General features: G+C 52.0%; 43 protein-coding genes (2 of these 43 cut by a window edge). 10 read left to right on the top strand and 33 right to left on the bottom strand.

Annotated features, from left to right (window positions below):
* The 5 genes from EDF78_RS20885 to EDF78_RS20905 form a co-directional block, all read left to right on the top strand.
* A protein-coding gene (locus EDF78_RS20885) for an MFS transporter (RefSeq protein ID WP_095922593.1) crosses the window boundary here: on the top strand, positions 1 to 517 show its 3' end. The gene continues 896 nt to the left of window position 1, outside the view; the window shows 517 of its 1,413 coding nt (coding positions 897–1,413); its start codon lies off the left edge, out of view; the stop codon is at positions 515 to 517.
* 336 nt (positions 518 to 853) lie between these two features.
* Positions 854 to 2,059 carry a nicotinate phosphoribosyltransferase gene (gene pncB / locus EDF78_RS20890; protein WP_095922594.1) on the top strand — a complete coding sequence of 402 codons (1,206 nt, stop codon included), beginning with the start codon at positions 854 to 856 and terminating at the stop codon, positions 2,057 to 2,059.
* 256 nt (positions 2,060 to 2,315) lie between these two features.
* On the top strand, positions 2,316 to 3,716 hold the full coding sequence (gene asnS, locus EDF78_RS20895) for an asparagine--tRNA ligase (protein ID WP_095922595.1): 1,401 nt from the start codon (positions 2,316 to 2,318) through the stop codon (positions 3,714 to 3,716).
* 300 nt (positions 3,717 to 4,016) lie between these two features.
* A complete protein-coding gene (ompC, locus tag EDF78_RS20900; RefSeq protein ID WP_278248211.1) occupies positions 4,017 to 5,138 on the top strand; it encodes a porin OmpC in 1,122 nt (373 codons plus the stop codon).
* 241 nt (positions 5,139 to 5,379) lie between these two features.
* A complete protein-coding gene (locus tag EDF78_RS20905) occupies positions 5,380 to 6,570 on the top strand; it encodes an amino acid aminotransferase (RefSeq protein ID WP_131693718.1) in 1,191 nt (396 codons plus the stop codon).
* Positions 6,571 to 6,645: 75 nt separating this feature from the next.
* On the opposite strand, the gene EDF78_RS20910 is transcribed toward EDF78_RS20905, so the two are convergent.
* From EDF78_RS20910 to cmoM, 7 genes are all read right to left on the bottom strand, one after another.
* A complete protein-coding gene (locus EDF78_RS20910) occupies positions 6,646 to 7,293 on the bottom strand; it encodes an MBL fold metallo-hydrolase (RefSeq protein WP_133823831.1) in 648 nt (215 codons plus the stop codon).
* A 49-nt stretch (positions 7,294 to 7,342) separates the two neighbouring features.
* Positions 7,343 to 7,894, bottom strand: a complete 552-nt coding sequence (locus tag EDF78_RS20915) for a YcbK family protein (RefSeq protein WP_095922598.1) — start codon at positions 7,892 to 7,894, stop codon at positions 7,343 to 7,345.
* Positions 7,895 to 8,072: 178 nt separating this feature from the next.
* Positions 8,073 to 9,923 (bottom strand): L,D-transpeptidase, encoded by a 1,851-nt coding sequence (gene ldtD, locus EDF78_RS20920; RefSeq protein WP_119822228.1) that lies wholly within the window; start codon positions 9,921 to 9,923, stop codon positions 8,073 to 8,075.
* A gap of 362 nt (positions 9,924 to 10,285) precedes the next feature.
* Positions 10,286 to 14,734 carry a chromosome partition protein MukB gene (gene mukB / locus EDF78_RS20925; RefSeq protein ID WP_119822227.1) on the bottom strand — a complete coding sequence of 1,483 codons (4,449 nt, stop codon included), beginning with the start codon at positions 14,732 to 14,734 and terminating at the stop codon, positions 10,286 to 10,288.
* Positions 14,731 to 15,462 (bottom strand): chromosome partition protein MukE, encoded by a 732-nt coding sequence (mukE, locus tag EDF78_RS20930; protein WP_095922601.1) that lies wholly within the window; start codon positions 15,460 to 15,462, stop codon positions 14,731 to 14,733. Before mukE ends, mukB begins: the two co-directional genes overlap by 4 nt.
* Positions 15,443 to 16,765 carry a chromosome partition protein MukF gene (gene mukF, locus EDF78_RS20935; protein ID WP_133823832.1) on the bottom strand — a complete coding sequence of 441 codons (1,323 nt, stop codon included), beginning with the start codon at positions 16,763 to 16,765 and terminating at the stop codon, positions 15,443 to 15,445. Before mukF ends, mukE begins: the two co-directional genes overlap by 20 nt.
* Positions 16,762 to 17,547 carry a tRNA uridine 5-oxyacetic acid(34) methyltransferase CmoM gene (gene cmoM / locus EDF78_RS20940; RefSeq protein WP_095922603.1) on the bottom strand — a complete coding sequence of 262 codons (786 nt, stop codon included), beginning with the start codon at positions 17,545 to 17,547 and terminating at the stop codon, positions 16,762 to 16,764. Before cmoM ends, mukF begins: the two co-directional genes overlap by 4 nt.
* A 156-nt stretch (positions 17,548 to 17,703) precedes the next feature.
* Here cmoM and elyC point away from each other — a divergent pair, with 156 nt between their 5' ends.
* A complete protein-coding gene (elyC, locus tag EDF78_RS20945) occupies positions 17,704 to 18,483 on the top strand; it encodes an envelope biogenesis factor ElyC (RefSeq protein WP_095922604.1) in 780 nt (259 codons plus the stop codon).
* A gap of 1 nt (position 18,484) precedes the next feature.
* On the opposite strand, the gene EDF78_RS20950 is transcribed toward elyC, so the two are convergent.
* The 15 genes from EDF78_RS20950 to EDF78_RS21020 all read right to left on the bottom strand — a co-directional run bounded on the left by EDF78_RS20950 (position 18,485) and on the right by EDF78_RS21020 (position 34,924).
* A complete protein-coding gene (locus tag EDF78_RS20950) occupies positions 18,485 to 19,378 on the bottom strand; it encodes a YcbJ family phosphotransferase (RefSeq protein WP_095922605.1) in 894 nt (297 codons plus the stop codon).
* 178 nt (positions 19,379 to 19,556) lie between these two features.
* The gene (gene kdsB / locus EDF78_RS20955) at positions 19,557 to 20,315 is read right to left on the bottom strand and encodes a 3-deoxy-manno-octulosonate cytidylyltransferase (protein ID WP_095922606.1); all 759 of its coding nucleotides are present in this window, start codon (positions 20,313 to 20,315) and stop codon (positions 19,557 to 19,559) included.
* A complete protein-coding gene (locus EDF78_RS20960) occupies positions 20,312 to 20,494 on the bottom strand; it encodes a Trm112 family protein (RefSeq protein WP_056771818.1) in 183 nt (60 codons plus the stop codon). The genes kdsB and EDF78_RS20960 overlap by 4 nt, the downstream gene beginning before the upstream one ends.
* Positions 20,495 to 20,876: 382 nt before the next feature.
* Positions 20,877 to 22,100: a winged helix-turn-helix domain-containing protein gene (locus EDF78_RS20965; RefSeq protein ID WP_119822225.1), complete on the bottom strand. Its 1,224-nt coding sequence runs from the start codon at positions 22,098 to 22,100 to the stop codon at positions 20,877 to 20,879.
* A gap of 96 nt (positions 22,101 to 22,196) precedes the next feature.
* On the bottom strand, positions 22,197 to 22,409 hold the full coding sequence (locus EDF78_RS20970; RefSeq protein ID WP_095922608.1) for a cold-shock protein: 213 nt from the start codon (positions 22,407 to 22,409) through the stop codon (positions 22,197 to 22,199).
* 260 nt (positions 22,410 to 22,669) lie between these two features.
* Positions 22,670 to 22,879: a cold-shock protein gene (locus EDF78_RS20975; protein WP_013574839.1), complete on the bottom strand. Its 210-nt coding sequence runs from the start codon at positions 22,877 to 22,879 to the stop codon at positions 22,670 to 22,672.
* A gap of 350 nt (positions 22,880 to 23,229) precedes the next feature.
* Complete coding sequence (gene lpxK / locus EDF78_RS20980; RefSeq protein ID WP_133823833.1) at positions 23,230 to 24,219, bottom strand: tetraacyldisaccharide 4'-kinase; 990 nt, start codon at positions 24,217 to 24,219, stop codon at positions 23,230 to 23,232.
* Positions 24,216 to 25,964: a lipid A ABC transporter ATP-binding protein/permease MsbA gene (msbA, locus tag EDF78_RS20985; protein ID WP_119822223.1), complete on the bottom strand. Its 1,749-nt coding sequence runs from the start codon at positions 25,962 to 25,964 to the stop codon at positions 24,216 to 24,218. Before msbA ends, lpxK begins: the two co-directional genes overlap by 4 nt.
* A 38-nt stretch (positions 25,965 to 26,002) precedes the next feature.
* Positions 26,003 to 28,294, bottom strand: coding sequence for a ComEC family protein (locus EDF78_RS20990; RefSeq protein WP_347876872.1), 2,292 nt, complete (start codon positions 28,292 to 28,294; stop codon positions 26,003 to 26,005).
* Between the two features lie 225 nt (positions 28,295 to 28,519).
* The gene (gene ihfB, locus EDF78_RS20995; RefSeq protein WP_013574835.1) at positions 28,520 to 28,804 is read right to left on the bottom strand and encodes an integration host factor subunit beta; all 285 of its coding nucleotides are present in this window, start codon (positions 28,802 to 28,804) and stop codon (positions 28,520 to 28,522) included.
* A gap of 60 nt (positions 28,805 to 28,864) precedes the next feature.
* The gene (gene rpsA, locus EDF78_RS21000; RefSeq protein WP_095925166.1) at positions 28,865 to 30,538 is read right to left on the bottom strand and encodes a 30S ribosomal protein S1; all 1,674 of its coding nucleotides are present in this window, start codon (positions 30,536 to 30,538) and stop codon (positions 28,865 to 28,867) included.
* A gap of 156 nt (positions 30,539 to 30,694) precedes the next feature.
* Positions 30,695 to 31,393: a (d)CMP kinase gene (cmk, locus tag EDF78_RS21005; protein WP_095922612.1), complete on the bottom strand. Its 699-nt coding sequence runs from the start codon at positions 31,391 to 31,393 to the stop codon at positions 30,695 to 30,697.
* Positions 31,394 to 31,590: 197 nt separating this feature from the next.
* Positions 31,591 to 32,874, bottom strand: coding sequence for a 3-phosphoshikimate 1-carboxyvinyltransferase (gene aroA / locus EDF78_RS21010; RefSeq protein ID WP_133823856.1), 1,284 nt, complete (start codon positions 32,872 to 32,874; stop codon positions 31,591 to 31,593).
* A 102-nt stretch (positions 32,875 to 32,976) separates the two neighbouring features.
* Positions 32,977 to 34,062 (bottom strand): 3-phosphoserine/phosphohydroxythreonine transaminase, encoded by a 1,086-nt coding sequence (serC, locus tag EDF78_RS21015; protein WP_133823835.1) that lies wholly within the window; start codon positions 34,060 to 34,062, stop codon positions 32,977 to 32,979.
* A gap of 172 nt (positions 34,063 to 34,234) precedes the next feature.
* The gene (locus EDF78_RS21020; RefSeq protein ID WP_095922615.1) at positions 34,235 to 34,924 is read right to left on the bottom strand and encodes a YetF domain-containing protein; all 690 of its coding nucleotides are present in this window, start codon (positions 34,922 to 34,924) and stop codon (positions 34,235 to 34,237) included.
* Positions 34,925 to 35,084: 160 nt separating this feature from the next.
* On the opposite strand from EDF78_RS21020, the gene ycaO reads away from it, so the two are divergent.
* The 4 genes from ycaO to pflA all read left to right on the top strand — a co-directional run bounded on the left by ycaO (position 35,085) and on the right by pflA (position 41,552).
* Positions 35,085 to 36,848: a 30S ribosomal protein S12 methylthiotransferase accessory factor YcaO gene (gene ycaO, locus EDF78_RS21025; RefSeq protein ID WP_133823836.1), complete on the top strand. Its 1,764-nt coding sequence runs from the start codon at positions 35,085 to 35,087 to the stop codon at positions 36,846 to 36,848.
* A 475-nt stretch (positions 36,849 to 37,323) separates the two neighbouring features.
* Positions 37,324 to 38,181, top strand: a complete 858-nt coding sequence (focA, locus tag EDF78_RS21030) for a formate transporter FocA (protein ID WP_095922616.1) — start codon at positions 37,324 to 37,326, stop codon at positions 38,179 to 38,181.
* Between the two features lie 75 nt (positions 38,182 to 38,256).
* Complete coding sequence (pflB, locus tag EDF78_RS21035; protein WP_095922617.1) at positions 38,257 to 40,539, top strand: formate C-acetyltransferase; 2,283 nt, start codon at positions 38,257 to 38,259, stop codon at positions 40,537 to 40,539.
* Between the two features lie 272 nt (positions 40,540 to 40,811).
* Positions 40,812 to 41,552 (top strand): pyruvate formate lyase 1-activating protein, encoded by a 741-nt coding sequence (gene pflA / locus EDF78_RS21040; RefSeq protein ID WP_015689580.1) that lies wholly within the window; start codon positions 40,812 to 40,814, stop codon positions 41,550 to 41,552.
* A gap of 203 nt (positions 41,553 to 41,755) precedes the next feature.
* Here pflA and EDF78_RS21045 read toward each other — a convergent pair whose 3' ends face one another.
* From EDF78_RS21045 to EDF78_RS21095, 11 genes are all read right to left on the bottom strand, one after another.
* Positions 41,756 to 42,901, bottom strand: a complete 1,146-nt coding sequence (locus EDF78_RS21045; RefSeq protein WP_095922654.1) for an MFS transporter — start codon at positions 42,899 to 42,901, stop codon at positions 41,756 to 41,758.
* 130 nt (positions 42,902 to 43,031) lie between these two features.
* Positions 43,032 to 43,607 carry a ferredoxin-type protein NapF gene (napF, locus tag EDF78_RS21050; protein WP_133823837.1) on the bottom strand — a complete coding sequence of 192 codons (576 nt, stop codon included), beginning with the start codon at positions 43,605 to 43,607 and terminating at the stop codon, positions 43,032 to 43,034.
* The gene (gene dmsD, locus EDF78_RS21055; RefSeq protein WP_133823838.1) at positions 43,607 to 44,215 is read right to left on the bottom strand and encodes a Tat proofreading chaperone DmsD; all 609 of its coding nucleotides are present in this window, start codon (positions 44,213 to 44,215) and stop codon (positions 43,607 to 43,609) included. Before dmsD ends, napF begins: the two co-directional genes overlap by 1 nt.
* A gap of 71 nt (positions 44,216 to 44,286) precedes the next feature.
* Positions 44,287 to 45,144, bottom strand: coding sequence for a dimethyl sulfoxide reductase anchor subunit family protein (locus EDF78_RS21060; RefSeq protein ID WP_095922657.1), 858 nt, complete (start codon positions 45,142 to 45,144; stop codon positions 44,287 to 44,289).
* Position 45,145: 1 nt separating this feature from the next.
* Positions 45,146 to 45,763 carry a DMSO/selenate family reductase complex B subunit gene (locus tag EDF78_RS21065; protein WP_133823839.1) on the bottom strand — a complete coding sequence of 206 codons (618 nt, stop codon included), beginning with the start codon at positions 45,761 to 45,763 and terminating at the stop codon, positions 45,146 to 45,148.
* A gap of 11 nt (positions 45,764 to 45,774) precedes the next feature.
* Positions 45,775 to 48,222, bottom strand: a complete 2,448-nt coding sequence (gene dmsA, locus EDF78_RS21070; RefSeq protein WP_133823840.1) for a dimethylsulfoxide reductase subunit A — start codon at positions 48,220 to 48,222, stop codon at positions 45,775 to 45,777.
* 81 nt (positions 48,223 to 48,303) lie between these two features.
* On the bottom strand, positions 48,304 to 50,760 hold the full coding sequence (ynfE, locus tag EDF78_RS21075) for a selenate/tellurate reductase subunit YnfE (protein ID WP_133823841.1): 2,457 nt from the start codon (positions 50,758 to 50,760) through the stop codon (positions 48,304 to 48,306).
* Between the two features lie 200 nt (positions 50,761 to 50,960).
* Positions 50,961 to 52,253 carry a serine--tRNA ligase gene (gene serS / locus EDF78_RS21080; protein ID WP_131693728.1) on the bottom strand — a complete coding sequence of 431 codons (1,293 nt, stop codon included), beginning with the start codon at positions 52,251 to 52,253 and terminating at the stop codon, positions 50,961 to 50,963.
* 107 nt (positions 52,254 to 52,360) lie between these two features.
* Positions 52,361 to 53,704, bottom strand: coding sequence for a replication-associated recombination protein A (locus tag EDF78_RS21085; protein WP_119822935.1), 1,344 nt, complete (start codon positions 53,702 to 53,704; stop codon positions 52,361 to 52,363).
* 7 nt (positions 53,705 to 53,711) lie between these two features.
* Complete coding sequence (gene lolA, locus EDF78_RS21090) at positions 53,712 to 54,323, bottom strand: outer membrane lipoprotein chaperone LolA (protein ID WP_095922661.1); 612 nt, start codon at positions 54,321 to 54,323, stop codon at positions 53,712 to 53,714.
* 196 nt (positions 54,324 to 54,519) lie between these two features.
* Positions 54,520 to 57,671, bottom strand: the 3' portion of a protein-coding gene (locus EDF78_RS21095; protein WP_133823842.1) for a DNA translocase FtsK 4TM domain-containing protein. It continues 331 nt past the right edge of the window; the window shows 3,152 of its 3,483 coding nt (coding positions 332–3,483); its start codon lies beyond the right edge, outside the window — the gene reads right to left on this strand; it ends in the stop codon at positions 54,520 to 54,522.

Genomic DNA, 57,671 nt, shown 5'->3' on the forward strand with positions numbered 1-57,671 from the left:
TTTCTTTGGATTTGGTAACTGGCTACCGGCCCTGCTTTCCGGCAAAGGCACAACGGTGACGCACAGTTTGCTGTATGCCTTCTTTATTACCCTCGCCTATCCGCTCGGATCGCTGATTTGCAGCCGCTACGCCGATAAGATCGAGAATAAATGGCAAATCGTGCTTTCATCGCTGATGACCGTGGTTTTCGGCACGCTGTTCGCCTTGCAGAATAACCCTGTGATGCTGGTGATTTGCGGTTTCCTGATCACGTATTCCAATGCCTGGCTGACGTTCAGTTATCACGCTTACCAGACAGAAGTGTTTCCGACGCATATTCGTGCGCGTGCCGTGGGCTTTTGCTATTCCTTCAGCCGGTTATCCACGGTGTTCAGCAGCATCCTGATTGGCCTGATTTTGCAGGCCGCCGGGACACAGGGCGTTATCGCCTTCATTGTGGTCAGCATGCTGATCGTGATGCTGGTGATCGGTATTTTCGGACCGAAAACCCGGGGCATCAATCTGGAAAATATCTGATCGTTTACTATCGTGAACAAACGTAGCGAATTGAACATGGAAAAAACGGGGTTTAATCGCCCCGTTTTTTTCTTTCAAATTGTCAGATTGATTAAATGTATGTAATCAATTTGTGCTTTATTTAATCCGAAAACTCGCCTGTTTGCCTGAATTACCTGCGTTTAAGCACATTTAAGCCTCGACCATTCACAGACAATTATGATGTGATGAGGGTTCTTTAGCGGGATAATACGGTATACTTCACAGACTTTGCTGTTTTATCCAGAACGTTTTTTTTACGGAACGGTTGTTTGTGTTCAAACACTCAGTTTCTGACGAGGATGCTGTAAACGCGCTATGACTCCATACGCCTCCCCGATTTTGACTTCGCTGTTAGATACCGATGCCTACAAGCTTCACATGCAGCAAGCGGTCTACCATCGCTATCGCAACATCAGCGTCGTGGCCGAGTTCCGTTGCCGTGGCGATGAACTGCTGGGCGAATATGTCAGTGAAATCCGTCAGCAAATCCAGATGATGAGTCACCTGGCGCTCACGGACGATGAGTTCATCTACCTTTCCGGCCTGCCATTCTTCACGCAGGATTACCTGAACTGGCTGAAAACTTTCCGCTACAACCCTGAGCATGTCACCGTTTCTGATCGCAACGGGCATTTACACGTGCGTATTGAAGGCCCGTGGCGCGAAGTGATTATGTGGGAAGTACCGTTGCTGGCAGTTATCAGTGAAGTGGTTCATCGCCAGCGTTCGCCGCAGGCTACCGTGCAAATGGCGGTTGACCAGCTGCGCAGGAATCTCGCTCGCTTTAAGGAACAGGCTTCAGATATTGATCTCTCTGCGTTCCGTCTGATGGATTTCGGCACCCGCCGTCGTTTCTCCGGTGCGGTTCAGGAAGCCATCGTCAGCACGCTGAAGAATGAGTTCCCTTATCTCGTCGGTACCAGCAATTATGACTTAGCACATAAACTGCAACTGACGCCGGTCGGCACTCAGGCTCATGAATGGTTCCAGGCGCATCAGCAAATCAGCCCGGTGCTGGCCAACAGTCAGCGCGCCGCCTTACAAGCGTGGCTGGATGAATATCCCGATCAGCTCGGAATAGCCCTCACCGATTGCATTACGATGGATGCGTTCCTGCGTGATTTCGGCAGTAAATTCGCCAATGCCTATCAGGGACTGCGCCACGACTCCGGGGATCCGGTGGAATGGGGTGAAAAAGCCATCGCTCATTATCAGGCGCTGGATATCGATCCGATGACCAAAACGCTGGTGTTCTCCGATAATCTGGATCTGGATAAAGCGCTGCATCTGTATCGCCATTTCCATCAGCGGGTGAACCTGGTATTTGGTATCGGTACGCGCCTGACCTGTAATATTCCGGATGTGAAACCGCTGAATATTGTGATCAAGCTGGTGCAGTGTAATGGCAAACCTGTCGCGAAACTTTCGGACAGTCCGGGCAAAACGATTTGTCAGGATAAAGCCTTTGTCAAAGCGCTGCGCAAAGCCTTCGATCTGCCGCTGGTCAAAAAAGCCTCCTGAGCCATCACGGCGCGCCGGAGAAATCGGGCGCGCTGTGTGCTTTTTCTTTCCTTTATATAGTTATGATCTAATTCTGCTCGGCTTTTATTCACTCTCTCAATATTTCCCCGTGCTCCCGCCATTTACGCCACAATTCTTCTCCGCTGACGACGATTTCTGCTTGTGTCCTGAGAAAGGCTAAGTAACATAGCAAAATCCCTATTTACAGGGTGTCCAATATTTCTTAGTCAACATATATAAAGAAAGAGAGAAATCTATGAGCGTTGTGCCTGTAGTCGACGTACTGCAAGGCCGTGCTGCGGTTGACAGTGAAGTCACCGTACGCGGTTGGGTACGTACCCGGAGAGATTCTAAAGCTGGTATCTCATTCGTCGCCGTTTATGACGGCTCCTGCTTTAATCCATTACAGGCCGTCGTCAATAATTCTCTGCCCAATTATAATGAGGACGTTCTGCGTCTGACGACCGGCTGTTCTGTGGAAATCACCGGGAAAGTTGTCGCGTCGCCAGGCGAAGGTCAGAGTTTTGAACTTCAGGCCACCGTTGTTAACGTGGTGGGCTGGGTGGATGATCCTGATACCTACCCGATGGCGGCAAAACGCCATAGCATCGAATACCTGCGCGAAGTGGCTCACCTGCGCCCGCGTACCAACCTGATCGGTGCCGTTGCCCGTGTGCGCAACACCCTGTCTCAGGCGATCCACCGTTTTTACAACGAAAACGGCTATTTCTGGGTATCGACTCCCCTGATCACTGCTTCCGATACTGAAGGCGCGGGTGAGATGTTCCGTGTTTCCACGCTGGATCTGCAAAACCTGCCACGTACGGACAAAGGCGAGATCGACTTCAGCGAAGACTTCTTCGGTAAAGAGTCCTTCCTGACCGTATCCGGCCAGCTGAACGGCGAGGCTTATGCCTGTGCCCTGTCTAAGGTTTACACCTTCGGCCCGACGTTCCGTGCAGAAAACTCCAACACCAGCCGCCATCTGGCTGAGTTCTGGATGGTTGAACCGGAAGTGGCCTTTGCCACACTGGACGATATCGCATCACTGGCAGAAAACATGCTGAAATATGTTTTCCAGGCAGTGCTGAACGAACGTGCAGACGACATGGCTTTCTTTGCTGAACGCGTAGACAAAGATGCGGTTGCCCGCCTTGAACGTTTTGTAACCTCTGATTTCGCGCAGGTGGATTACACCGAAGCAGTAGAAATCTTAATGAATTGTGGCCAGAAATTTGAGAACCCGGTTTCCTGGGGTGTAGATCTTTCTTCTGAACACGAACGCTATCTGGCAGAGCAGCATTTCAAAGCGCCGGTTGTGGTGAAAAATTACCCGAAAGATATCAAGTCCTTCTACATGCGTCTTAACGATGACGGCAAAACTGTGGCGGCCATGGATGTTCTGGCGCCGGGGATTGGCGAAATTATCGGTGGCTCGCAGCGTGAAGAACGTCTGGATGTTCTGGACATCCGGATGGAAGAAATGGGTCTGAATAAAGAAGATTATTGGTGGTATCGCGATCTTCGTCGTTACGGCACTGTGCCTCACTCCGGTTTCGGACTGGGCTTTGAACGTTTAGTCGCTTATGTGACCGGTGTTCAAAATGTGCGTGATGTAATCCCGTTCCCGCGTACACCACGTAATGCAACCTTCTAATTAATTAAACTATTTTTAATTAACAGAATCGTTACATAACTAAGGCCAGCATTGCTGGCCTTAGTCATTTTCAAAGATAGATCCCTGTCACAAAGTTCCGTAAAATACACATTTTGAAATACATTTTTTCTAACTGAAACATATTTAGTAATTTAGTAGCATTTTCGCTGTAGATTAAGCTCACCACGGATGGAATAGTGCGTTCAGACACAGGAGACACCAAACTCTCATGAATAGTTCCGCAAAGAATTATTTACGGCAGTGGCAGGTGTCCAAATAAAACCAATGAGGGTAATAATAATGATGAAGCGCAATATTCTTGCAGTGGTAATCCCTGCTCTGTTAGTTGCTGGTGCAGCTAATGCGGCAGAAGTTTATAACAAAGACGGCAACAAACTGGATTTGTACGGTAAAGTTGACGGCCTGCATTACTTCTCTGATGACACCGGCAACGACGGTGACCAGACTTACGTTCGTTTCGGCTTTAAAGGCGAAACTCAGATTACTGACCAACTGACCGGTTACGGCCAGTGGGAATACAACGTTCAGGCTAACCACGCAGAAAGCATGGGCGACGAAGGCAACAAAACCCGTCTGGGCTTTGCTGGTCTGAAATTTGGCGATGCGGGTTCTTTCGACTACGGTCGTAACTACGGCGCCGTCTATGACGTTGAAGCATGGACCGATAACCTGCCAGAATACGGCGGCGACACCTACACCTACACTGATAACTTCATGGTTGGTCGTACTAACGGCGTTGCAACTTACCGTAACACCAACTTCTTCGGTCTGGTTGATGGCCTGAACTTTGCTCTGCAATATCAGGGTAAAAACGAGAACGACGACCGTGGCGTGTCTAAACAAAACGGCGACGGTTATGCAATCTCCACGACTTATGACATCGGCGCAGGCGTAAACCTGGGTGCAGCATACGCGTCTTCTGACCGTACTGATGCGCAGACTGCTGATGGCAACGGCGACAAAGCTGACGTCTGGACTGTTGGTGCTAAATACGACGCTAACGGCGTATACCTGGCAGCAATGTATGCAGAAACCAACAACATGACTCCGTTCGGTAACACTGAAGCGGGTAACGGCGCAGACAACGGTAACCGTGATGGTTTACAGCAATTCGCTAACAAAACTCAGAACTTCGAAGTGGTTGCACAGTACCAGTTCGACTTCGGTCTGCGTCCTTCTGTAGCGTACCTGCAGTCTAAAGGTAAGAGCCTGAACAGCACTTACGGCGACGACCAGGATCTGGTGAAATATGCTGAAGTGGGTGCGACTTACTACTTCAACAAAAACATGTCTACCTATGTTGACTACAAAATCAACCTGCTGGACGAGAATGACTTCACCAAAGCTAACGGCATCGCAACTGACGATATCGTCGCACTGGGTCTGGTTTACCAGTTCTAATATCGTTTAACGATTCGCTTACGAGCGTATCAAAGGGATATCAAGGCAGAGCTTCGGCTCTGCCTTTTGCATTTGTGGACTTCGACGCCTTCGTTTTTCTGCCTCCTCCCATAAAATATTTTAATCTCCCACGCCTTCTCACAACTCTGCTTTCTTTTTGCCGCAAACGGTTGGCAAACGGGGACGCTGGCGTTAACCTGATGCCCTCTTTCGTCATATCAGGCTAATGGACGTTTCCAACATGTTTGAAAAAATCACTGCAGCACCTGCCGACCCGATCCTGGGTCTTTCCGATCTTTTCCGCGCTGATGACCGCTCAAATAAAATCAATCTTGGGATTGGTGTTTATAAAGATGAAACGGGTAAAACGCCGGTTCTGGCCAGCGTGAAGAAAGCCGAACAATTCCTGTTGGAAAATGAAACCACTAAAACCTATCTGAGCATCGACGGATTGCCTGATTTTGCCCGCTGCACGCAGGAACTGCTGTTTGGTAAAGACAGCGCGGTCATCGCTGATAAACGTGCACGTACTGCCCAGACACCAGGCGGTACCGGTGCCCTGCGCATCGCTGCTGATTTCATCGCGACACAAACCAGCGCCAGACGTGTATGGGTAAGCAATCCGAGCTGGCCGAACCACAAAGGCGTGTTCTCTGCTTCCGGTCTCGAAGTCGCAGAATACAATTATTATGACGCCGCCAGTCACAGTCTGGATTTCGACGGCATGCTGAAAAGCCTGAGCGAAGCCGTTGCCGGCGACGTGGTGTTATTCCACGGTTGCTGCCATAACCCGACCGGTATTGATCCGACGGAAGAACAATGGGCACAGCTGGCAGAACTGTCAGTGGCTAAAGGCTGGTTACCGCTGTTTGATTTCGCCTATCAGGGCTTTGCAAAAGGCCTTGAAGAAGATGCGGCTGGCCTGCGTCTGTTCGTGGCAAACCATAAAGAATTACTGGTCGCCAGTTCTTACTCGAAAAACTTCGGGTTATATAATGAGCGCGTCGGCGCCTGTACGCTGGTCACTGCCGATGCCGAAACGGCAGAACGTGCGTTCAGCCAGATGAAATCGGTTATCCGCGCAAACTACTCCAACCCGCCGTCACACGGCGCAGCGGTAGTGGCGACTATTCTGGGTAATGATGCCCTGCGCACCTTGTGGGAGCAGGAACTGAGCGATATGCGCCAGCGTATCCACCGCATGCGCCAGTTATTTGTCAGCACATTGCAGGAAAAAGGCGCACAGCAAGACTTCAGCTTTATTATTAATCAGAACGGTATGTTTTCATTCAGCGGCCTGACGAAAGATCAGGTGCTGCGTTTGCGTGATGAGTTCGGTGTGTATGCGGTGAATTCAGGCCGTATTAACGTCGCGGGTATTACGCTCGAAAACATGGCCCCGCTGTGTGAAGCGATTGTCGCGGTGCTGTAAAAGGTAAGCGTTGTTGCTCGATTAAAAAAGCCCGTCAGGAAACTGACGGGCTTTTTGTCTTTCAGATATGCGTTTTTACCAGACCGGCATTTCATCCTGCAGGAAAGGATTGGTTTTGCGCTCATAGCCAAAATCAGACATCGGGCCATGACCGGGAATAAAGACGATGTCATCGCCGAGTGGCAATAGTTTCGTTTTAATGGAATGGATCAGCGCCTGATGATCGCCACGCGGGAAATCACTGCGCCCCACGCCGCCTTTAAAAATCACATCACCGGAAACAGCGATACGCGCTTTATCATTGATGAAGACAATATGACCCGGCGTATGGCCCGGACAATGCAGCACCGACAACGTTTCTTCACCCACGCTGACCGTATCGCCCTCTTCCAGCCAGGTATCCGGCGTCAGCGGGTCGCAATGATCAAGACCAAACATCTGGCTCTGCGTTGGCAGCGCATCAAGCAGGAACTGATCTTCTTTCTGAGGTCCGATGACCGGCACCTGATAATGGGCGGCCAATTCTGCCGCCGCACCGACGTGATCGAGATGGCCGTGGGTCAGCAAAATTTGCGTGACCAGAACGCCTTTGGCAGACACTTCCCGAATAATTCTTGCGGCTTCACCGCCCGGATCGACAAGCGCGGCCTGATTGGTTTTGGTACACCAAATCAGTGAGCAATTCTGGCTGAACGCCGTGACAGTAATAAGATGGATTTTCATAAGGCTCCACAAAATGGCCTGCATATCTGCAGGCCATTAATAACACACATCACCAGGTCCGGGCGGGGCCGGTATCGATGTGCACAAAGTTACTTCGTGGATAATATCCTACACCACCCATCCGCATTTTTAATGCTGCTTTGCGGATATTACTCAGTTCGATGCCCTGAATATGGAAATCCATTGCCTGCCCGAGGGTGTGATAACTGTGTTTCGCTACCCCGCTTCCCGGTTCACGCATACTGTTATTGGTTGCCAGTGAACGATAGCCGGAAATCAGTTGAACCGGTTTATTGGTTCCGCCCAGCATGACCTGCAAACGGTAAAGGTGATCGAACAAGGCAGGATCGATAGTCTTAACTTTTTCCGCGCGATAGTCCCTGAACAAATGATTCAACCGGGCCAACTCATCCTTGTTGTAACGCTTTCCATCAAAAAACTCGGTTTTGAGGGTTTCGCCGGTATTTATATTATTAACCACTAAAATACGGGGACGAGGCGTGGAAAGAGTGGCGAATGCACGACCTGGAAGCAATGCAATCCCCATAGCGGCACTGCCCAGTGCCAGCCATTTACGGCGATGTTTGTCGATTTCATTCATGTACAGTTTACTATCCGATAAGAGAGTCAAAAATAGGTCACAGAACGGACCGTTTCGAACCTTAACTGGCAAATTTCAGCGAGTCAAGGGACCCCGATATGCAAAACGAGCGTGCCAGGGGCTCACGCTCGTCATATGGCCAAATACTCTGACCGTTATCAGACTAGTTTTACTGCATTTATTGGAGCAAAATTTCTGCCTGAGGCAAAATTTGTGCACCCGATCTCACTGTCGCATCATAATTGTAAATATCTGTGCGGAACTGCGGCTTACCGTCATCCGCCACCCACGCTGTCAGATAAAACAGTTTTACCGGTATATGATGGCGTATCGCCACATAAGTGGTATTGCCGCCCTGTAAGGCAGACGAAATACGGGTGTCATTCCAGCCAGCATCCTGCAACAGCATATTGGCTAATTCCGATGCTTTATTTACCCTCACACACCCTGAACTCAGCGCGCGAATATCCTTGCTGAAAAGATTATGGTTCGGCGTGTCATGCAGGTAGATGGCATCAGAACTTGGCATATTGAATTTATAACGCCCGAGGGAATTATTCGCGCCCGGTGCCTGACGAATGCGATACGGGAAATGGCTCGGTGAAACCATCGCCCAGTCAATCATCGACGGGTCGATCACTTCGGCGTCATTGCTCCAGCCGGACAACACCTGATAACCATGTTGCTGGAAGTACGTCGGATTATTCATGGCCTTCGGCATAATATCTTCACGCACCAGCGTAGTCGGCACATTCCACGGCGGATTCACCACCACGTTATTGAGCGCACTGCTCATTAACGGCGTTTTGCGGCTCGGACGCCCGACAATCACACGCGAAGACAGCACTTCATTGCCATTGAGGTAATAAGTGAGCTGATAGTTCGGGATGTTCACCATGATACCGGTGTTTACATTGCCCGGCAGAATACGCAGACGCTGAATATTCAGCGCCAGCAAGGTGGCCCGCAATTGCGGAGACGCATTCAGCCACTGACGCGTACGCGCGCCGATAACTCCGTCATCCTCCAGCCCCTGCCATTTCTGGAAGCGTTTTACTGCGTCGACTAATTCAGGGGTGTACTGATTATTCGCCACTGCCACCGCAGGGGCTGGCGCAGGCGTTTCAGCATTCTGTACCGACGGCAGGACGTCCTGCACCGAGGTCGCAGACGGGCTGACGGCTGGCGTGGATTGCTGGGCTTTATCCGCCGTTTCATCGACAGATAAATCGTCATTGGCGGCACTACCCGGCGCATTTGGCGCGATCGTTTCGTCCGTCGGTTTTGGTGATTTGTTCTCTTCCGGTGAGGCGACCATCATGCCGGTGCGGGTGAGAATCTCCCGTAACGCAGGCACATCATCGCTGATTTGGTCCGGACGTAAACTGGCCGTTCCGCTCATGACCGGCCACGGACGGTTATCCGCCAGCATGGTTTTCAGCGCATCATGCATTTTGCTGTAATAAGGATGTTGTGGTGCCAGCGTCGATAAATAATGTGCGGTGGTGCCCTGACGCACAGCCAGCTGCCACTGATTCATCACCGTCAGTGAAGGCGTGGTCATTTTGTATGGCGTCGTGCTGTATAACCATTTCTCGCCATTGGCTTCCACGCTACTGGTAAACTGCAAATAGCCCAGCATCGCATCCGACAACACCACATCGCGCGCCATGCCTTTTACTTCCGGATCTGTCAGCCATTTCACCCATTGCGTGAACTGAGGCTGGATGCCCGAAATCGCCAGCTCAGCTAACTGTTGCTGGAATATCTGCACGGTTTCCCGATCATTCCACATAGGTTGCATATGGTTCGCCGCATAAAGCGATGACAGGGACGACAGATACAGCGGCCGGATCCCTCGCGGCAGCAGTTCCGCCTGAAGCTGACTCATGCTCTGCACGCTGGACAGCGTGGTTTTCCCCAGCGGCATCGTCGGTACCGTCGCCCAGGCTGCAAACCATGGCGACAGGCCGCTCGCCAGCAGACAGCTGGCGACTAAAAACCTGAGAGACCTTTGATTCATCAACATCTTCCCTTGCCTCCCGATAAAGTGCCCAATTTAATCCGCAAAATTGAGCCAGCAGCTCTTGGATTAAGTATATAAAGAGATTTCTTTTTTTGCGTAGGAACTCAATGAAATAGAGTCCGCGTATAACGTAAAGACTCTAAGCCAGCGGCAAGCCGAAATAAAGCCTTCCGTTGAGTGTTTATGTGCTGTTTTTAGACATTCGGTTATAAATTACGCAACGCCTTCGCATTGTGTTGACCGTTATTTAAATCACCAGATATTTTTTATAGAAATATAAGCAAAATGAATGGAAGAAAAATAAAAAGCCCCGGCGTTTATGCCAGGGCTTTTGAATTTCAACCGTCTGATTTATCTGCAAACCATCAGGACACGTCAGCTTCCGTATCTGCCAGTACCGGCAGTTCCGGCGCAAAGCCACGTAACCCGACCACATGTACGTGTTCATTATTACCGAACACTTTACGCACCAGTTTATAGGTCGTGCCTTTTTCAGGGCTGATGTTTTCCGGCGCCGCGATAATCAGCTGCATCTCCAGACGATCGCAAAGCTCAAACAGCGTGGCGATAGATTTGGCATCCAGACGGGCTGCTTCATCGAGGAACAGCAGACGGCAAGGCGAAATGTCTTTGCCCCGCATGCGGCTCGATTCATCTTCCCAGCTCTGTACCACCATCACCAGAATCGACATACCGGTACCGATCGCTTCACCCGTTGACAGCGCGCCACTTTCTGCACGCAACCAGCCATCGGAACCGCGGTTAACTTCCACTTCCATTTCCAGATAGTTTCGGTAGTCCAGCAGTTCTTCACCGATGGTTTGCGGTGTGCGCTGTCCCATATCAATTTGCGGATTAAGACGCTGATACAGTTTCGCCAGTGCTTCCGAGAAGGTCAGGCGGTTGCTGCTGAACAAGTCCTGATGCTGTTCCTGCTGCTCAGAAAGCACATCCAGCAGACCGGCATGCGCTTCACGCACATTCACGTTCAGACGTACGCTTTTCACCTGACCAAACGCCACTGCCTGCAGGCCCTGGTTCAGCTGACGGATACGGTTCTGCTCGCGCTGAATGGTTTTACGGATGATATTCGCCACGCTCTTGGAACTGATCGCCAGTTGCTGTTCGCGGGCGGTCAGTTCTTCGGTCAGGCGTCCCAGCTCAATTTCCATCTGTTCGATAGCTTCAACCGGGTCATCGGTACGGATAATATCCTGACGGATACGCTCGCGCAGATGCTGATACACGGCGATGTAGAACTGAATTTTACGCTCAGGACGTTTCGGATCTTCCGACAAACGCAGCACGTCGCGCAGATGTTCGTTATCAGATACCGCCAGACGCAGCGCACCGAGGGATTTATCCGACATGGAACGCAGTTCGTCGCCATCCATGTAAGCCAGCTCGCGACGGTGCAGACGACGTTCAACGCCGTTGTCTTTCACCAGACGCATCACCGCACACCAGCCCGCTTTCGAGGTCACTACCTGTTCGCGGCTCTGATGGTAATCACGCTCAAGTTTGCGTAATTTCTTCTGCAGGTTATCCATTTCGGCTTCGCAGAAGGTGATTTGTTTTTCCAGCTGATTGCAGCGCGCACGGTTGGTGCTGAGCGCGGTATGCAATTCGTCACGACGGGTTTTGGCGCGGGCTTCCGCGTTCGGATCAGCCTGAACGCCGATATCCTGCAATTCCTGGCTCAGCTCTTTGAGCATATCGCGCTTGGCATCGAACGAGCTTTTCAGTGACGCCAGAACCTGACTGTATTGGGTCAGTTGCGTCTGGTGCTGACGCATCTGTTCACGGGCGCGGGTACGTTCCGCTTCCGCATGTTCCAGACGCTGACGCAGTTTGTCATTCAGGTCGCTGTTTTCATTCAACATACCGGCAGAGTCGGTATAGCTGAAGTGAGCACGGCGCTGAACTACTTCGGTCAGGGCGAAGGCCTGTTGCTTCGCCAGACGTTGTGCATGCTGCGCCTGTGCGTAATCTTCTTTCAGTTGCTCATGCTGTTCCGGGTCGCTTTGCAGCACCGATACCAGCGGTTCCAGTTTGCTCAGTGAGGCGCCGTGTTGCTGAATGAAACGGGCAGAATCCTGCGCCTCTTCCATTTCTTCGCGAATCTCTTCCACGCGGTCGATCAGCGTTTCGTCGCACAACAGACCCACACGCGGCTGCAATTTATTGAGCATGCCGATGGCTTCTTTCGCCTGCTCAAATTGCTGACGCTGCTGCTGATTCTGGCCTTCATGGGCATTCAGCGCACGTTCAAGTTCGCCACGACGGCCGCTCAGGGTACGGATATCCGCTTCAGGATCGGCGTCAAACGCGACGGCTAAATGGCTGCCGATAAAGCGGCTGAATGCCTGATGCGCACGCTGAATTTTCTGCACGTCAAACGACAGTGTCGCGTAACGTTCTGACAGGTTTTCGCGTTCTTTATGCAGGGTTTCCAGACGGTTTTCACGCGCCGCACGGCCAAACAAAGGCACCTGCGGGAAGTGCGAATAACGCCACTGGCGGTCACCGGTCTTGACCAGTACCGCGCCCTGCATTTCATCCACTTCAAACACATTGTCATCAAAGGACTGCGGATCCCCTTCGATGAGATAGAGATCTTCAGGACAATCGTCCAGCCCTTCCAGCTGATCGCGGATCAGCGACAGATCAGGGACCACAATCGCGTGACGCGATGGACCGTACAGCGCAGAGAAGTAAGGCGCGTCGTCGATAGTGACGTCGTCGTAAATCTCAGACAGCAGTACACCACCGAAACGCTCGGCCAGGGCAATCATGCGGGAATCTTCCGCACCACTTGGCTGGCTGAGACGGGTGATCTGCCCTTCAATGCGACGTTTACGCGCAGCCACTTCGTCGCGCTCAACTGTAGTTTCGCGTTCCGTTTCCAGCAACTGCTGCATGTATTCGGTGACCTGCTGGCTGCTTTCCAGCGGTTCCTTACTCTGCTCGCTCAGCTGGCTGAGGGCTTCCTGTGCAGCCAGCCAGACCGGCGCACGGGCGGTCAGTTCGCGAATGCGCGACTGAACCTGCTCAAGCTCCTGACGCATTTCCATGCGGCGTTCACCCGCCTGAGAAACGACGCCCTGCAACTCTTCGATCTGCACTTCCAGCTCACGCTGCATGTCGTCCAGATCTTCCGGATGCACATCCTGCCCGGTGCGTTTGCAGAATTCCTGCAACTGACGCTCAGCATCCTGCTGCTCACGCAGGCGGCCTTCGAGTTCGGATAAACGCATGCGCAGCGGTTCGACGCGCTCCGCCTGATGTTGCTGAGAAGACCAGTCGCGCAGCAATTCACGCGCCGTCTGCCAGGCTTCACTGCGGCTCACTTCACCGGCGATTTTCACCACCAGCTGATACGCCGTCTCAAACTGACTGTGCGCGGCAGATGCCACGCTCATTTTTTGTTCCAGCATCAGCAGGATTTCAGTCGCTTCCTGCTCTTTGCTCTGGAACGTTTCCAGCCATTCCTCACTGTTCTGAATACTCAGATCCGGGATCTGGCACAGATCACGCGCACGCTCGATGGCCTGCAACGCCTGCTGGTACTGGATGGCACGGGTCTGCTGCACATCGAGCGCCTGCTGATAATCTGCCAGCTGGCTTTTCAGCTCATCCACTTCCAGTTCAGCCGCTTCCGCGCGGGCTTCATGTTCGGCATGCAGTTCGCTGGCTTCGGCAACGACTTCGTTTTGTTCTTCCAGACGGTAGGTCAGCTCTTCGAGGTCGCCTTCATAGCGCTCGATTTTTTCCTGCTGACGCATCGCGGTCTGAACCAGACTCAGGTGGTCGCTGGCGGCCTGATAATCGGTTTCCAGATCACTTTGCGAACCGCTTTGCTCGGCCAGTTCACGCGCCATTTCAACATGCCGGTATTGCTCACCGGACAACTGTTTGCGGCTCGACAGCAACTCATTACGCAACACCAGCGCACCATCCAGATGGATACGGCGTTCATTGGCGTGGCGCATGTAGTCGGCGGCCACGTAAGAGGTTGCTTCAGAAATCAGATGCTTGAACAGGTCACGGTCAGACTGAGTGACGCGAATCGCTTCGAGCGTCATACGGTTTTCACGCAGTGCCGCTTCCATATCCTGGAAAGCCTTACGCACACCGCTGTTTTCCGGCAACAGGTAATCGCGCAGGGAACGGGTGATGGCGCTGGAAATACCACCGTACAGTGACGCTTCAATCAGACGGTAGAATTTACTGCGATCAGACGCTGAACGCAGGCGGCGCGGGATCACACCCAGATCGAACATCAGCGCATGGTAATCGGTAATCGAGTTGAACTGCTTGAACTGCACGCCTTCCATTGCTTCAACGCGCTCTTTCAGTTCATGCAAAGGCAACACGCGCGCCTGACGTTCGCCAACGGTTTCCGTCAGCATTTCCGTCGGGTTCACTGCCACCGGCAAGCCCTGAATGGTGAACGGTTTGATGTCCACTTTACGGTCACGCCCGGCAACCTGTTGCAGACGAACACCAACCACAATGCGCTGATGACGGGAGTTCACCACGTCCAGAACCGAGTAACAGACACCGGCACGCAATTTACCGTGCAGGCCTTTATCACGTGAACCGGAGGTCGCGCCTGCTTCCGTGGTATTACGGAAATGCAGTAAGGTCAGATCGGGGATCAGCGCCGTCACAAAAGCGGCCATGGTGGTGGATTTACCCGCCCCGTTGCCGCCGGAAAGTGTGGTGACCAGTGAGTCGAGGTCAAAAGTACGGGCGAAGAACCCGTTCCAGTTCACCAGCGTCAGTGAGCGAAATTTACCGCGTTCAATCATTCCTGTTCATCCTCTGCGCCCTCATGCCCTTGCGGCCCTGCCAGCGGCTCGCCGTCTTCACTTTCGTCGTTCAATGACAACGCACTGTCGACAGGCATCGCTTCGCCGTCGCGGATCATCCGCAACTGCGCTTCACGCGCGTCATCGCCACTGCGGACATCCGCACCAAAACGAAATACCGCTTCGGTAATACGGAATTTGCTGCTGTCGACGCCCATGAAATAGACCATACCCAGACGACGCAGACGGTTCAGCGACGTTCTGACTTTGTCCTGGAGTTTCTGACGATCCAAATCTGAACCGGTAGAACGCTGGTTGACGTATTTCAGCAATTTGCTTTCGTCTGCCAGGCTCAGTAATTCGTCGTACAATTCCTGCTGGGTAAAAATACCTTCATGCGCCAGACGTTCCGGGCTGAGATACAGATAGCAGAGAATTTTCCCGACCATCATGTCCAGCTCCGATAAGACGGAACGCGGGATAAGCGTGGTGGAACGCGGGCGAAGATAGAAGAAACCTTCCGGCGCCCGGATCAACTCCACGCTGTAGCGGCTGTAAAACAGTTCCATTTCTTCCTGATAATCCATCAGGAAAGCGTGGTTATCCAGTTCATCAATGCCGATATGACGGCCAGAACGCAGCTGGCTGTCGAGAGCAGGAAACACTGAGTTAGCCAGTGCCTGCGCCAGCTTAGCTGGCATTATGTGTTCAATATTTGTCGATGACATGGGCCTGCACCTTGGCTCCGTAATCATTGATTGCCTGCCATTCGGCATGCAACCCTGAAAAATCTGCTTCAGCCACACCGAGGCGTACCGCCTGGTCGACCACAATTCGCGCGACATCAAAATGTCGGGCACGCGGATACTGTTTGAGGTATTCGCGCATTACCATGCCCAGATTGAGCGGCGTTTTTTGTTGCTGATAGACCTGTAATGCCTGTTCAATCAATGCCGCAAGTTGTTCGCGGATTTCGTTAAATTCTTCAAATTCGAGATCAGGCGGAAGCTCGCCGGTCACTTCTTCGCTGCGCAAGGCCAGCTCTTCGTCACGCATATCCAGCAGACGATCGGCATTGGCAAACGTCAGGGTCCACGGCTGATCAAAATAGTTCTGCACCGACTGGCGTAAACGCTGGGCAAATACCCGGTTTTTATCCATGTCGATGGCAGTACGGATAAATTTATGTACATGCCGGTCATAGCCAATCCACAGGTCAATCGCCTGCTGGCCCCAGCTGGTAATACGGTCGAGTTTGTTCTGTAAATCAAAGACCAGCTTGTCAACAAAGCTCAGGTCCATCTCCACCATGGTGGCATCCTGAATACGCAACAGGTGCGCCTGCAACAGGTCGCCCGCCGCTTCCAGCGTATCCTGCAATTCACGCAGCGTGCCCGACGTTTCTGACAGCAGGATTTCACAGCTGGAAATCGCCGCACGCCAGTCTTTATTGAGCAGCGCCGCGATATCATCTTTTACGCCCTGCTGCTGTTCGTCCATGATCCGCTGGGTCATGTCGATGCTGTCGAAAATTTCAGCCACAGAATATTTGAGAGGGGCGTACACATTGCGATGCCAGTGGAAATCATCACCGCCTTCGTCGGCCGCATCCGCCGCTCGCTTGAGTTCCTGCGCCACGATCGACAGCTGCATAGACAAGCGCAACGTGGAGAATTCACGCTGACGGATATAATAATCTGAAATGCCGATCGCCAGAGGCGTCAGACGATAGATAGCATTGCCGTCGGCCAGCTCACTGACAAAACGGTTGAGCAAACGCTGACGCACCATGTCATTGATGGCGTTGTTGGCACGTACGGTGATGGTCTCATTGGTTTGCTCGAAACCCTTGCTGACGTGACGAAACGCATCGACCAGCTCACCCTCACTCATTTCCCCGTCAAGGCGCTCGCTGTTTAACGTGGCAATCGCCAGAAGAAAAGCCAGCCGCTCCGTTGGCAGCGAAATTGAGAAATCATTTTTCCGTGCCCAGGCGACCAGTTCGGGTACAGTCTGGGAAAATTCACTCATAATTCGTCCTTCAGAATGGGTTTGTGCGCCATCACATGGATGTAACGTCCCAAACTAACAAAAGGTTCCTGACGGCAATAACGCTGTTCCAGCGCCAGAAGCTCATCAAAATCCTGTTTATGTTGTTGTCTGTTTCGCAAATAATCGTGGAACACTCTAACACCGGTCTTGCCGCTGATCTGCATCCCCAACTGTTCCAGCCACTGATAAACCTTTGCCGGTTCCAGCGGATGATCGGGTAACAGGGAGCTTTTTTTGATTTTAGGCACACCTGCCTCGACATGAGCAAAATTGCCGAGGATCATATGCCGCATGACCAGACCGTGGATATTGTAAAACATCAGCGATATTGCGCCACCGGGGGCCAGACAATCGACCAGCGCGGCCAGTGCCTGCTGAGGCTCGGCCAGCCATTCAATGACCGCATGGAACAATATCAGATCAACCGGCTGTTCCAAATGTTCGGCGATATGCTGAGCGGGACATTGTACAAATTGCATGTTGTCGCTCACACCTTTTTCCCGCGCGGCCGCTTCGGCGCGCCGGATCATCTCACCGGAGAGATCACACAACAAGACCTTATGTCCTAAAGCGGCCAGTTCACAGGCCATTTGCCCCTCACCGCCGCCCGCATCAAGAATACGCAGTGGCCGCTGTGGCAACGTCTGGAGCAACTCATGCAGATCCTGACCCAGCACCGCCTGACGGATACGTCCCTTGGTGGTGCCGTAGATATTGCGCGAAAATTTTTCGGCGATATCGTCGAAATTACGATCCTGCATGAAGTGAACCCTGTTTCTGAAAACAATTTGTCTGATGATGTCTCTGCGGCGATGCCGTGTGAAGTGCTATTTTGGCACAGGCTGGCTTAGAATAAATCATCCAGACTCGGATTCACGCCCGGATGTCGTTTTTTCACTCAAAAGGACCCGTTTTTGATGTTATTTATCCTAAAAAAGACACTCGGCGGGCTGTTATTACCTCTGCCTTTTATTTTGCTTATGATGGCGGTTGCGCTGGTGTTGTTGTGGATGACCCGCTGGCAAAAAACCGGAAAAGTGTTTTTTTCACTGAGTTGGCTGCTTCTGTTGCTGCTCAGCCTGCAACCGGTGGCTGATAAGCTGCTGCGCCCCATTGAATCGGTCTACCCCACTTACCAGACTCAGGGCCATACGCCGGTAAAATATGTCGTGGTGCTGGGTGGCGGTTACACCTATAACCCGGCCTGGGCACCGAGTTCTAATCTGATCAGCAACAGTCTTCCGCGCGTGACGGAAGGGATCCGTATTTATCGCGCAAATCCGGGCGCTAAAATGGTCTTTACCGGTGCGCAGGCCATGAGCAACCCGATGAGCAGTGCGGCAGTGGCGGGAAAGGTGGCAATCAGTTTAGGCGTGCCTGAGAGCGATATTATTTTGCTCGATAAACCGAAGGACACCCATCAGGAAGCCTTGCAGGTTAAAGCGATGATGGGAGAACAACCCTTTGCGCTGGTGACCTCCGCAAACCATCTGCCGCGCGCAATCATCTTCTTCCGCCAACTGGGCCTGAACCCGATTCCGGCACCGGCCAATCAGCTGGCAATAGATTCCCCGCTCAATCCGTGGGAAAAAGCCTTACCTCAGGCGTTGTTCCTCTCTCACAGTGAACGGGCATGGTATGAAACGCTGGGGCGGATATGGCAATGGATAACCCTTCCCGCGCCTGAAGTCAGATAACTCAGTTAAGCCACGGCAGCAACTGTTGCCGTGCAAAATCGAACTGCCTGCGGTCCAGTTTTCCGGTATGGATCATGTGGGCGACGGATTCCCACACCAGATATAACCAGCGGCGGGCAAGGAAGCTTTCTGAAACCGGTGCTTTTTGCAGATAGCTGAACAGCAGCTGCTCACTCATCCCTTTTTCCCACAGCCTGAAGAGGTCAAATTCGCGGGGAGCCCATAACACGGTGCCGGGATTGATCATCGCCAGCAGTTGATCACTGCGCGGATCTTTGAGCATGCCGCGTAATGACACATTACCGTGAACCAGCACCGGCGTATCGTCGAATCCCTCAAACAATGCCGGTATGCACGCCCGCGAGCGGAACAGAAGCGTGCGGTCCTCCGGTGTGAGTTCAGGAGCCTGGAGATTAGACAGCGTCGCCCACAGCACTTCGACGCGCTGCGGATACCAGTTTTCCCAGCGATTTTCCTGCGTACTGTCGACCGAGCCAACGCATCCGTGGCTGTCAATCCGGTGCCATGCCAGCATCGCCTCAACGATCTGTTCCTGCAGGATTAGCCAGCGTTCAGGCGTTCTTGTCGGGGCTTCCGCCGAAACACCGCGCAGGCGTTCGATCAGCAAAATTTCCTGATAGGGTTTCTGATGGGTCGTGACCATACCGTACACTGTCGGCACCCGCACCACGCCTTCCCGCGCCAGCATCGAGAGCTTATACGCCTCCTGCCCCGCAATCCCCTGACAGACAAAACTTTTCGCCAGCAAAGGCATGGCATAGCCCTGCTCATCATATAAAGAAAAAAGATGGGCATAAGGCTGCTCACTGACGCATTCAAGGCGGGAGAGACGTTCGCCTAATACAATACTGAGTTCGGCTTTTAGCTGTTCCATAACGTGTTCGCAGTGACGAAAAAGTAACGTTTATGATGAAAGCTTCAGCGAAGGATTACCCCGTTTCAGATCAAATAAAACCGGATAATTGGGGCAGAAAAAGGAAGGCATCGCGCAAAACAAAGAGACCACTAAAAATAAACGGAATGCCGGGACATTCCGTTCGGATGACGTTCAGTCAGGCACGTTTATGCCCCAGGATCGCGCGCACACGTTCCAAATCCTCTGGCGTATCAACGCCCACCGAAGGAATCGCTTTCGCGACATCAACATGGATTTTTTCACCGTACCACAGCACCCGGAGTTGTTCGAGCAGTTCGATATGCTCCAGCTTGCTCGGCTCCCACTTAACGTACTGGCGGATAAAACCTGCACGATAAGCGTAAATACCGATATGACGAAGGAAGGTATCGCCGATGGTATCTTTTGACACCGCGAAACGTTCACGCTCCCAGGGGATCGCCGCCCGTGAAAAGTACATGGCGTAGCCTCTGGCATCCCGCACCACTTTCACCGCGTTAGGGTTGAACGCTTCTTCTGCCGATTCAATCGGCACGGCCAGTGTTGCCATCCCGGCTTCGCTGTTTGCCAGATTTTCTGCAACCTGACGGACAATCACCGGCGGGATCAAAGGCTCATCGCCCTGCACATTCACGATAATTTCGTCATCGGCGAACTGACACAATTCGATGACTTCCGCGAGGCGCTCAGTACCTGACTGGTGATCAGGCCGGGTCAGACAGACCTCGCCACCTGCGGCTTCCACCGCCTTCACGACATCAGGATGATCGGTTGCGACTATCACGCGTTTTGCACCGGATTCAAGAGCACGTTCCATGACATGCACAACCATCGGCTTGCCGTTGATGTCTGCCAGAGGTTTACCCGGCAGACGGCTCGAGCCATAGCGGGCAGGAATAATGGCGATAAAACTCATGGATGTGTCTCGTCAACAGAAAGCGGGCGTGCCTCGTTTTCTAATAAAACAGGGATCCCGTCACGGACCGGATAAGCCAGACTGTCAGCCTTACACACCAGTTCCTGCGACTCTTTATTAAAGTAAAGCTTCCCGTTACATACAGGGCACGCAACGATTTCAAGTAAACGATGATCCATAAATTCCTCCCGGAAGCGAATACGCCCATTTTCAGCATGGCGTGACGCAAAAAAGCATTGGAAACATAAGATAGCGGTTCCAGAGAATAGCATAACGCCCCGCCCGGGGTTAATCCTCACATCACTCTCTGAGAAGGGCCGCTTAAAGTTACAGCGATGTGAATAAAAAATTTCACTGAAGGGTGATTGCGTTGCAGATTGAGTGGGAGTACAATTTTTTTGTGATGAACATCACACTATCAACTTCAGACAAGAGCACGAAAAATGAAAACCATTAACAAAATCATCGCAATGTTCGCTAACTTCAGCCACTAATGCTGAGTCACACCTGCAATCATCGTGAAATAACGGCTGCCTGATGCAGCCGTTTTATTTTGCGGTATCAAAGCTGCCAGCCCGTACCCCACATCTTTCTCAGAGCCTCAGGCAACTGCCCGCTCATAACCTTCTCCGCACCCTGCCATTGCGCAAAACGACTTATCGCTCCCTGAATATCCCGCGCATGCCGTGATGTCACTGCCACACCCGGTTCAAGATGCAGGCTTTTGAGTTCCAGTATCTTTTCCTTACGATGCATTTTTGCATCCAGCCGGCCAATCAGTTCACCGCGTTGTAAGACCGGTAGCGTGAAATAGCCGTATTGCCGCTTTGCTTCCGGCGTATAACATTCGATGCGGTAATCAAAATTAAACAACGTTGAGGCACGCTTTCGGTCCCAGACGACGGGGTCAAAAGGAGAAAGCAGTGTGGTGACCGTAGAGCGGATCCCGGAATCAATGGCCTGTTGCAGTAAGGAGTACTGCCGGGAATGCACATAATAAACTCCGTCCAGACCGGATACCTCTACCGGCGTAATTTCGTCATCAGACAGCAACTGAGCGATCACGGCTTTGGTGTTGATCCGCTTGAGCCGGTAGTAATCCGCCAGCCACTCCGGTTTGAAAATACCCAGATATTGCGCAGACTGGCGCAGCATCTGGTATTCCGCAGCCGCCTGTTCTAAGGTCTGGCTGGCATCGTCCCAGCCGGGCATCACGCGTTCTGTCAGGTCATATACGCGGTGAAAATTTCGCCGCTCAGACACCATCAGTTTTCCTGCGGTGAACAGCGTTTCCAGATGCTTTTTATGCGGTTTCCAGTCCCACCAGCCGCTGTTAGATTTTTTTTCTGCACTGAAATCAGCGGAACGCACCGGACCGTTTTCTGCAATATGGCCAAGAAGCGCCTGAATATCTGTCTGATGTTCATCAAACCAGGCCTGAGAAAATTTCCATCCCATGCCCTGCGGATTTAACATCCGGTGGCGCAGCAGACCGTAATCCTCAGCAGGAATAAAACAGGCTTCATGCGCCCAGTATTCGAAAATATTGCCAGCGGACAGCGCATCTTCAAGCCACTGCGGCGGATAATTGCCGAGACGGCTGAACAACACCAGATAAGGACTGCGGGCGACGACGCTGATCGTATCGATTTGCAGTAATCCCATATCGCGGATGGCCTGTACGACATCAGATGCCACAGGTTTTCGGGTGACGGGCTTGAGAAGGTGTTGCGCAGATAAATGCAGGGTGCGGGCTGAAGCGAGAGATATAACCGGGTGAGACATATCGGTATCCGAGGCAGCTAATTAACTGTGGATACCGATAGCATATTTTTACCGGAGCGTAAAATTCAGCTCAACGGCGAACAACAAAAATCAGACTCAGAACGCAATCACATCAGCCGCTGAAGGGCCATGCGCAACACTGCGGTAAGTCGTGAATTCGACTTTCTGACCGGCACTCAGAGATTTATTACCCGTATTTGCAATGGAAGTGCGCTGAACATAAATTTCAGAAGAACCATCGAGCGGACAAATAAAACCATAGCCTTTAGCCTGATTGTACCATTTAACTAAACCCATTTTTAACATCATAATTTCTATCCTTTCTTTTGGGCATCCATGAACACACTTTTTTATTATTGTTCGGATGCGTTTGCCCATTTCTAAGTTATTTTTTTATAAAAAACCTCTAATGAGCGATTTTGTTTTAACGATTATTTTTACAAATTTCGCGACATTTTATTCACGTCGCTTTACCTTTTCAGGTATGAAAAACCCGCCATCCGGCGGGTTTTACTCTGCTGATATGATTAGCAATTAACGCTTACTCATATCATCACGTCAGCCTCTTCTCAGAGTGCAATAACGTTAGCAGCAGCAGGACCGCGCGGGCTATCCTGAATGGTGTATTCTACACGCTGACCTTCGGCCAGAGTTTTGAAACCATCGGTCGCGATTGCAGAGAAATGTACGAATACATCTTTACCGCCATCAGCTTGCTCAATAAAACCAAAACCTTTGCTTTCATTGAACCACTTAACCTGACCATTTTTCTTAGACATATTTAAAACCTTTTTACGAAATATAAAATCCTGCCATTCGGCAATGTGAGCCAATAGTTCAGACAATTACTTATGGGGAGGACTTAGAAGGTTCGTCTTGGAAGCGGAATCATCGGGAAAGAGATAACGTCTGGGAGGAACTGCTTTACTCTACACTCATACATAAATAGCGCTGCAACACAGGTTGCACGCATTTACTCATAAGCGCAGACCATTAGCAAGCCATGTTACTTCATTATTCCGCAAATAAATGTGAATCGTAAATATAATCCTTTAAAATCAGAGAGCTTCAGGATTTAAATTTACGTAAATTTTTATGAGAACCGCTCATTTCATGAGTTTTTTAGCATTCAGCGGGTCTTTTGCAAAATAAGGTCAGTTATTTTTTGCAGTAATTTTTCAGCCAGAACGCCCGAAATTTTTGCGTCGACCGGTAAATACCACCAGTCCGGTTGAGCAAAAGCACGGCATTTCACCGCATCTTTTTCCGTCATCAGCAGGGATTGATCCGCCTGCAGAATGCCGGAAAGTTGTTCTGGGGAGTATGACTGATGATCTGAAAACGCGACTTCATGTTGCAGCGTCAGGCCGAGCTGTTTCAGCGTGGCAAAGAAACGAGGTGGATGCCCGATCCCGGCCATAGCCACCACATTTCGTAACGATGCGGCATCGCGCTGTTCACCCGTCTTCAGGTTTATCGCCTTGCCGGGTTGCAGGGTCATGGCCAGTTCACCTGCATGAGGAACGCCGCCATTGGTAATCACCGCATCGACGGAACGCAAACGGGACTCCCGTTCACGCATCGGGCCAGCGGGTAGCCAGTGACCATTACCAAAACGGCGAATACCGTCGACGACCACAATTTCTATATCACGGCTGAGGGCGTAATGCTGCAAGCCATCATCAGTGATAATCACATCCAGTTCGTGAGCCGCGAGCAGTGCCTTTACCGCGTCTGAACGCACGGGAGAGACCGCAACCGGTGTGGCCGTTCTCTGAAATATCAGCACAGGCTCGTCACCCGCCTGCGTGGTTGGCGTCGCCTCCGTCAGTAATAACGGATAGTGCTCAGCCTTACCACCATAACCGCGTGAAACCACGCCAACCCGAAAACCATGCTGCTGAAGTGTTTCAACCAGCCAGATCACCACCGGCGTTTTACCATTACCCCCGGCAGTCAGATTTCCGACCACCACGACGGGCACTGAAGCCCGCCAGCTTTTTTTAAGCCCCGCTTTGTAGCTGTAACAAATCACAGACGAGACTAACCCGTACAGCCACGAAAGAGGCAGGAGTAACAGATAAAGCGGTGACTTGCCTGACCAGATGCGCTCAATCATTGGCCAAACTGCATCCGGTATAGCTGCGAGTAAACACCACGCTCTTCAAGCAAATCAGCATGTGAACCACGTTCAACGACACGACCATCTTCTATAACCAGAATTTCATCGGCTTTTTCGATGGTCGACAAGCGGTGCGCAATCACCAACGAGGTACGGTTTTTCTGCAATTCATCCAGCGCTGCCTGAATGGCACGCTCAGATTCGGTATCAAGTGCAGAGGTCGCTTCATCAAGGATCAGGACCGGCGAATCACGCAGTAAGGCACGAGCAATCGCAATACGCTGACGCTGACCGCCTGAAAGCAGTACGCCGTTCTCACCAATAACCGTATCCAGTCCTTTATCCATCTTGCTGATAAAGTCCATGGCGTAAGCCATAGTCGCTGCTTTTTCGATCTCTTCGCGGGAGTATATATCGGTACGCGCATAAGCGATGTTGTTGGCAATGGTGTCGTTGAACAGGTGAACGTTTTGAGAAACCAGCGCCACCTGATTACGCAGTGATGACAGCGTGTATTCACGCAGATCATGACCATCCATCAGAATAGAGCCTTCCTGGATGTCATAGAAACGCGTCAGCAGGTTCGCAATGGTCGATTTTCCTGAGCCGGAACGACCGACCAGGGCCACCGTTTTGCCTTCTGGCAGGCTGAAGGAAATATCGCGCAGAGCCGGAATATCACGCCCGGGATAAGTGAAGGTCACATTTTTGAACTCGACATCCCCTTTCACGCGTTTGACTTCCAGTTTCCCTTCGTCTTTTTCCTGTTCCATATCCAGAATGGAGAACAGTGTCTGGCAAGCTGCCATCCCGCGCTGGAACTGGGAGTTGACGTTAGTCAGGGATTTCAGCGGACGCATCAGGGCAATCATCGATGAGAACACCACGGTGATGGTACCCGCGCTGAGCGTTTCCATGACGGACGGGAAGCTCGCTGCATACAATACGAATGCCAGCGCCAGAGAGGCAATAAGCTGAATGATCGGGTCTGAAATTGAAGAAGCCGAAACCATACGCATACCTTGCTGGCGCATGCGGTTACTGACTTTATCAAAACGCGCGGTTTCCACTTTCTGACCGCCGAAGATCAGTACTTCTTTATGACCTTTCAGCATCTGCTCGGCGCTGGTGGTAACCTGCCCCATGGTGTTTTGCATTGTCTTACTGATGTTACGGAAGCGTTTTGACACGACACGGATAACAACAGACACAATTGGCGCAATCACAATCAGGATCACCGAAAGCTGCCAGCTGTAATAGAACATCATGACAAACAGACCGATGATGGACGCACCTTCACGCACTACCGTCACCAGCGCGCTGGAAGACGAAGACGCCACCTGCTCTGAATCATAGGTGATACGGGAAAGTAAGGTACCGGTAGACTGCTGATCAAAAAATGCGACAGGCATTCTCATCATGTGACCAAACAGGCGACGACGCATATGCATCACCACTTTGCCCGAAACCCACGAAATACAGTAACTGGATATATAGCCACTGACACCACGTACGATCATCAGACCGATAACGACCAGAGGCATCCACAGTAAAATTGAGCGGTCAGCTTTACCAAAACCATCATCCAGCAACGGTTTCAGCAAAGACAGCATGAAAGTGTCACTGGCGGCGTTAGCGACCAGCGCGATTGCCGCAGCGATCAGCCCGGCTTTAAAAGGTGTGATCATCGGCCACAGGCGACGGAATGTCTGCCACGTAGAGAGATCTTTATCGTTCATCATGCAATATCAACCAGCATCGAAAGAAATAGCGGTCTATTCTACTCATTATCTTCCGATACTCCAAACCGGTGGTGATACCAGCGGGGGATTAATTGCTCGCGTAAGCCTTTAATTGTCCAATAATCGTCATAAATGAAGAGACTAAGCTGACCCGAACGGGACGTTGAACGCCAGTCATAGCGTGCTTTGTTGTATCTGCTAACAACTTTATCAGCCGGAAGACGCCATTTATTAAAGCGGGATGCGGAAGCCAGTGCGATAACCGGCTTAACGGCGCGCAGAAAAGGCGGCGTTGACGAGGTATTACTGCCGTGATGAGGAACCTGAAGCACCGTGGCCTGTAGCTCACTCCGCCATTTCCTGACTAATGCTTTTTCGGTTTCAGCCTCAATATCACCGGTCAGAAGCAAACTGAATGTTCCGTCATCAATGCGGATCACGCAGCTGTCATTATTTCCGACATCCGCTGACATCTTCTCTGGCCATAAGACTTTGAAAGCCAGCCCCTGCCAGTGCCATTGCTCACCCGCCTTACATTTCAGATGATGCTGACCGGACAACGCACTTTCACGTACACTGGCGGCAGGGAACCGGTTTTGTAACAGAGGCAATCCGCCACGATGATCCATATCATCATGACTGATAATGATCAGTTCTGGCTGAATATTCTTCCAGTTTAGGAAAGGGATGATATTTTGCTCAGCGGCGGAACTCCCTTCCCAGCGGTTGCCGGTATCGTAAAGGATCCCCCTGCCGTTTTTACTGATAAGAACAGACAAACCGTGGCCGACATCAATCATATCCACCCGCCAGCGCTCTTCCGGGTTCCTGTTCAGCCAGACGAATGAGATCGCAAAGATCGACAGCAGGAGTGAAACGCAATATCTCCACGGGCAAATCCGCCAGCACAGAAGCATTATCCACCCTGTCAGGCTTGCGACCAGAAATGATTCGCCTAGCGGGATCCAGCCATCCGGTAATGCTTTGACTCCCCACAGCGCCAGCCTTAACGTCGCGTCCGCCAGTTGCCAGAGCAGTGTTTGCGCATTATCCATTAGCACGGATGGCATCAGGTTCATCAGTAAGGCCAGCAATACCAGCGGAACGGTGACCAGCGAAACTACCGGTACTGCCCACATATTTGCCGGAAAGGAAAAAAGGTTTATGCCATGAAAGATCCACACCTGTAAGGGTAACAGGAGAAGTGTCATCCCCAGTTGCAGATGCGCCCAGCGTAACAGCGCCCAATATCTTGCTTGCTGAAACATGGCAGGAAGCGGTGCCCACTGGAACCAGAAAATCAGTGTTCCCACCGCGAAGCATGACAACCAGAAGCTGTCGGATAATAAATTCATCGGGTCAGCGAGAAGAAGAACAGAAACCACCCAAAGCCATATCTGCCACGGATGACAACGGATACGGAAAAGGCGCAATAAAATCCACAAGGATACTGCTAACGCTGTACGTATGGCGGGTGCGTTGCCCCCTGAAAGCCAGGTGTAAACCAGTAAAAATACCGCGCTTACCCATAGCGGAAAACGATAATCGATTAACTTTACCGGCATAAAATATTGTATTCCGCGTGCCAGCCACCATCCGAACAGCGCCGCAATGCCAATATGTAAGCCTGAGATCGCCACCAGATGTGCGATGCCTGAGTGCTGCAACAGCAACTTATCCGCATCCCGGATTAATCCTTTTTCGCCAAACGCCAGTGCGACCAGAATGGCCGTATTTTCCATTGGCGGCATTTTCAGCTGCACTCGTTGAATAAACTGCTGGCGAAGCGAACTTTGCGCCGACAACCTCTGACTACGACGAACAGTGGCTGTCAGCGGGGCATGCTGAGCCAGCGCCCAGCGCTGGGCATCAAATCCGCCTTCATTCAGCAAGCTGTGAACAGGCCGCAAACTAACGGTCATATCCCAGCGCTGACCGGCCAAAAGTGCTTCTCCTCCCGCGTCCCATTTCGTACGGAACATGACCGGTGGAAATACCCTTTTGCCGTCCACTTTTTCAATTTTGAAGAACACTGACGACGTACGGGTGTTTCCGAGATGAGTACTCTCTGCCACCGCAATAACATGGCGCGGGGTACCCTGAAGTGCTGAGATCTGGCGCAGTTGAATGCTGCCCTGAACTGCGGCCCAGCTGAAACTCAGCAGGCAGATACCCAGCAAGCTGAACAGTTTGTGATGACATCTGACGCAATACCCGGCAGCAATACACAGCATGATCATCTGAAGAGAGGAAGGAAGTTGCGGGAGAAGGAGCAGCGGCATCATGCCGGCTATCACAGCTAAAGAAGCCTCATCCAGTGAGATTTTGATGTTTTACTCCTTTCACATTTATCGGACATATGTTCGTGGCGGAGTATGATTTTCACGCAAGGCAGGGGCAAGCAGGAGAGCAAAAGGCTGCGAGACATTACGCAAACTTTTTGTTTTCAGAACAGAAGTGGGGGGAATTCTTAGATTATGAGGCAAAAAAAACGGCACCCAATGGGTACCGTTTTACGTTCGCTATAGGCAGACATTTACGTTCAGGCGAAAACCTTAACCGTAAATATTCGCGCGATCGCGCAGCTCTTTACCTGGCTTAAAGTGAGGAACGTACTTGCCGTCCAGCTCAACTTTATCGCCCGTTTTAGGGTTGCGCCCAACACGCGGAGCACGGTAGTGAAGAGAAAAACTGCCAAACCCACGGATTTCGATGCGTTCACCATCAGCCAAGGTTGCAGCCATATGCTCAAGCATCTCTTTCACTGCATCCTCAACAGCTTTCGCCGGGATATGAGAGTGCTGGCCAGCAAGTCTTTCAATAAGTTCAGACTTGGTCATAGTACCTCCAAGCTTTGCAGCTAAACTACCGTTTCGGGGCAACAGAGTCGCCCCCCGTCATTACTCGCCTTTTGCCGCTTTGAACGCTTCAGCCATAGCGTTAGAGAAGTTGCTTTCGTCTGGTTTGTTGTTAACAACAGCGATTGCATCTTTCTCGTCTGCTTCATCCTTAGCACGGACGGACAGGCTTACTACGCGGTTCTTACGATCAACACCGGTGAATTTAGCTTCAACTTCATCACCAACGCTCAGAACCAGAGTTGCGTCTTCAATACGGTCGCGAGAAGCTTCTGAAGCGCGCAGGTAACCTTCTACGCCACCAGCTAATTCAACTGTAGCACCTTTGGCGTCAACTGCTGTGACTTTACCAGTAACAATAGTACCTTTCTTGTTAACAGACAGGTAGTTATTGAATGGATCTTCAGCCAGTTGCTTCACGCCCAGGGAGATACGTTCACGTTCTGCGTCAACTTGCAGAACCACAGCTGCGATTTCGTCGCCTTTCTTGTATTCACGTACTGCTTCTTCGCCTGCAACGTTCCAGGAGATGTCAGACAGGTGAACCAGGCCGTCGATGCCGCCGTCCAGACCAATGAAGATACCGAAGTCAGTGATTGACTTGATTTTACCTTCAACACGGTCGTTCTTGTTGTGGGTTTCTGCGAATTGCTGCCATGGGTTGTTTTTGCATTGTTTCAGGCCCAGGGAGATACGACGACGTTCTTCGTCGATATCCAGAACCATAACTTCAACAACATCGCCCACGTTAACAACTTTAGATGGGTGGATGTTTTTGTTAGTCCAATCCATCTCAGAAACGTGAACCAGACCTTCAACGCCTTCTTCGATTTCTACGAAGCAGCCGTAATCAGTCAGGTTGGTAACGCGACCCGTCAGTTTAGTACCTTCTGGGTAACGTTTAGCGATAGCGACCCAAGGATCTTCGCCCAGTTGTTTCAGACCCAGTGACACACGGGTACGCTCGCGGTCAAATTTAAGGACTTTAACAGTGATTTCATCGCCAACATTAACGATTTCGCTTGGGTGTTTAACACGTTTCCAAGCCATGTCAGTGATGTGCAGCAGGCCGTCAACGCCGCCCAGATCAACGAATGCACCGTAGTCAGTGAGGTTCTTAACGATACCTTTAACTTCCATGCCTTCCTGCAGGTTTTCCAGCAGTTGATCGCGCTCTGCGCTGTTCTCAGACTCAATTACTGCACGACGGGAAACAACAACGTTGTTGCGTTTCTGGTCCAGTTTGATGACTTTGAACTCAAGATCTTTGCCTTCGAGATGCAGCGTGTCGCGAACAGGACGAACGTCTACCAGTGAACCTGGCAGGAACGCACGGATACCGTTCAGCTCAACAGTGAAACCGCCTTTCACTTTACCGTTGATAACACCGGTAACAGTTGCAGATTCTTCGTAAGCTTTTTCCAGCGTGATCCAAGCTTCATGACGTTTAGCTTTTTCACGGGACAGCAGAGTTTCACCGAAGCCGTCTTCAACAGCGTCCAGCGCAACATCAACTTCGTCGCCAACCTGGATTTCCAGTTCGCCCTGTGCGTTTTTGAATTGTTCTGCCGGGATTGCAGACTCAGATTTCAGACCGGCGTCAACCAGTACGATATCTTTGTCGATAGACACAACAACACCACGAACGATGGAACCAGGACGGGTTTCGATTGTTTTTAAGGATTCTTCAAAGAGTTGAGCAAAAGATTCAGTCATGTTGATAATCTTTAGGTTCTTAAGTTTAACGTCCATCTGGCTTCCTGCTGGATGGGGTTGTTTCAAATGCCCCGCTACAGATCCTTGCGGCGAGGTTAAAAAAAACTATAGCCAAAACTGGCACTGAATATTCTTCAGCACCAGATTACGGCTCGATTACCGGGTTTGTTTTTGCGGTAATCCTAGAATTTCTGTGGCATATGCCAGCGCTTTTTCGATGACTTCGTCGATGGACATGCTGGTTGAATCCAGCAATAACGCATCGGAAGCAGCCACTAAAGGCGCGATAGCCCTGTTACGATCACGGTCATCACGTTCTTTGATCTCGGCTAAAAGCCGTTCAAAGTTAACACTAAAGCCTTTTTCCTGCAACTGTAGCATTCTTCTGTTTGCACGTTCTTCTGAACTCGCATCAAGAAATATCTTCACAGGCGCATCAGGGAAAACAACCGTGCCCATATCGCGGCCATCTGCAATCAGGCCCGGGGCATCGCGGAATGCGCGCTGACGGCGCAGCAATGCCTCACGGACACGCGGGAATGCCGCCGCCTGTGAAGCCGTATTGCCTACCGTTTCGGTGCGGATTTCATTGGTGACATCCTCACCTTCCAAAATAACCTGTAACTGCCCATCCTGAGCAACAAAACGAACGTCGAGATGTGCGGCAAGCGGAACTAACGCCTCTTCTGAGACAATATCAACCTGGTGATGCAGCGCTGCCAGGGCTAACACGCGGTAAATGGCACCGGAATCCAGCAAGTGCCAGTTAAAGGCTTCGGCCAGCGCTTTACACAACGTACCTTTACCTGCACCACTTGGCCCATCAACGGTGATTACCGGGGTTAAAGCCGTCATTTTTGTCTCCTTTCGGTGGGGTATACCCGCTTCACTCGCCATAGAGGACTCATTCAGGAGCGGCATTATACGCTGCCTTTAAGTCAACTGTTACCCCCCCATTTTTCAGTTGCCTAAAAAGCGGACGGTTCCGAAATCTCAGTAACAAAAAACGGGCATCAATAGATGCCCGTTATCTTTGCAGACACAACGTAAGACTATGCCAGCGTACTGATTGCCGCCAGACGTTCGAAGTAATCAGGGAAGGTTTTCGCTGTGCATTTCGGATCAAGGATCGTGACCGGGGTATCGGACAGCGCCACCAGTGAGAAACACATCGCCATGCGGTGATCATTGTAGGTGCCAATTTCGGCAAATTTCAGCGACTGTGGTGGCTCAACGCGGATGTAGTCTTCACCCTCTTCCACCGTCGCCCCGACTTTACGCAACTCAGTGGCCATGGCCGCCAGTCGGTCGGTTTCTTTGACACGCCAGTTGTAAATGTTGCGCAGCGTTGTCGGGCCTTCCGCAAACAATGCGGCTGTGGCAATGGTCATGGCAGCATCAGGAATATGGTTCATATCCATGTCGATACCTTTCAGGTCGCCACGGGTACATTCAATATAATCATCAGCCCAGTGAATGGCTGCGCCCATTTTCTCCAGCACATCGGCAAAACGAATATCACCCTGCATGCTGTTTTTACCAATACCGGTCACACGAACCGTACCGCCCTTGATGGCTGCAGCAGCCAGGAAGTAGGACGCAGAAGAAGCATCACCTTCAACCAGATAAGCACCCGGCGACACATAGTGTTGCTGGCCTTTAATGCTGAATTGCTGGTACTGGTGGTTTTCCACTTCAATACCGAAGGTTTTCATCAGGTTCAGGGTGATATCGATATAAGGTTTGGAAACCAGATCACCTTTAATCTGAATGGTCGTGTCATTCACTGCCAGTGGCGCGGTCATCAGCAACGCCGTCAGGAACTGGCTGGACACGCTGCCATCAACGCTGACATTGCCGCCACTAAAGCCGCCGCGCAGACGCAGTGGCGGATAGTTTTCCTGCTCTACATAATCAATCTGCGCGCCGCCCTGCCGTAATGCATCCACCAGATGTCCGATCGGGCGCTCTTTCATGCGTGGCTCGCCGGTGAGGACCACATCCTGTTCACCCAGACATAACGCGGCAGCCAGCGGACGCATGGCCGTCCCTGCGTTACCCAGAAACAGTTCCAGACCTTTAGCATTGGAAAAAGTCGTGCCCAGACCGTCGATTTCACACTCGGTACGGGAGGCAGACAAACGATGCGTGACGCCCAGTTGCGCCAGTGCGGTGAGCATATGGCGAACATCGTCGCTGTCGAGCAGATTCGTCAGGCGGGTAGTGCCCTGTGCAAAAGCAGCCAGTAAAAGTGCGCGGTTGGAAACACTTTTTGAGCCAGGTAAATTGATGCTGCCGTTAACCAGTGCAACGGGTTGTAATGTCAGGGATTCCACTCTTTCTCCAATTCTTCTTTTCATAAAATGACCCCGGACAGTGAGCCGGGGTCATTTTTAAGGCTTCTTACTCAAGCATTTTGCTGGCCCGAAAACCAGCACTTAACCGTGGCGCTTTTCGAACTCCGCCATAAAGTCGGTCAGGGCTTTGACGCCTTCAAGGGGCATTGCATTATAAATAGATGCGCGCATACCGCCAGCAACACGGTGACCTTTTAATGCGTGCAGACCGGCTTCCTGCGCCTGATCGAGGAACAGTTTATCCAGAGAAGCATCCGCCATCTGGAAAGGAACATTCATCCACGACCGGTTAGCTGCCGCAACCGGGTTACGGTAGAAACCGGTACGGTCGATGGCGCCATAGAGCAGTTCAGCTTTTGCGCGATTGCGTTTTTCCATCTCGCGCAGACCGCCCTGTTCTTTCAGCCATTTGAACACCATGCCTGACAGATACCATGCAAATGTTGGCGGGGTATTGAACATAGAATCGTTCTCAGCCAGCACGGTATAATCCAGAATAGACGGCAGTTCTGTGCGGGCTTTACCCAGCAGGTCTTCACGAACGATGACCAGCGTCAGACCGGCCGGACCGATATTTTTCTGCGCACCGGCATAGATAACACCAAAACGGCTGACATCGATCGGGCGGGAAAGGATACAAGAGGAATAGTCGGCAACCACGATTTTGTCGCCGAAATCAGGCATTTCATCGATAGCAATACCATCGATCGTTTCATTCGGGCAGTAATGCACGTAGGCGGAATCTGCACTCAGCTGCCATTCGTTCATCGGCAGAATGCCACGCTTGCCATCAATCGTGGTGGTGACATCAATCACGTTAGGCGAGCAGTATTTTTGGACTTCTTTTACGGCGCTGTGCGCCCAGTAACCGCCATCAATGTAATCAGCGGAGGATTTGTCGCCCAGCAGGTTCATCGGGACGGCAGCGAATTGCGCGCGCGCGCCACCGTGGCAGAACAGCACCTTGTAGTTCGGGGGAATATTCAGCAGGTCACGGATATCCTTTTCGGATTCTTCAGCAACCTGGATAAATTCCTTACTACGGTGACTGATTTCCATCACCGATGTACCCAGTCCGTGCCAGTTACAAAGTTCCTGTTCCGCACGACGCAACACTTCAGCCGGGATCATTGCCGGGCCTGCACTAAAATTATAAACCTGAGTCATTTCCCCTCACCACTTCTCTGAGACAGCCACATAGTAACCACTAATTTAACGGTTTTATCATCCTAGACAAGCAGTCTGCAACGCTTATTCACCACGACCTGATAAACAGCGATGAGATATAGGTCACAAGGTTCATTCCTCCCTGGAAAGCTGATTTAACAGGATTATCTGTTCACGCCCGTACGGTACTCAGCGCCCTCACCCAGGTGATATTTTGACAACGCGGACAGGCCGCTTTTTCGCCCACTTTGAAAGTTTGAATCAGGCTGCACTGATGGCAGGCATACAGCCCGCTGGTGAGCATCAGGGTCTCGATATCAATGTAATCTTCCGGCAACACAGGCAGGCCCGGTTGGACATCCTCGTCCAGCCGGAAATAAACACTCAGGCCGCCGTTAGCTTCAAGAAACGCCAGCCGCACCTGGCCGAGATGCTCCACCCCTTTCTGCCGCAACTCCATGTAGAATTCGCCTTTGGTGATGTTCTCGCGCGCCATGGTTTCCCATTCAAACATGCCGTCACGAATGATGATCAGCGGTTTGCCTTCCATCCAGTTTTGGAAATGGGGACTTTTATCCATCAGCCAGGTTGAAAGACGGTAAAACAGCAGAATTGAGAAAAAGACCGCAAACACGGGCAACAGCGGGACGTCATCATAAAACGTCACGTCACCGGCGGCAGAACCCAGCGTCAGAATGATCACCACTTCGAACAAAGAAAGCTGATTCACGCCCCGACGCCCGGTCAGTTTCAGAAAGACAAACACCACAATAAAAATGAAAAAGCAGCGGAATGTCACCTCTCCAAGATACTCAAGAGGGAACTTATCCAGCGTCATACGTTTCAGATCAAAAGCCTGCATAGATGCCTCACGGGAAGAGAAAACAGCGGCTTACCTGCCGCGGATTTACAGACAAGCTTAGCGCGTTACACCGCGATTACATTCTTAACACGAATACATGGAGCTCATACGCAAAACCCCGTATCATTGCGCGTTTTTAGCACGCTCAAAAGTGAACTCAATGACGCAAACTTTTATTCCTGGTAAAGACGCGGCGCTGGAAGACTCCATTTCCCGCTTCCAACAAAAACTCACCGATCTCGGCTTTAATATCGAAGAAGCTTCCTGGCTGAATCCGGTTCCCCACGTCTGGTCAGTGCACATTCGCGATCGCGACTGTCCGCTGTGCTTCACCAACGGTAAAGGGGCCAGCAAGAAAGCCGCTCTCGCGTCGGCATTGGGGGAATATTTTGAGCGTCTGTCGACAAACTATTTCTTTGCCGATTTCTATCTGGGCAAAGAGATTGCCAACGGCGACTTCGTGCATTATCCGAATGAAAAGTGGTTCCCGCTGCCTGAAGACGACAGCCTGCCGGCTGGCATTCTGGATGAACGCCTGCATGCCTTTTATGATGCCGATAAAGAACTGGTTGCCAGTGATCTGATCGACCTGCAGTCAGGCAATCCGGATCGCGGTATCTGCGCCCTGCCGTTTACCCGTCAGTCTGATCTGCAAACCGTTTACATTCCGATGAATATCATCGGCAACCTGTACGTCTCTAACGGGATGTCTGCCGGTAACACGGCCAATGAAGCGCGTGTGCAGGGGCTGTCAGAAGTTTTCGAGCGTTACGTCAAGAACCGCATTATTGCCGAATCAATCAGCCTGCCCGAAATTCCTGCTGACGTGCTGGCACGTTACCCGGGCGTGGTGGAAGCCATCGCCAAACTGGAAGAAGAAGGTTTCCCTATTCTTTCCTATGACGCTTCTCTGGGTGGAAACTATCCGGTCATTTGCGTGGTGCTGTTCAACCCGGCAAACGGCACCTGTTTCGCCTCCTTTGGCGCACACCCTGATTTTGGTGTCGCACTGGAACGTACCGTGACTGAACTGCTGCAGGGCCGCAGCCTGAAAGATCTGGATGTCTTCACGGCGCCAACCTTCGATGACGAAGAAGTGGCGGAACACGCTAACCTTGAAACCCATTTCATCGACTCAAGCGGTCTGATTTCATGGGACATGTTCAAGCAGGACGCCGACTATCCGTTTGCCGACTGGAGTTTCAGCGGCACGACAGAAGAAGAATTCGCGACCCTGATGGCTATCTTTGATAAAGAAGATGCCGAAGTGTATATCGCAGATTACGAGCATCTGGACGTGTATGCCTGTCGCATTATTGTCCCTGGTATGTCGGATATCTACCCTGCAGAAGACCTGCTGCTGGCGAATAACAGCATGGGCGCACATCTGCGTGAACAGCTGCTGGCCTTGCCGGACAGTGATCTGCCGAAAGAAACCTATCTTGAGATGATCACTCAGCTCGATGATGAAGGTCTCGATGACTTTACCCGCGTCCGTGAATTACTGGGTATTGCCAGTGGTAAGGACAACGGCTGGTACACCCTGCGTGTGGGCGAACTGAAATCCATGCTGGCACTGGCGGGTGGCGATTTAGATCAGGCATTGACCTGGGCTGAGTGGGCACACGAGTTCAACTCGTCTGTGTACAGCGATGAGCGCAACAACTACTACCGTTGCCTGCAAACGCTGCTGCAACTGTCTCTGGAAGAAGATCGCGATCCGGCACAATATTACAATGCATTTGTGAAAATGTACGGCCAGAAAGCCGTTGAAGATGCCTCCGCCGCCATCAGTGGCGACGTCCGTTTCCACAGCCTGTTTGCGGTAGATCCGGCGCTTAAAGCCTTACCGGCTCATCAGGCGCTGCTGGGTGCGTATGAGAAGTTACAGGTGGCGAAACGTCGCCACTGGGCAAAAAGCTGATCTCACTCAGATAAAAACTCTTTCAAACCGGCAGAATTCCTGCCGGTTTTTTTATTCCTGCGTTTACGCTTGCGGTGTGCTATTTGGCCTCAGGGGTTTGACTCAGCCTTAAAAATGACGTGTAATTCCGCGCGAAATAAAGCCCGGATGTCTTTTTTACGACAAAAGTATGGCACTTATTTTTTTACGTTAAATGGCGGTGAAATTTACAAAGTCAAATTAACGACATTAATTAACAATGAGTTATTCCCATTAACGCAAAAAGAAAAATAAATCCTCCTGCCATCAACTTTATTTGTAAAAATTAAAATGTTTTTACACTATTATTTTCAATAGGTTAACTAAAAAACCACCCCTTCAGTAGTACCCTGAAAACCACCAAAAACCCCCTCGTATGATCCACGTCAATTTTTACGTTATACTGCTTTGCTAGTATCTCGTTGCGCAGTGCATAGCCCTGAATAAGAGAGTTAATGTGAAAGCTGACAACCCCTTCGATCTCATTTTACCCGCCGCTACAGCAAAAGTTGCTGAAGATGCCGGCGTTTATAAAGCCACCAAACAGCCGTTAAAAACATTCTTTTTAGCCATTACTGCTGGCGTCTTTATTTCTATTGCCTTTGCTTTTTATATCACCGCCACTACAGGCACAGGTACCGTACCTTATGGTCTTGCAAAACTCGTCGGGGGCATCTGCTTCTCACTGGGTCTGATGCTGGTCGTGGTGTGTGGCGCTGACCTGTTCACTTCCACTGTGCTTATCGTGATTGCGAAAGCCAGCGGGCGTATTACCTGGGGGCAATTGGCGCGCAACTGGGTCAATGTCTATATTGGTAACCTGATTGGCTGCCTGTTCTTTGTGGCTCTGATTTGGTTCTCAGGTGAATACATGGTTGATAACGGTTTGTGGGGACTGAATGTTCTGCAAACTGCTGACCATAAAATGCATCACACATTTATCGAAGCTGTTTGTCTGGGGATCCTCGCGAACCTGATGGTTTGCCTTGCGGTATGGATGAGTTACTCCGGCCGCAGTCTGATGGATAAAATGTTCGCCATGATTTTACCGGTGGGTATGTTCGTCGCCAGCGGCTTTGAACACAGCATTGCCAACATGTTCATGATCCCTTTAGGCATCGTAGTGAAAAACTTTGCGACTCCCGAATTCTGGCAGGCCGTCGGAGCAACCCCGGCGCAATTCGCAGAACTGAACATCACTAACTTTATCATCGACAATCTTATCCCTGTGACCATCGGTAACATTATCGGGGGCGGTTTGCTGGTAGGGTTAACGTACTGGGTCATATATCTTCGCGATGAGAAACACCACTGATCCAACGTGGCACTCTTGTTACGACAGTTTTACACGTGATTTTTAAAGAAATCCAAATTAGAAGGTAGGTGCAAAATGTCCAAGCTCAATGAAAAATTGACCAACGCATGGCAAGGTTTTAGTGCTGGTGAATGGCAGAATGGCGTAAACGTCCGTGACTTCATTCAGAAGAACTACACACCGTATGAAGGTGATGAGTCCTTCCTGGCTGGCGCTACCCAAGCGACAACCACCCTGTGGGATAAAGTAATGGATGGTATCAAACTGGAGAACCGTACCAAGGCTCCAGTAGATTTCGATACCGACGTTGCCTCTACCATCACTTCGCACGATGCCGGCTACATCAACAAATCATTGGAAACTATCGTTGGTCTGCAAACTGACGCGCCATTGAAACGTGCCCTGATCCCATTCGGCGGCATCAAAATGGTGGAAGGTTCATGTAAAGTTTATGGTCGTGAACTGGATCCGGCACTGAAAAAAGTCTTCACTGATTATCGCAAAACCCACAACCAGGGCGTTTTCGATGTTTACACTAAAGACATCCTGAACTGCCGTAAATCCGGTGTTCTGACCGGTTTGCCAGATGCCTATGGCCGTGGCCGTATCATCGGTGACTACCGTCGCGTTGCACTGTACGGCATCGACTTCCTGATGGCCGACAAATACGCACAATTCCAGTCTCTGCAAGACGATCTGGAAAACGGCGTAAATCTGGAAATGACCATCCAGCTGCGTGAAGAAATCTCAGAACAACACCGTGCTCTGGGTCAGATTAAAGAAATGGCGGCTAAATATGGCTGCGATATCTCTGGTCCTGCGACCAATGCACAAGAAGCTGTACAGTGGACTTACTTCGGCTACCTGGCTGCAGTTAAATCTCAGAACGGCGCTGCAATGTCCTTCGGCCGCGTATCTACCTTCCTTGACGTGTTCATTGAACGTGATATCAAAGCTGGCAAACTGAACGAAGAACAGGCTCAGGAACTGATTGACCACCTGGTCATGAAACTGCGTATGGTACGTTTCCTGCGTACACCTGAATATGATGAATTGTTCTCCGGTGACCCAATCTGGGCGACTGAATCCCTAGCAGGTATGGGCGTTGATGGCCGTACTCTGGTCACCAAAAGCAGCTTCCGCTTCCTGAATACCCTGTACACAATGGGGCCTTCACCAGAGCCGAACATGACCATTCTGTGGTCTGAAAAGCTGCCAATGAACTTCAAAAAGTACGCAGCAAAAGTGTCTATCGATACCTCATCTGTACAGTATGAGAACGATGACCTGATGCGTCCTGACTTCAACAACGATGACTATGCTATCGCGTGTTGTGTGAGCCCAATGGTTGTGGGTAAACAAATGCAGTTCTTCGGCGCTCGTGCAAACCTGGCGAAAACCATGTTGTACGCAATCAACGGCGGCGTTGATGAAAAAATGAAAATCCAGGTTGGCCCTAAAGAAGCGCCAATGATGGATGAAGTGCTGACCTATGACAAAGTCATGGATCGCATGGATCACTTCATGGACTGGTTGGCTAAACAGTACGTGACTGCGCTGAACATCATTCACTACATGCATGACAAATACAGCTACGAAGCATCGCTGATGGCTCTGCATGACCGTGACGTTTATCGCACCATGGCATGTGGTATCGCAGGTCTGTCAGTTGCTGCCGACTCCCTGTCCGCTATCAAATATGCAAAAGTGAGCACCATCCGTGACGAAGACGGCCTGGCTGTAGACTTCAAAATTGAAGGCGAATACCCACAGTTCGGTAACAACGATTCTCGTGTAGATGACATCGCTTGTGACCTGGTAGAACGTTTCATGAAGAAAATTCAGAAACTGCGTACCTACCGTGGCGCTGTGGCTACTCAGTCTGTTCTGACCATCACCTCTAACGTGGTTTATGGTAAGAAAACCGGTAACACCCCTGACGGTCGTCGCGCTGGCGCTCCATTTGGTCCAGGTGCGAACCCAATGCACGGTCGTGACCAGAAAGGTGCGGTTGCCTCTCTGACTTCCGTTGCTAAACTGCCGTTTGCTTACGCGAAAGATGGTATTTCTTATACCTTCTCTATCGTTCCAAATGCGCTGGGTAAAGACGATGATGTGCGTAAAGCCAACCTCGCGGGTCTGATGGATGGTTACTTCCACCACGAAGCGTCCATCGAAGGTGGTCAACACCTGAACGTGAACGTGATGAACCGTGAAATGCTGTTAGACGCGATGGAACATCCTGAAAACTATCCTCAGCTGACCATCCGTGTTTCTGGTTACGCAGTGCGTTTCAACTCACTGACTAAAGAACAGCAACAAGACGTTATTACCCGTACTTTCACCAAGTCCCTGTAATAATTCAGCCTTGTAATCTGGTCTGATATAAAAGGCTCCACAACGTGGAGCCTTTGTTTCATCCCTCCCTGCCCAGCACTGTCTGTACGACAGTCTGTTTTGCCAGAGCGCTATACGTTGTGGACCTCTGGCAAAGCAGTACCGCCATTGCTGACAATCAACCTTATTGATTGTCTGGTATCATAAACCTGTGGTTTCCAGTTTATCTCTGCCAGGCCAGCACCCGCACATGTAGACTGCTATTCATTGGTCAATATGGAGAATAACCCGCAATGTCAGTTCAAGGTCGCATCCACTCATATGAATCCTGTGGCACCGTTGACGGCCCAGGTATCCGTTTCATTGTTTTCTTCCAGGGTTGCCTGATGCGTTGCATGTATTGCCACAACCGCGATACCTGGGACACTCATGGCGGTAAAGAGATCAATGTCGATGATTTAATGAAAGAAGTGGTGACGTATCGCCACTTTATGAATGCTTCCGGCGGCGGTGTGACCGCATCCGGTGGTGAAGCCATTCTTCAGGCTGAATTTGTGCGCGACTGGTTCCGCGCCTGCCAGAAAGAAGGGATTAACACCTGTCTGGACACCAATGGATTTGTCCGCCGTTATGATCCGGTGATCGACGAATTACTGGATGTCTCGGATCTGGTCATGCTCGATCTGAAGCAGATGAATGACGATATTCACCAGAATCTGGTGGGCGTATCCAACCACCGCACGCTGGATTTTGCCCGCTATCTGGCGAAACGTAATCAGCGCACCTGGATCCGTTATGTGGTAGTACCGGGCTGGTCAGATGATGATGATTCCGCGCATAAACTGGGCGAGTTCACCAAGGACATGACCAACATCGAGAAAATCGAGTTGCTGCCCTATCATGAGTTGGGCAAACACAAATGGACGGCAATGGGTGAGAAATATGGTCTGGATGGCGTAAACCCACCGACCAAAGAGATCATGGAAAGAGTGAAAAACATTCTCGCCAGCTACGGGCATAAAGTGATTTATTAATCACCCGATTATGCCCATTAAAAAAGACGCCATTTGGCGTCTTTTTTGCTTTATGAGACTAAGATTCTCAATGAAACCTTACCCAAAATAATTGGAGTTGCAACCAGTCGGCAAGTGACGAGATCCCGATGCGCTGACCTAGGTCAGTGATTCGGGTCCCGGAGCGTAGCGAACGCAGTGGCAGCTTCAAGTATGCAGGGTAATCAGGCGGCAGCCACCGGGTTATGCGTATGATCCGCTTTACGCATCAGCATCACCAGATACACCAGTGAGACCACAGCGATCATTACGAACAACAGGCGGTCAGAATAGCTCTGCATCAGCATTGCGGTCATCGTCGGTCCAGCAAGGCTGCCGAGGGTATAACTCATCAGTAACGCCTGATTCATCGCCACCAGCTCATCAGCACTTACTTTCTCACAAGCCCATGACATCGCAACCGGATAAAGTGTGAATCCCGCACATCCCAAAATGAACAGCGTTGGTGCCATCGCATAACCACTGAGCATCGCAATGCTGCCGAGGATCACACAAAAAATCTGGATACGTAAAACCATCAGGCGGCCATAACGGTCTGCCAGACGCCCTACCGGCCACTGACCGATAATCCCGGCACTGACCAGCAAGGCCATCCAGTAACCCACATTCGCATCACTCATCCCCTGATGGGTCAGGAACAGTGGCATCAGCCCGTATAACGACCCCAGAACAATGCCGGAAATAATGCAGCCATTGATCCCCAGACGCGCATTACGGCGTCTGAACATCGGCATCACGGCATGACGCGGCTGCTCGCTGTCCTGATTCTCAATATGCGTCAGCAGCAGCGGCAGCATAGCAATCACAATCAGCGCCGTTACCCACGGCAACACGCTGAAGATAGCTGTTGGCACAGTGCCCACCAGAAGCTGACCGACCACCGTGCCGATGTAATACATGATCATATAAGCGGCCAGCAGCTGCCCCCGGTTCTTCACCGTTCCGCTGCGCAGCAAAGCACTCTCCACCACCACCCAAATCAGTGCGCAGCCGACTCCTGCGACAAAACGAGCACTGACCCAGCCCCAGAAACTCATCGACAGCGCCAGCCCTGCGGTCGCGACGGCAAACAGAACGCAGGAAAGGTAATAACTGCGGTTAAACCCGATACGTTTAATCAGCCCGCCCGCGAGCAACGTCCCCAGCAAATTACCGGTAAAATAGGATGAACTGACCATCCCGACCTGCCAGGTTGGGAGTTGCTCATGGCTCAGCCACAAAGGCACCAGCGTGTTTAAGACGGCGATAGAAATCGTCAGCAGCAGGAGTCCGCACAGCAATAATGCGACGGGTCGGGAATAGGCGGACATAGGGTGATGAAGACCACAAAGAGGAGGAAATTGCGCGCATCATGCCACTGGCGGATTAAAAGTCAATCTGGCAAAAATTGACCTGAGCACAAAGTGGAGAGGAATGATTGAAAACGCTAATCAAGCCTGGCTATGAAGATACATGACGCTTTAATGACAAGTTGATATCGCCATGATAACAAACAAGTTTACATTTACCGCAGCCATTACATTTTGCGTCATCAACAGAAGGTTGATTCTGTTGATTAAAAAATATTGCCGTGCGTGGGCACGCAATTTCGCACATTCTGCACAAGTCATCCATCCGCCCCAGGCACTGTGACAAAACTGTCGGACGTAAGCCGGTATCCATCGGCACGCTCAGATCCAGCGCCCCGCTTTCACAGGCCTGTGTGCAGGCTCCGCAAAAATCACATTCGGCATAATCAATTGCCAGCGAAGCCTTCCCGTCCGGAACACTGATAATGCCGACCGGACAGGCCTCTGCACAATGTCCGCACCCGCTGCACTGTTGCAGAAATAAGGGCTCAGCAACGGCCTGCGGCGGGCGGGAAACCCGACGTTCCAGCAAGGTAGCGGAGGGTTCTGCCGACTGTTCCATCGCGTGTTTGCCCGAAGACAGCAAGCCGCGGAATAATCCACGGCGGCTGACTGTTCGGCTGCTCATCCAGGCACGGTAATAACCGGCGTCACGGGAGTCGCTCATCAGAAATACAGATCCACGACCGGTGTCTGCAACCCACGCTGCTGTTTCCAGCCTTGCAACGTGGACCCGGCAAGTAAAGCCACGCCAAGATAAAACGGGTGTTCTGCTCTCTGAATGAGCAGTTCGAAGTAGCGGCCCGCCCACGGCAATACATGCAGCGTCAAAAAATCATCCAGCAATGACGGTGAATTTTCGGCTAACCACGCAGACATCATCAGCAGCAAGCCAATGTGATCTTCCGGCTCCGCCTGCGCCAGATGCGGCTCAATGCCGTTTTCACGCATCCACTGACGAAGCGCCAGGGTGGAATCGCCAAACACTACGGATTCCTTATCCAGATACACCGAGCCCCACGGCGGCGCAGGTAATGCATAAGGCCCCACGAACAGGCGCTGATAAGCGTCATCCAGATTCTCAGGTGCGGCATCAATCTGACTGAACATTTGCCTCGCCTGATTTTTTGCCTCCTCAGAAGCGAAAGGCCACTGTGACATCCATTCATTCGCTTTAAGTAATGCGACCAGAGGCTGGACTTCTTCGGTTCCCGGCGGATAAAACAGCGTCGCGCCTAAAACTTTACCGGTTAAACTGATTGATTCTGCTGACATAATTGACTCATTTTTTGCAGAGGCACATCACCACCGGTGACGTGCCTCCTGATAAACCTGACGACCCGAAATTACCCGCTGACTGCCATACCTACTGTCATATGCAGACCGTAGAAAATCGCCCGGCCAATCAACTCACCGCCAAATACCAGCACGAAAGCCAGAATCATTGACGCCAGTGCCGGACGTTTACGCATGATGAGCGGACAGAACCAGCAGCCCAATCCCAGAACAATCAGCACCAGCCGCCATACTGACAACACGCCGTATTGCGGGATCAGGGTTGAAGCTGCCTGAACAGAGCTGTTAATGCCCGCCAGACTCGCACTCTGCAAGACCACCACGGCCATGCTCACGATCAGCGCCACCAGACTGACGACCGGCAGCAGACGCAGCGCACAGCCATTGATACCGGCACCACGCAGCAGCAAATAGCCCAGAACCGGACCGCCAATCAGCACCGTCAGAGCAAAATGCAACGCGGTGTAGGCATTGTCCCAGGTCGGCACGGTATTGATTTCATAGACACGACACATCGCGAAAACGAACCCAATGCCTGCCAGCATGGTCACGATTAACCAGATTTTAGCCAGTGCGCGCGGCATCTTGTTGAGAGTCGCCAGCAGCCAGTAAATCCCGCCAAGCGCAAAAAACAATGAACCGCTGCCAATTTCGTTGCTCAGCGGCGAAGCGCCCAGACGGTTAAGCGAATTGAATGCGCGCAGCGGCGAACCCAGATGCAACACTGAGGCGATAAACGCGATCGCCATCAGCACCCACAGGAAGAACATCGACAGGTGGATCCTGCGGTATTCATCGACAGTGCGTCGCGACAGTAAGGCAATCGCCAGCACGATAAAGGCACCCACTACACATTGCCCCAGAACGGTAAAGACCATTAAAGGCCATTCATGCCATCCGTTTCCCATCTCAAACCTCCTTCGGGTTAGCCAGATAACCCGTGGTATCGCCTACAGGACGGCAATTCGCATTGGGTTTGATGACGATATTTGGGTGAGTGAAGTGTGAAGCCGGCAACGGTGCCACTTCGGCCAGATCACCGTATTTCGCACGCAACTCTTCAATCGGGGCCATATCCAGCGCACGCAGCGGGCAGGATTCCACACAGATCGGTTTTTTACCTTCGGCAATGCGCTCGTAGCAACCGTCACATTTGGTCATGTGACATTTCGCTTCGTTGTACTGCGGCGCGCCGTACGGGCATGCCATGTGGCAATAGCGGCAACCGATGCACACATCTTCGTTCACCACCACAAAACCGTCTTCACGCTTATGCATTGCGCCACTCGGACAGACTTTGGTACAGGCCGGATCCGCGCAGTGGTTGCATGAAATAGACAGATAATACGCGAACACATTCTGATGCCAGCCGTCCCCGTCTTTCTGCCAGTCACCCCCGGCATATTCATAAATGCGGCGGAAACTGACGTCCGGCGTTAAGTTTTTGAAGTCCTTGCAAGCCAGCTCACAGGTTTTGCACCCGGTGCAGCGGCTTGAGTCAATATAAAAGCCATATTGAGTTGTCATGTTTTACTCCGTTAAACCTTAGCCACTTGCACAAGGTTGGTGTGAGAGGGGTTACCTTTCGCCAGCGGTGAAGGTCTTTGAGAAGTCAGTACGTTGATGCTGCCCGCACGGTCGATTTTTTGGCTGTCCGGTGAATACCAGGCACCTTCGCCCAGTGCGACAACACCCGGCATCATGCGTGGCGTTACTTTTGCAGCAATGTGCACTTCGCCGCGATCGTTAAAGATGCGGATCATGTCGCCATTGGCGATACCACGCTGCGCGGCATCCATCGGGTTGATCCACATTTCCTGACGACAGGCTGCTTTCAGGACATCCACGTTGCCGTAAGTGGAGTGAGTACGCGCTTTGTAGTGGAAACCGGTCATCTGAAGCGGATATTTGCTGGCCAGCGGATCGTCATAGTTCTCGAAACCGGCGGCATACACCGGCAATGGATCAATCACGTCCTCTTTGGAGAGTTCCCATTCAGCGGCAATTTTGGCCAGTTCGGCAGAGTAGATTTCAATTTTGCCAGATGGCGTGCTCAGCGGATTCGCCGCCGGATCTTCACGGAATGCTTTGTAGGCCACGTGATGCTGATCGGGGTCGCGTTTTTTGAACATGCCCTGTTTGCGGAAAGTGTCGAAATCAGGCAGCTCCGGCAGCGCTTCGCGGGATTGCTGGTACAGATGGCGCAACCATTCTTCCTGCGTACGTCCTTCGGTGAACTGCTGCTCAACGCCCAGACGGCGGGACAATTCGCTGGTCATTTCATAAATATTTTTGCACTGGAATCGTGGCGTGATCGCCTGATCGGCAAAAATGATGTAATCCATATTGCCGCACGAGGCATCAAGGCAGAAGTCCATCTGCTCAGAGGCCGTGCAGTCGGGCAGGATAATATCTGCGTATTTCGCTGACGACGTCATGTGGTTATCAATCACCACAATCATCTCGCACTGTTTGTCATCCTGCAGAATATCGTGAGTGCGGTTGATATCAGAATGCTGGTTGATCAGACAGTTACCGGCGTAGTTCCAGATAAACTTGATCGGCACATCCAGTTTTTCCTTGCCGCGCACGCCATCTTTCGTGGCCGTCATTTCCGGACCACGCACAATCGCATCCGTCCACAGGAACATAGAAATGCTGGTCTGAACCGGATTTTCCAGCGTTGGCATACGGACAAACGGAATTTCGTAGGCGCCTTCGCGGGCGCCGGAGTTACCGCCGTGAACGCCGACGTTACCGGTCAGGATCGCCAGCATCGCAATCGCACGGGTGGCAATTTCGCCGTTAGCATGACGTTGCGGACCCCAGCCCTGCGTTATAAACGCCGGTTTCGCCTGCCCGATTTCGCGCCCCAGCTTGACGATTTTATCCACGGAAATGCCAGTGATTTTTGCCGCCCATTCCGGCGTTTTCGCTACGCCATCCGGCCCGTTGCCGAGAATATAGGCTTTGTAATGCGCATTCTCAGGGACACCGGTCGGTAAGGTTTTTTCGTCGTAACCGACGCAATACTTATCGAGGAAGGGCTGATCAACCAGGTTTTCGGTGATCATCACGTGTGCCAGTGCAGCGGCCAGTGCGCCATCCGTCCCCGGACGGATCGGTACCCATTCATCTTCACGACCAGCACCGGTATCGGTATAACGCGGATCGACAATGATCATGCGGGCATTCGAACGCTGACGGGCCTGCTCAAGGTAATAGGTTACCCCGCCGCCACTCATGCGCGTTTCGCCGGGATTGTTACCGAACAACACCACAAGTTTACTGTTTTCGATATCAGACGGACTGTTACCGTCTGCCCAGCCGCCGTAGGTGTAATTCAGGCCAGCCGCGATTTGCGCCGAGCTGTAATCGCCATAATGATTCAGATAACCGCCGCAGCAGTTCATCAGACGGGCGATCAGTGTTTTGCCCGGCGGCCATGAACGGGTCATGGTACCGCCCAGCGTACCGGTACCGTAATTCAGGTAGATCGCTTCATTACCGTAACGGTGAATAATGTCTTTGAGGCTGGCCGCCAGCGTGTCATAGGCTTCATCCCAGCTTATAGGTTTGAATTTGCCTTCACCCCGTTTGCCTACCCGTTTCATCGGATACTTCAGGCGATCGGGGTTATACACGCGACGGCGCATTGAGCGCCCGCGCAGGCAGGCACGTACCTGATGTAACCCTTCATAATTATCGTCACCGGTATTATCGGTTTCGACATAGCGGATTTCGTTATCAACGACATGCATGCGCAGCGGGCAACGGCTGCCGCAGTTTACGGTACAGGCACTCCAGACGATTTTCTCGTCTGCGGCGCTGACCGGAGCCTTAATCTGCTCAGCACGAATGGATTTGAACGGCAGCGATATTCCGCCGACCGCTGCCGCCATACCGGCGAGCGTGGTTCCCTTAACCAAATCACGGCGGCTGATCCCGCCGCCTGTATCAGGTTTTTGACTGTTTGAATCTGACATTGCTTACTCCGTAACGTCCTTATCATAAGGACAAAATGTAACAACCGTGTCATCGAGCGTGGCTCTTTGTCCGTAGCTTCTTTAGACTTTTTCTATTTGAATCAAATTAGTATGCTGAGGATTACCCTTCGCCAACGGGGAAGGACGTTGGGTCGTCAGCGTGTTCATACAGGCGCCATGGTCAATACGATCACCACTCATATTGGCCTGGTGCCATGCGCCCTGCCCCATCGCCACCACGCCGGGCATGATGCGCGGCGTGACTTTAGCCGCCACACGCACTTCGCCGCGATCGTTGAAGACTTTCACTTTGTCGCCGTTTTCAATGCCCCGGCTTTTCGCATCCATCGGATTAATCCACACTTCCTGACGGCAGGCCGCCTGCAGAACATCGATATTGCCGTAGGTTGAATGGGTACGGGCTTTGTAGTGGAAGCCGAACATTTGCAGCGGGAACTGGCTGCGTTTCGGGTCATCCCAGCCTTCAAAGGTTGAGGCATACACCGGCAGCGGACTGATGGTTTCGTCTTTTTGCAGTTCCCATTCGCCGGCAATTTTTGCCAGCGCGGAGGAGTAGATTTCGATTTTACCGGAAGGTGTTTTCAGCGGATTGGCCTGAGGATCCTGACGGAATTTTTTGTAGGCCACGAAATGTCCCGCCGGGTCTTTACGCTTATAAATCCCCATTTCCCGCAGTGCTTCATAGGCAGGCAATGCCGGATCTTTCGCCAGCATTTTGGCATACAGATACTGCAACCATTCCCGCTGGGTGCGGCCCTCGGTGAATTTGCTGTAAACGTCCGGGCCAAGGCGACGCGCCACTTCACTCATCATCTCGTAGATGCCTTTGCGTTCGAACTTAGCGGACGTCGCAGGCTGGATGAAAATCAGGTAGCCCATATTCCCGGCATAATCGTTCGGAATAATGTCTTCCTGTTCGACGGTCATGAGGTCAGGCAGCAGGATATCGGCGTATTTTGCCGAGGAGGTCATGAAGTTTTCCAGCACAACGATCATTTCACACTGCGCGTCGTCCTGCAGAATATCGTGGGTTTTATTGATGTCGGAATGCTGGTTGGTGATGGTGTTACCGGCGTAGTTCCAGATGAACTTAATCGGTACGTCCAGCTTGTCTTTGCCCCTTACTCCGTCCGCTTTGGCGGTCATCTGCGGGCCACGGGCAATGGCATCCGTCCAGCTGAAACAGGAGATCTGCGTTTTCACCGGGTTTTCCAGCACCGGCATACGCTCAATGGTGATGGTATAGGTGGACTCACGCGCGCCACTGTTGCCGCCATTTATGCCGACATTGCCGGTTAAAATTGGCAGCATGGCGATAGCGCGCGATGTCAGCTCGCCATTGGCCTGACGCTGCGGTCCCCAGCCCTGTGAAATGTAGGCGGGTTTAGCCTGTCCGATTTCGCGGGCCAGTTTGACAATACGATCGGCCGGAATACCGGTAATACGGGACGCCCATTGCGGAGTTTTCGTCGTCTTATCTTCGCCCTGCCCCAGAATGTACGCTTTATAGTGACTGTTTGCCGGTGCATCCGCAGGTAACGTTTTTTCGTCGTAGCCCACGCAATACGCATCAAGGAAAGGCTGATCGACCATGTTCTCGGTGATCAGCACATGCGCAAGACCCGCGACCAGCGCCGCATCGGTTCCCGGGCGGATGGGGATCCACTCATCTTCACGGCCGGCGGCGGTATCGGTATAACGCGGATCAATGACGATCATGCGGGCATTGGAACGCTGGCGCGCCTGTTCGAGATAATAGGTGATCCCGCCGCCGCTCATGCGCGTTTCCGCCGGATTATTACCGAAGAGCACTACCAGCTTACTGTTTTCAATATCTGACGTGCTGTTGCCGTCATTACTGCCGTAGGTGTACGGCATCGCGCAGGCGATTTGCGCGGTACTGTATGTGCCGTAGTGGCTGAGGAAACCGCCGTAGCAGTTCATCAGACGGGCAACCAGAGAGGCATAAGGCGAGGAACGGGTAATGTTACCGCCCACAACGCCGGAGGTGTAATTGATATACACCGCTTCATTGCCGTAGCGGGCGACGATACGCTTCAGATTACCGGCAATTTCATCGAAGGCTTCTTCCCAGCTGATGCGTTTAAACTTGCCTTCACCCCGCTTGCCGACACGCTTCATCGGATAATTCAGACGTTCCGGATGATTCATGCGGCGGCGGATAGAGCGCCCGCGCAGACAGGCGCGTACCTGATGGTCGCCATAAATATCTTGTCCGGTGTTATCCGTCTCAACCCAGTAAACTTCATCATCGCGCACATGCAAACGTAATGCGCAGCGGCTGCCGCAGTTGACCGAGCAGGCACCCCAGACCACTTTATCTTCAGGCGCTGAAGGTTTCGCATCACTCACCGCCTCAGCCAGCGCTTTACGGCTGAAAGGAAGCGATACCCCACCGGCGGCAATCGCCAGCCCTGCCAGGGTGGATGTTTTCATCAGCGTCCGGCGGCTGATACCACTTTTTGCCGTGGTGATTTCTGGTTTAGTTTCCGACATTTTCCCACTCCGGTAATGAGGTAGTTACCCACTCAGAATGCAGGGATACTACTAATTAGGAGGTAGGAAACTTTGTCTGCTATCAAAAAAGACAGGGTTGGAGAAGAGAAATACGGAATTCTTAACCCAGCGCACGGTTTTATGCATAAAAAAAGCGCCCTCAGGCGCTTTTTCGTTATTTCATTGAATATACAGCGGGATTAACCGATATATTCCAAACCACCCATGTAAGGACGCAATACTTCCGGCACTTCGATACGACCGTCAGCTTGCTGATAGTTTTCCAGCACAGCCACCAGAGTACGCCCCACCGCCAGACCAGACCCGTTCAGGGTATGTACCAGACGTGGTTTTTTATCTGTCTTGTTACGGCAACGTGCCTGCATACGACGCGCCTGGAAATCACCCATGTTGGAACAGGAAGAGATTTCGCGGTACGTATCTTGCGCTGGCAGCCACACTTCCAGATCGTACGTTTTGCAAGAGCCAAAGCCCATATCACCGGTGCACAGCAGCACTTTACGGTATGGCAGATTCAGCAACTGAAGCACTTTTTCCGCATGACCGGTCAGTTCTTCCAGTGCGTTCATGGAGTCTTCAGGACGAACTATTTGCACCATCTCGACTTTGTCGAACTGATGCATACGGATCAGACCACGGGTGTCACGACCATAAGAACCGGCTTCTGAACGGAAGCAGGGGGTATGCGCCGTCATTTTCAGTGGCAGAGAGTCTTCTTCAAGAATTTCGTCACGGGTCAGGTTGGTCAGCGGCACTTCTGCCGTCGGGATCAGTGCATAGTTGCTGCTGCCCGCTTCTTCACCCAGTGGCTTGGTATGGAACAGATCTTCGCCAAATTTAGGCAACTGACCGGTACCGTACAGGGTTTCCTGGTTGACCAGATACGGAACGTAAGTTTCCAGGTAGCCGTGTTGTTCTGTGTGCAGATCCAGCATGAACTGGGACAGCGCGCGATGCATACGGGCAATCTGCCCTTTCATCACCACAAAACGCGCACCGGTCAGTTTAACGGCAGCCGCAAAATCAAGCCCCCCCGCCATTTCGCCCAGCGATACGTGATCACGCACAGCGAAATCGTACTGGCGAGGCGTACCCCAGCGGCTTACTTCCTGGTTATCGTTCTCGTCTTTACCGGCAGGCACGGAGTCATCAGGCATGTTTGGGATCGCAGAAGCGATATCGCGGATATCATTTTGCAATGCATCCAGCTCAGCTTTCGCTGCATCCAGCTTCTCACCCAGCGTATTCACTTCCAGACGCAGGGGTTCGATGTCTTCGCCACGGGCTTTTGCCTGACCGATAGATTTCGATCGGGAGTTACGTTCAGCCTGTAGAGTTTCCGTTTCTACCTGCAAGACTTTGCGGCGTTCTTCCTGAGAACGCAGCGTTTCCACATCGAGTTTAAAACCTCTGCGAGCGAGTTTTTCTGCAACTGCGTCTAGCTCATTACGCAGCAGATTGGGATCCAGCATGCTAATCCTGTACGTGTCGTTATTGAATGTTAATTTGATGATGCACGCTGTCTGAAACGACAGCGTGTCAAAGAGTTATCACGGGTAACCTTACCGCAACGATAAAGTTAGCGGTAGCGTTTTGTCGGGCTATTTTGATCTTGTCCGGCAAGCCATGCCAGCTTTTCGCCGATCTTGCCTTCAAGCCCGCGTGATGTCGGGTAATAATACTGTGTACGGGCCATTTCAGGGGGGAAATAATCTTCACCGGCGGCGTATGCATTCGGCTCGTCATGCGCGTAGCGATACTCAGCCCCAAGCCCCATTTCTTTCATCAGTTTTGTAGGCGCGTTGCGCAGATGTTCAGGCACATCGTAATCGGCCATTTCACGTGCATCGCGCATGGCAGATTTAAATGCCGTGTAGACGGCATTACTTTTCGGCGCGCAAGCCAGATAGACGATAGCCTGAGCAATGGCCCGCTCACCTTCCGCCGGACCGACACGGGTGAAGCAATCCCAGGCTGCAATCGCCACCTGCATGCCACGCGGATCAGCGTTACCGACATCTTCAGACGCAATGGCCAGCAGACGACGGGCAACATATAACGGGTCACCACCGGCGGTAATGATTCTGGCGTACCAGTAAAGCGCCGCATCCGGTGAGGAACCGCGCACCGATTTATGCAATGCAGAAATTAAATCGTAAAAACGGTCGCCCTTGTTATCGAATCGCGCGCTGCGCTCACCGGCTATCTCAGTGAGCAGTTCCGGCGTTAATGTCCGGTAACCTTTGGCGTCGATTTCCGCCATATCCGCCATCATTTCGATGCTGTTCAGCGCACGGCGGGCATCGCCATTCACCAGCTCAGACAGCATCCGGCGGGTTTCCGGCGGGACACGAATTTTCTCGTTAGCGTAACCGCGCTCAGCATTGGTCAGCGCCTGGTCGATCACTTTCCCGATATCTTCAGCCGTCAGTGATTTGAGCAAATACACGCGGGCGCGTGACAGTAAGGCGGAGTTAAGTTCAAAAGAAGGGTTTTCGGTCGTCGCACCAATAAACGTGATGGTGCCGTCTTCGATATGCGGCAGGAAGGCATCCTGCTGACTTTTATTAAAGCGATGGACTTCGTCGACAAATAAAATTGTACGACGCGCGGCATCGCGGTTCTGACGGGCGCGTTCAATCGCTTCACGGATATCTTTCACCCCTGATGTGACCGCTGAGATGCGCTCAACATCGGCGTTCGCATAGCGGCCAATCAGTTCTGCCAGCGTGGTTTTCCCGGTGCCTGGCGGCCCCCACAAAATCATCGAATGCAATTGCCCTGCTTCAATCGCACGCGGCAAAGGTTTGCCCGGCGCTAACAGATGCTGCTGTCCGATATATTCTGCCAGTGTGACTGGCCGCATACGGGCGGCCAGTGGCTGGAATTCGTTTTGGGAAAAATCGAGTGACAGATTACTCAAACTCACCTCACTGACGCTGGTCATCCACCGTCACGCCTTGCGGTGGCGTAAATTTAAATTTGGCATCATCCACAGACGCATTTTGCTCGCCTTTCAGCGTATAAGCACTTTTCTGCCCATCCTGCTCAACAGCGGTGAAGCTTTTGATGGTGCCTGCTGGCGTCACATTGATCGCGAATTGTTTCAGATTGCCGGTTGCCGCTTTAGGTGTTAATTCGAAATCATCACCTTTCTGCTTCACGTTATATTTTGCCCAGTCGCTGCTGTCATTACGGGTGATCAGCATGAACGGCGTGTTACCGGTGGCATTTTTCAGCCAGGTCGCCGTGACCTGCTCAACGAACGGGTTGTAGAACCACAGGGTTTTGCCATCGGAAACTAAAATGCTTTCATCCGGCGTCGTCATATGCCAGTTAAACAAGTTCGGACGTTTCACCCACAGCTGACCTTCGCCCTGCTGAACGGCAGCGCCATCATCACTGGTCACGGTTTGCGTGAAACTGGCGTGGAAGGTGTTGAGTTTGCCGAGGCGGGATTTGAGATCACTGCTGGCATCCGCTAATACGGAAGCGGAGGTAAATGCGGTCAGTAAACACCCTACCATCAATAATTTTTTCATTCTTATACTTACCTCAGAAATCCATAAACTTCAGACGATGCCTTTTACACAGGCAAAAGACGTATGGTGCGAACTCTATCCGAGACAACGCCCCGGCGGTAGCTCATTCATCTGAAAAACAATAGTTTTACGCATCTTTGCACAAGGGCCGCATTCGCGACCCTTCTTAACAAAATACAGTCCGTTCAGTATGGTTTTATTCGTGCGACGGCGGAGCCAGCACTTCACGGTTACCGTTATGGCCCGGCGTACTGACAATACCCTGCGCTTCCATTTGTTCAACGATGCGTGCCGCCCGGTTGTATCCGATACGGAACTGACGCTGAACGCCTGAAATGGACGCACGACGTTTATCAACCACGAACGCCACCGCCTGATCAAACAGCGGATCAAGCTCTTCATCACCATCCAGACCTAAACCACCGCCCTCGCCATCTTCACCACCGGAAACAATGCTTTCGATGTATTTTGGACGGCCTCGCGCTTTCCAGTCCTGAACGACCGCATGCACTTCCTGATCGCGGACGAAGGCACCGTGAACACGCACCGGAATCGAGGAGTTAGGTGCCATATACAGCATATCCCCCATCCCCAGCAGCGATTCTGCGCCCCCCTGATCCAGAATGGTACGGGAGTCAATTTTACTCGACACGGTAAAGGCAATACGGGTCGGGATGTTGGCTTTAATCAGGCCGGTAATCACATCGACCGAAGGACGCTGCGTCGCCAGAACCAGGTGAATACCGGCTGCACGGGCTTTCTGGGCCAGACGCGCAATCAGCTCTTCCACTTTTTTACCGACGGTCATCATCAGGTCGGCAAACTCATCGACCATCACCACGATAAACGGTTCTTTCTGCAGATACGGTGGTTCAGCCGCCATACCATCGCCCGGTTTCCAGAATGGATCAGGGATAGGGCGCCCCATCGCTTCCGCTTCCAGAACCCGTTCGTTGTAACCGGCAAGGTTACGTACGCCCAATGCCGACATCAGCTTGTAGCGACGTTCCATTTCACCGACACACCAGCGCAGCGCATTGGCGGCGTCTTTCATATCGGTAACCACTTCGGTCAGGAGATGCGGGATGCCTTCATACACCGACAATTCAAGCATTTTCGGGTCGATCATGATGAAGCGCACATCTTCCGGTTTGGACTTGTACAGCATACTCAGGATCATGGCGTTAACGCCGACGGACTTACCGGAGCCGGTGGTACCGGCCACCAGCAGGTGAGGCATTTTCGCCAGATCGGCGATAACAGGTTCACCCGAAATATCTTTCCCCAACACAATGGTCAGCGGCGACGTACTTTCTTTAAATTTCGCGCAGTCCAGCACTTCCCGCAGATACACGGTCTGGCGCTTCTTGTTCGGCAATTCCAGCCCGACGTACGGTTTGCCCGGGATCACTTCGACAACACGTACCGCCACGGCAGACAGCGAACGCGCAAGGTCACGGGAAAGGTTAGAAATGCGCGCCGCTTTGACGCCCGGTGCCAGATCCAGTTCGAAACGCGTGATGACCGGCCCCGGCAATTTCCCGACGACATCCGCTTTAATGCGGTAATCGTTCAGACGCGCTTCGATCAGATTGCCCATCTGTTCCAGCGCGAACTCGTCTACAGGTTCCGCTTCCGCCGGCGGCGAAGTCAGCAAATCCAGTGACGGCAACGGCGTGGTCGGTTTCACCAGCGGCTGCTCATTACGCATCAGGAACGGGTGGATCAGGCTGTCCATATCCGGCTGAGCCGATGGCGAAGACTGACGTGGCGCTTCATATTCCTGTGCGTGTTGCACGGGTTCAGAAACCGCACGCTGATAAGGCTGCTGAGCAAAGGTCGCAGGTTGCGGTTCTTCTTCCGCTTGTGCCGGCAAGGTAAACAACGGCTCAGAAGGCGTGTCATCCACCAGATCCGCCATCGGCGAGAAGCTGAATGCATCATGCTGGCTGAGTTTCATCGCGGCGGCGGCAAAATTATCAGCCGCCGCAGCAGGCAATTCTGTCTGCTGGTTTTGCGAATGATGATGTTGCACCACACCGCTTTGCGGCTCGACATCCTGCTGATAGCGGGCTTGCTCACGCGCGGCAAACGCATTGCGCAATTCGGCTTCCTGCAAGGCCGCTTCTGCATCCGGCTCATCTTCCGTCACAGCATCGCCATAACGTTCCTGCTGCTGAGCGGCAAACGCCTGCTGCAATGCGGCTTCCTGTCTCGCTTCTTCATCGGCTTGCGCCAGCGGATCGTTATGCCAGACATTTTCTTCCGCATCTTGCTGTGCGGCCGACTGCGCCTGTTCCTGCTGTTCTGCCATACGCTGAGATGGCAACTTGATGCCATAGGAAGCCAGCTCACGACGGGTAGGAATACGCACCGGGTTTGGACGCGGCAATTCAGGGCCGAAGCCTTTTTTCACCTGAGGATTTTCATCGCTCACGGCGCTGAACGCAGGCATAAACGTAGCGCCCGCAGAAGTCGCGGCCGACTGCCCTGCCTGCGCCAGCCCGGTGGCCAGTGCGGCGGTTGCAGCCACGCTGGCAGCCTGCGCAGCATCAGGAACGGCAGCACTGAAATCAAACGGTGAACGCGAATGTTCCACCGCCGTTTGCCAGTTGCCGAGGCTCGGACCGTCTTCATCACGACGTTCAGCAGGTGCCGGAGACGGCGATTGCTGAACGGGTTGCGGATGACGTGGCACCGGCGTTTCTTCCGGAATTTCAAAACTGTACAACGGTGGCGTTGCCGGAGCAGGGGCTGGCGGCGGAGCAATATTCGCGACCGGCGGCTCAGCGGCATAAGGATTGGCCGCCGGTGCAGGTTCGCCGACCGCCGGAGCAGGCTGAGCCACAGGGGCTGTGGCTGCAACATCAGCAGCCTGAACCGCAGGTTCATTGACGGAAGGAGCAGAAAACAGCACATCATCATCGTCGGCTTGCGCGGAAGAAACTGCTGCCGTGGCGGTTGCCGCTGCTGCCACCGGTGCCACTTTCGCCACCGGTTGCTGCTCATCGTCTTCCAGTAACGGATCGTCCTGTTCGTCGTAATCATAATCATCATCACGACGGGAGCGGTTAGTCACAATGTTGGTCACGCCCAGCACCGCACCGCCAATTTTCTCGGCGATGGTCAGCCATGACCAGCCGGTAAATAAGGTCAGACCGGCGGCCCAGACGCACAGCAGCACCAGCGTAGCGCCGACATTGTTGAAGTACGGCGTCATCGCCGTGCTCAACAGACTGCCGATCACACCGCCCGACGCGAAGTAATACAGGTCGTCCACGTTGACGGCCGCAAGCCCACAAGACGTGACAATCAGCGCCAGCGTCCCGATGAGGCGCAGCGAAAGGG

Source organism: Rahnella sp. BIGb0236 (assembly GCF_004364755.1).
GTDB lineage: Bacteria > Pseudomonadota > Gammaproteobacteria > Enterobacterales > Enterobacteriaceae > Rahnella > Rahnella victoriana.

Excerpts from the sequence above, each read along its gene's own strand:
- pncB (WP_095922594.1), top strand. The coding sequence starts at position 854 with ATGACTCCATACGCCTCCCCGATTTTGACTTCGCTGTTAGATACCGAT.
- asnS (WP_095922595.1), top strand. The coding sequence starts at position 2,316 with ATGAGCGTTGTGCCTGTAGTCGACGTACTGCAAGGCCGTGCTGCGGTT.
- ompC (WP_278248211.1), top strand. The coding sequence starts at position 4,017 with ATGATGAAGCGCAATATTCTTGCAGTGGTAATCCCTGCTCTGTTAGTT.
- EDF78_RS20905 (WP_131693718.1), top strand. The coding sequence starts at position 5,380 with ATGTTTGAAAAAATCACTGCAGCACCTGCCGACCCGATCCTGGGTCTT.
- EDF78_RS20910 (WP_133823831.1), bottom strand. The coding sequence starts at position 7,293 with ATGAAAATCCATCTTATTACTGTCACGGCGTTCAGCCAGAATTGCTCA.
- EDF78_RS20915 (WP_095922598.1), bottom strand. The coding sequence starts at position 7,894 with ATGAATGAAATCGACAAACATCGCCGTAAATGGCTGGCACTGGGCAGT.
- ldtD (WP_119822228.1), bottom strand. The coding sequence starts at position 9,923 with ATGTTGATGAATCAAAGGTCTCTCAGGTTTTTAGTCGCCAGCTGTCTG.
- mukB (WP_119822227.1), bottom strand. The coding sequence starts at position 14,734 with ATGATTGAACGCGGTAAATTTCGCTCACTGACGCTGGTGAACTGGAAC.
- mukE (WP_095922601.1), bottom strand. The coding sequence starts at position 15,462 with ATGTCATCGACAAATATTGAACACATAATGCCAGCTAAGCTGGCGCAG.
- mukF (WP_133823832.1), bottom strand. The coding sequence starts at position 16,765 with ATGAGTGAATTTTCCCAGACTGTACCCGAACTGGTCGCCTGGGCACGG.
- cmoM (WP_095922603.1), bottom strand. The coding sequence starts at position 17,547 with ATGCAGGATCGTAATTTCGACGATATCGCCGAAAAATTTTCGCGCAAT.
- elyC (WP_095922604.1), top strand. The coding sequence starts at position 17,704 with ATGTTATTTATCCTAAAAAAGACACTCGGCGGGCTGTTATTACCTCTG.
- EDF78_RS20950 (WP_095922605.1), bottom strand. The coding sequence starts at position 19,378 with ATGGAACAGCTAAAAGCCGAACTCAGTATTGTATTAGGCGAACGTCTC.
- kdsB (WP_095922606.1), bottom strand. The coding sequence starts at position 20,315 with ATGAGTTTTATCGCCATTATTCCTGCCCGCTATGGCTCGAGCCGTCTG.
- EDF78_RS20960 (WP_056771818.1), bottom strand. The coding sequence starts at position 20,494 with ATGGATCATCGTTTACTTGAAATCGTTGCGTGCCCTGTATGTAACGGG.
- EDF78_RS20965 (WP_119822225.1), bottom strand. The coding sequence starts at position 22,100 with ATGTCTCACCCGGTTATATCTCTCGCTTCAGCCCGCACCCTGCATTTA.
- EDF78_RS20970 (WP_095922608.1), bottom strand. The coding sequence starts at position 22,409 with ATGATGTTAAAAATGGGTTTAGTTAAATGGTACAATCAGGCTAAAGGC.
- EDF78_RS20975 (WP_013574839.1), bottom strand. The coding sequence starts at position 22,879 with ATGTCTAAGAAAAATGGTCAGGTTAAGTGGTTCAATGAAAGCAAAGGT.
- lpxK (WP_133823833.1), bottom strand. The coding sequence starts at position 24,219 with ATGATTGAGCGCATCTGGTCAGGCAAGTCACCGCTTTATCTGTTACTC.
- msbA (WP_119822223.1), bottom strand. The coding sequence starts at position 25,964 with ATGATGAACGATAAAGATCTCTCTACGTGGCAGACATTCCGTCGCCTG.
- ihfB (WP_013574835.1), bottom strand. The coding sequence starts at position 28,804 with ATGACCAAGTCTGAACTTATTGAAAGACTTGCTGGCCAGCACTCTCAT.
- rpsA (WP_095925166.1), bottom strand. The coding sequence starts at position 30,538 with ATGACTGAATCTTTTGCTCAACTCTTTGAAGAATCCTTAAAAACAATC.
- cmk (WP_095922612.1), bottom strand. The coding sequence starts at position 31,393 with ATGACGGCTTTAACCCCGGTAATCACCGTTGATGGGCCAAGTGGTGCA.
- serC (WP_133823835.1), bottom strand. The coding sequence starts at position 34,062 with ATGACTCAGGTTTATAATTTTAGTGCAGGCCCGGCAATGATCCCGGCT.
- EDF78_RS21020 (WP_095922615.1), bottom strand. The coding sequence starts at position 34,924 with ATGCAGGCTTTTGATCTGAAACGTATGACGCTGGATAAGTTCCCTCTT.
- ycaO (WP_133823836.1), top strand. The coding sequence starts at position 35,085 with ATGACGCAAACTTTTATTCCTGGTAAAGACGCGGCGCTGGAAGACTCC.
- pflB (WP_095922617.1), top strand. The coding sequence starts at position 38,257 with ATGTCCAAGCTCAATGAAAAATTGACCAACGCATGGCAAGGTTTTAGT.
- pflA (WP_015689580.1), top strand. The coding sequence starts at position 40,812 with ATGTCAGTTCAAGGTCGCATCCACTCATATGAATCCTGTGGCACCGTT.
- EDF78_RS21045 (WP_095922654.1), bottom strand. The coding sequence starts at position 42,901 with ATGTCCGCCTATTCCCGACCCGTCGCATTATTGCTGTGCGGACTCCTG.
- napF (WP_133823837.1), bottom strand. The coding sequence starts at position 43,607 with ATGAGCGACTCCCGTGACGCCGGTTATTACCGTGCCTGGATGAGCAGC.
- dmsD (WP_133823838.1), bottom strand. The coding sequence starts at position 44,215 with ATGTCAGCAGAATCAATCAGTTTAACCGGTAAAGTTTTAGGCGCGACG.
- EDF78_RS21060 (WP_095922657.1), bottom strand. The coding sequence starts at position 45,144 with ATGGGAAACGGATGGCATGAATGGCCTTTAATGGTCTTTACCGTTCTG.
- EDF78_RS21065 (WP_133823839.1), bottom strand. The coding sequence starts at position 45,763 with ATGACAACTCAATATGGCTTTTATATTGACTCAAGCCGCTGCACCGGG.
- dmsA (WP_133823840.1), bottom strand. The coding sequence starts at position 48,222 with ATGTCAGATTCAAACAGTCAAAAACCTGATACAGGCGGCGGGATCAGC.
- ynfE (WP_133823841.1), bottom strand. The coding sequence starts at position 50,760 with ATGTCGGAAACTAAACCAGAAATCACCACGGCAAAAAGTGGTATCAGC.
- serS (WP_131693728.1), bottom strand. The coding sequence starts at position 52,253 with ATGCTGGATCCCAATCTGCTGCGTAATGAGCTAGACGCAGTTGCAGAA.
- lolA (WP_095922661.1), bottom strand. The coding sequence starts at position 54,323 with ATGAAAAAATTATTGATGGTAGGGTGTTTACTGACCGCATTTACCTCC.